Annotated in this window: 41 protein-coding genes (2 of these 41 only partly in view); 3 read left to right on the top strand and 38 right to left on the bottom strand. The window is 68.9% G+C overall.

Annotated elements, in window-relative coordinates; all coding sequences use genetic code 11:
* Positions 1–681, bottom strand: partial view of a MerR family transcriptional regulator gene (locus tag ACWDMM_RS03805; RefSeq protein WP_067802421.1) — the 5' portion only. The gene continues 54 nt to the left of window position 1, outside the view; 681 of the gene's 735 nt are visible here — the first part of the coding sequence; the start codon lies at positions 679–681; the stop codon falls past the left edge of the window.
* 204 nt (positions 682–885) lie between these two features.
* Here ACWDMM_RS03805 and ACWDMM_RS03800 point away from each other — a divergent pair, with 204 nt between their 5' ends.
* A complete protein-coding gene (locus ACWDMM_RS03800; RefSeq protein WP_195077522.1) occupies positions 886–1242 on the top strand; it encodes a DUF1707 SHOCT-like domain-containing protein in 357 nt (118 codons plus the stop codon).
* A 6-nt stretch (positions 1243–1248) separates the two neighbouring features.
* Here the strand turns inward: ACWDMM_RS03800 and ACWDMM_RS03795 are convergent, their stop codons facing one another.
* Positions 1249–3624 (bottom strand): serine/threonine-protein kinase, encoded by a 2376-nt coding sequence (locus ACWDMM_RS03795; protein ID WP_323123923.1) that lies wholly within the window; start codon positions 3622–3624, stop codon positions 1249–1251.
* 189 nt (positions 3625–3813) lie between these two features.
* Positions 3814–5346, bottom strand: a complete 1533-nt coding sequence (locus ACWDMM_RS03790; RefSeq protein WP_449935803.1) for an amino acid permease — start codon at positions 5344–5346, stop codon at positions 3814–3816.
* A gap of 211 nt (positions 5347–5557) precedes the next feature.
* Here ACWDMM_RS03790 and ACWDMM_RS03785 point away from each other — a divergent pair, with 211 nt between their 5' ends.
* On the top strand, positions 5558–6622 hold the full coding sequence (locus ACWDMM_RS03785) for an SPFH domain-containing protein (RefSeq protein WP_195077519.1): 1065 nt from the start codon (positions 5558–5560) through the stop codon (positions 6620–6622).
* Between the two features lie 35 nt (positions 6623–6657).
* On the opposite strand, the gene ACWDMM_RS03780 is transcribed toward ACWDMM_RS03785, so the two are convergent.
* From ACWDMM_RS03780 to ACWDMM_RS03695, 18 genes are all read right to left on the bottom strand, one after another.
* The gene (locus ACWDMM_RS03780) at positions 6658–11598 is read right to left on the bottom strand and encodes an NAD-glutamate dehydrogenase (protein ID WP_195077518.1); all 4941 of its coding nucleotides are present in this window, start codon (positions 11596–11598) and stop codon (positions 6658–6660) included.
* 170 nt (positions 11599–11768) lie between these two features.
* Complete coding sequence (locus tag ACWDMM_RS03775) at positions 11769–12449, bottom strand: hypothetical protein (protein ID WP_195077517.1); 681 nt, start codon at positions 12447–12449, stop codon at positions 11769–11771.
* 1 nt (position 12450) lies between these two features.
* Positions 12451–13494, bottom strand: coding sequence for a hypothetical protein (locus tag ACWDMM_RS03770; RefSeq protein ID WP_195077516.1), 1044 nt, complete (start codon positions 13492–13494; stop codon positions 12451–12453).
* Between the two features lie 77 nt (positions 13495–13571).
* A complete protein-coding gene (locus ACWDMM_RS03765) occupies positions 13572–13925 on the bottom strand; it encodes a helix-turn-helix domain-containing protein (RefSeq protein ID WP_040775643.1) in 354 nt (117 codons plus the stop codon).
* A gap of 16 nt (positions 13926–13941) precedes the next feature.
* The gene (gene eccE, locus ACWDMM_RS03760) at positions 13942–15663 is read right to left on the bottom strand and encodes a type VII secretion protein EccE (protein WP_195077515.1); all 1722 of its coding nucleotides are present in this window, start codon (positions 15661–15663) and stop codon (positions 13942–13944) included.
* Positions 15660–17018, bottom strand: coding sequence for a type VII secretion-associated serine protease mycosin (mycP, locus tag ACWDMM_RS03755; protein WP_195077514.1), 1359 nt, complete (start codon positions 17016–17018; stop codon positions 15660–15662). Before mycP ends, eccE begins: the two co-directional genes overlap by 4 nt.
* Entirely contained in the window at positions 17018–18541 is a 1524-nt protein-coding gene (eccD, locus tag ACWDMM_RS03750) for a type VII secretion integral membrane protein EccD (RefSeq protein ID WP_195077513.1), read from the bottom strand. Before eccD ends, mycP begins: the two co-directional genes overlap by 1 nt.
* A complete protein-coding gene (locus ACWDMM_RS03745; protein ID WP_449935798.1) occupies positions 18538–20100 on the bottom strand; it encodes an AAA family ATPase in 1563 nt (520 codons plus the stop codon). The genes eccD and ACWDMM_RS03745 overlap by 4 nt, the downstream gene beginning before the upstream one ends.
* 34 nt (positions 20101–20134) lie before the next feature.
* Positions 20135–20989: an ESX secretion-associated protein EspG gene (locus tag ACWDMM_RS03740; protein WP_323123924.1), complete on the bottom strand. Its 855-nt coding sequence runs from the start codon at positions 20987–20989 to the stop codon at positions 20135–20137.
* 22 nt (positions 20990–21011) lie between these two features.
* A complete protein-coding gene (locus ACWDMM_RS03735) occupies positions 21012–22400 on the bottom strand; it encodes a PPE domain-containing protein (protein WP_195077511.1) in 1389 nt (462 codons plus the stop codon).
* A 38-nt stretch (positions 22401–22438) separates the two neighbouring features.
* The gene (locus ACWDMM_RS03730; RefSeq protein WP_195077510.1) at positions 22439–22756 is read right to left on the bottom strand and encodes a PE domain-containing protein; all 318 of its coding nucleotides are present in this window, start codon (positions 22754–22756) and stop codon (positions 22439–22441) included.
* A gap of 310 nt (positions 22757–23066) precedes the next feature.
* The gene (locus tag ACWDMM_RS03725; RefSeq protein ID WP_195077509.1) at positions 23067–23372 is read right to left on the bottom strand and encodes a hypothetical protein; all 306 of its coding nucleotides are present in this window, start codon (positions 23370–23372) and stop codon (positions 23067–23069) included.
* Positions 23373–23415: 43 nt separating this feature from the next.
* Complete coding sequence (locus ACWDMM_RS03720; RefSeq protein WP_195077508.1) at positions 23416–23724, bottom strand: WXG100 family type VII secretion target; 309 nt, start codon at positions 23722–23724, stop codon at positions 23416–23418.
* Between the two features lie 485 nt (positions 23725–24209).
* Positions 24210–28217, bottom strand: coding sequence for a type VII secretion protein EccCa (eccCa, locus tag ACWDMM_RS03715; RefSeq protein WP_195077507.1), 4008 nt, complete (start codon positions 28215–28217; stop codon positions 24210–24212).
* A complete protein-coding gene (gene eccB / locus ACWDMM_RS03710; RefSeq protein ID WP_195077506.1) occupies positions 28214–29770 on the bottom strand; it encodes a type VII secretion protein EccB in 1557 nt (518 codons plus the stop codon). The genes eccCa and eccB overlap by 4 nt, the downstream gene beginning before the upstream one ends.
* Before the next feature lie 103 nt (positions 29771–29873).
* Positions 29874–31634 (bottom strand): type VII secretion AAA-ATPase EccA, encoded by a 1761-nt coding sequence (gene eccA / locus ACWDMM_RS03705; protein WP_195077505.1) that lies wholly within the window; start codon positions 31632–31634, stop codon positions 29874–29876.
* Between the two features lie 521 nt (positions 31635–32155).
* Positions 32156–33829, bottom strand: a complete 1674-nt coding sequence (locus tag ACWDMM_RS03700; protein WP_449935793.1) for a WXG100-like domain-containing protein — start codon at positions 33827–33829, stop codon at positions 32156–32158.
* Between the two features lie 27 nt (positions 33830–33856).
* Entirely contained in the window at positions 33857–34804 is a 948-nt protein-coding gene (locus ACWDMM_RS03695) for a C40 family peptidase (RefSeq protein WP_195077503.1), read from the bottom strand.
* 173 nt (positions 34805–34977) lie between these two features.
* Here ACWDMM_RS03695 and ACWDMM_RS03690 point away from each other — a divergent pair, with 173 nt between their 5' ends.
* Positions 34978–36093 (top strand): hypothetical protein, encoded by a 1116-nt coding sequence (locus ACWDMM_RS03690; protein ID WP_195077502.1) that lies wholly within the window; start codon positions 34978–34980, stop codon positions 36091–36093.
* A gap of 448 nt (positions 36094–36541) precedes the next feature.
* On the opposite strand, the gene ACWDMM_RS03685 is transcribed toward ACWDMM_RS03690, so the two are convergent.
* The 17 genes from ACWDMM_RS03685 to ACWDMM_RS03605 all read right to left on the bottom strand — a co-directional run.
* Positions 36542–38506 carry a type VII secretion target gene (locus tag ACWDMM_RS03685; RefSeq protein ID WP_449935791.1) on the bottom strand — a complete coding sequence of 655 codons (1965 nt, stop codon included), beginning with the start codon at positions 38504–38506 and terminating at the stop codon, positions 36542–36544.
* Between the two features lie 101 nt (positions 38507–38607).
* Positions 38608–41187 (bottom strand): hypothetical protein, encoded by a 2580-nt coding sequence (locus ACWDMM_RS03680; RefSeq protein WP_449935789.1) that lies wholly within the window; start codon positions 41185–41187, stop codon positions 38608–38610.
* 7 nt (positions 41188–41194) lie between these two features.
* Entirely contained in the window at positions 41195–41515 is a 321-nt protein-coding gene (locus ACWDMM_RS03675) for a hypothetical protein (protein WP_195077499.1), read from the bottom strand.
* Positions 41516–41551: 36 nt separating this feature from the next.
* A complete protein-coding gene (locus ACWDMM_RS03670) occupies positions 41552–41932 on the bottom strand; it encodes a hypothetical protein (protein WP_323123925.1) in 381 nt (126 codons plus the stop codon).
* Positions 41929–42654: a hypothetical protein gene (locus tag ACWDMM_RS03665; RefSeq protein WP_195077498.1), complete on the bottom strand. Its 726-nt coding sequence runs from the start codon at positions 42652–42654 to the stop codon at positions 41929–41931. The genes ACWDMM_RS03670 and ACWDMM_RS03665 overlap by 4 nt, the downstream gene beginning before the upstream one ends.
* The gene (locus ACWDMM_RS03660; protein WP_195077497.1) at positions 42651–42989 is read right to left on the bottom strand and encodes a YbaB/EbfC family nucleoid-associated protein; all 339 of its coding nucleotides are present in this window, start codon (positions 42987–42989) and stop codon (positions 42651–42653) included. The genes ACWDMM_RS03665 and ACWDMM_RS03660 overlap by 4 nt, the downstream gene beginning before the upstream one ends.
* A gap of 79 nt (positions 42990–43068) precedes the next feature.
* On the bottom strand, positions 43069–44550 hold the full coding sequence (locus ACWDMM_RS03655) for a PPE domain-containing protein (RefSeq protein ID WP_357104433.1): 1482 nt from the start codon (positions 44548–44550) through the stop codon (positions 43069–43071).
* A gap of 39 nt (positions 44551–44589) precedes the next feature.
* The gene (locus tag ACWDMM_RS03650) at positions 44590–46272 is read right to left on the bottom strand and encodes a hypothetical protein (protein ID WP_449935786.1); all 1683 of its coding nucleotides are present in this window, start codon (positions 46270–46272) and stop codon (positions 44590–44592) included.
* Positions 46269–46799, bottom strand: a complete 531-nt coding sequence (locus tag ACWDMM_RS03645) for a hypothetical protein (RefSeq protein WP_195077494.1) — start codon at positions 46797–46799, stop codon at positions 46269–46271. Before ACWDMM_RS03645 ends, ACWDMM_RS03650 begins: the two co-directional genes overlap by 4 nt.
* A 524-nt stretch (positions 46800–47323) precedes the next feature.
* The gene (locus tag ACWDMM_RS03640; protein ID WP_449935785.1) at positions 47324–48259 is read right to left on the bottom strand and encodes a transglycosylase SLT domain-containing protein; all 936 of its coding nucleotides are present in this window, start codon (positions 48257–48259) and stop codon (positions 47324–47326) included.
* Positions 48260–48839: 580 nt separating this feature from the next.
* Positions 48840–49535: a DUF4226 domain-containing protein gene (locus ACWDMM_RS03635; protein ID WP_195077492.1), complete on the bottom strand. Its 696-nt coding sequence runs from the start codon at positions 49533–49535 to the stop codon at positions 48840–48842.
* Positions 49536–49893: 358 nt separating this feature from the next.
* Positions 49894–50763, bottom strand: a complete 870-nt coding sequence (locus ACWDMM_RS03630) for an NlpC/P60 family protein (protein WP_357104426.1) — start codon at positions 50761–50763, stop codon at positions 49894–49896.
* Positions 50764–50811: 48 nt separating this feature from the next.
* A complete protein-coding gene (locus tag ACWDMM_RS03625; protein ID WP_195077490.1) occupies positions 50812–53325 on the bottom strand; it encodes a hypothetical protein in 2514 nt (837 codons plus the stop codon).
* A complete protein-coding gene (locus tag ACWDMM_RS03620; protein WP_195077489.1) occupies positions 53325–55850 on the bottom strand; it encodes an ATP-binding protein in 2526 nt (841 codons plus the stop codon). The genes ACWDMM_RS03625 and ACWDMM_RS03620 overlap by 1 nt, the downstream gene beginning before the upstream one ends.
* Complete coding sequence (locus tag ACWDMM_RS03615) at positions 55850–56404, bottom strand: hypothetical protein (RefSeq protein WP_195077488.1); 555 nt, start codon at positions 56402–56404, stop codon at positions 55850–55852. The genes ACWDMM_RS03620 and ACWDMM_RS03615 overlap by 1 nt, the downstream gene beginning before the upstream one ends.
* On the bottom strand, positions 56401–56661 hold the full coding sequence (locus tag ACWDMM_RS03610) for a hypothetical protein (RefSeq protein WP_067802523.1): 261 nt from the start codon (positions 56659–56661) through the stop codon (positions 56401–56403). Before ACWDMM_RS03610 ends, ACWDMM_RS03615 begins: the two co-directional genes overlap by 4 nt.
* A gap of 16 nt (positions 56662–56677) precedes the next feature.
* Positions 56678–57671: the 3' portion of a conjugal transfer protein gene (locus tag ACWDMM_RS03605; protein ID WP_323123926.1), read on the bottom strand. Its footprint extends 8 nt past the window's final position; the window shows 994 of its 1002 coding nt (coding positions 9–1002); its start codon lies off the right edge, out of view; its stop codon occupies positions 56678–56680.

Below are 57671 nucleotides of genomic sequence, written 5' to 3'. Positions count from 1 at the left end.
GACGAGCCGGTTCACGAGTTCGGCCGTGGTCTCCGCCGGGACCGCCCTTGTCGCCGCCAGCCGCTGCGCGAGTTCGTCGACCTGCGCGGGGCCGCGTTCGGAGTCCTGGAACGACGCCCACGCGGTGCGACGGAACAGATCCACGTAGCGCCGGGCGATCCGCTCGGCGTCGGCGCGCAGCTTCTCCAGTTCGCCGAGGACCTCCTCGGCCGGGATGCCCGCGGCCGTCATCTGGTCGAGGCTGTGCGCCAGGCGGCGGTCGGCGATCCGGTAGGTCGCCGCGTCGACGGGTTCGTACAGACCCGCGGCCACGACCCGGGCCAGACCGTTGGGCACGTCGCGATAGCGCTCGGCCAACTCGGTCGCCGCGATCGTGTCGGCGGCGTCGACGACGGGCGCCTCGGTGGAGCCGGGCTCGCCGACACCGAGGATGTCCCCCAGGTCGTCACCACGGTCCCAGGCGTTGAGCAATTCCTTGATGCCGTTGAGCTTGATCCCACGATCGAGCAACCTGCTGATGGTGCGCACCCGGTTGAGGTGGTCGGCGCCGTAGAACCCGGTACGCCCCTTGACCTGCGGGGGCGGCAGCACACCGCGTTCGTGGTAAACGCGCAGGCTGCGCACGGTCGTACCGGCCTCACGCGCCAGCTCGTCGATCGTGTATTCCACACCCGCAGTCATACCTCAAGGAAACCACATCGCAACACGTGACGACCGCCGGTGCGCGGCCATTGCCGGGGCGACCGACCGGTCTCTAGCGACGTTTCAGCAAACACCACTGCGTGCGGCGGATCGCCCCGCCGCGGGCGCGCCGGCCGCCCCTTCTTCCCGCCGCTGGAAATCCGTCCGGCGCCCGGTCGCGCCGCTGCGACCTATCCTTCCGGCATGGGTGATTCCGCGGGCCCTCCGGCCAGTCTCGCCGACCGCGAGCGCGCGATGCGCGAGCTGACCCACCACCTGGGCACGGGCCGGCTGTCGCTGGCCGAGTTCGACGAACTCAGCGCGGCCGTCTCGGCCGCGACCAGCAAGACTCAGCTGGCCGAACTGTTCGCCGACCTGCCGGGCAGCACACCGCCACCGGCCGAGGTCACGCCGGTCAACCCGCTGCCACGTCTGGCCGTGCTGGCCGGGGCGACGGTGGTCTTCTCGGTGGCGCTCGCGGTGACCACGGGCACCTGGCTGTGGCTGCTGCTGATCCTGGCCGCGCCAGCTCTTTTCATGCTCACCGCGCGCACCACCTGAGACCGGTCACCACCTGGACTTCGGCCGCACGTAGTTGGCCAGGTCGACCAGGCGATAGCGGTGCAGCCGGTGCGGCGCGATCCTGGCCAGCGCCCGCAGGCTCGTCTCCAGTCCGCGTTGCAGACCCAGCGTGGTGAACGGGAAACCGAGCAGGGTCGCGTCGGGGGTGGCGGATTGCCCGCCCGCGCGCACCCATTCCAGCGCCGCTCCCACCACGATCACTTGCAGTTGCAGCGCCCGCGGTTCGTCGGGCGCGGCGTCCAGCCGCGCGGCCGCCTCCAGCAGATCGGCCTCGGTGGTCTCCGGGATCGGTTGCGAGACCAGCAGCAGACAGCCGGTCATGCGCGCCACGCTCTGATACCGCGACGCCTCAGGCACCTGATCGAGCACCTCGACGGCCTCCAGCAGATCGCCGTCGGCGGCGAGCCTGCGGGCCAGGCCGAACGCCGCGCTCACCACGCCGTGATTGGTCCGCCACACCGTGCGGTAGTACTCCTCGGCGAGCCGATGCCAGCGGTCGTCCGCGGCATCCCCGAGGTGCTGGAGGGTGAGTTCGGCGGTGGCCGCCAGCGCCAGCGCGGGGGCGATCTCACCGGGCAGCATGCCGTGCACCAGGTCGAAGTACTCGTAGGCGCGCTCGTACTGCCCGTCCAGCAGGGCGGCGACGGCCGAGTACCACTCGATGCGCCAGTCCGTGCCGTAGTCGGGCCGCAGATCGGCGAGCCGGTCGCAGGCGGGCACCACCTCGCCCAGGTCGAGGTGCGCGCGCACCGCGGTGAGCGTGCCCTCCAGTTCGAACGTCTCCGGCTCCGGGATGGTCCCGGAGACGATGCGGTCGGCGGTGCGGCGCAGCGCGTCCAGCGCATGCCTCGGATCACCGTGCAGCAGCGTGGACAGCAGATCGGCGCTGGGGTCCTCGCTGTCGATCAGCGGCACCGGCAGGGCGGCGACGACGCTGGGCGCGTCCAGCGCGGGCAGGCGATGCCGTCCGTCGGTCATGCCGTCGGTCTGGCCGATCAACGTCTCGATGCCGAAATCGCCGCGCATCGCGCCGAATTCCAACGACGCCTGCGGATGCTCCTTGCCGGTGTCGTAGGCGAGCACCATGCGCAGCACGCCGGCGAGCTGGCCGTACATCGCGTAGGCGGTCGGGAAGCGGCGGCGCGGATCGGGGTCGGTCGCGCGGCACAGCAGCCGGTACAACGCCGGATAGTCCCGCAGCAGCGGCTGGTCCTCCGGGGAGGGGATGCCTGGCAGCTGGTGTCCCTCGGGGTTCTTGGGCATGTCCAGCACCAGCGCGGCCAGTGTCCGCCCCACGGTGTAGATGTCCGAGGCGACCGTCGGGCCGGTCTCGGTGATCTCCGGCGCCTGATAGCCCGGAGTGCCGTAGATGCTGCCGTAGGACTCCATCGCGGCCACCGCGCCGAGGTCGATCAGCTTGACCTCGTCCTCGCTGACCATGATGTTGTCGGGCTTGAGATCGTTGTAGGCCAACCCGAACGAGTGCAGGTAGTCCAGCGCGGGCAGGATCTCCATCATGAAGGCGATCGCCTCGGAGGCCGGGATGCGTTCGGGCGCACGCAGATCCAGCATCTTCTTCAGCGAGCGCCCGCCCACGTACTCCATGACGATGTAGCCGTCGGCCACGTCGCGCCCGGAGCGGTGCTTGACGAAGTTGTGGATCTTGACGATGCCGGGATAGGCCACCTCGGAGAGGAATTGGCGCTCGGCCAGGGCGACCACGTGCGCCTCGAAGTCGAGCGGGTTCTGCAACCCCTTCAGCACCACCCAGCGGTCGCTCACGTTTCGATCGATCGCCAGGTAGATCCAACCGAGTCCGCCGTGGGCCAGGCAGCCCTGGACCTCGTACTGGTCGGCGACCATCTCCCCCGGCTGGAGCAAGGGCCGGAAGTTGAACGGCGAAGCGCATCTGCCGCACTCGCCTTCGACCGCCCCCGGCTTCCCTTCGGCGGTGCGGCCCACCGGCTGCTGACATTTCCAGCAGAACCGTTTGTGCTCGGGCACTTCCGGGTTCTGCATCACCGCGGTGCGCGGATCGAGCGGACTCACCTTGGGCATGGACACCAGACCGCCGCCCAATCTGCGCCCGCTCGGCCGCGAGCGCCCGCTGCGCCCGGAACCCGGGTCGGACTCGAGTGCGCCGAGCAGCAGCTCGGCGGTCCCGATGGTGTGCTCACCGCCGTCCTCCCGGCCGTCCGGCTCGACGGCGCTGGGAACGGAGTCGACGGCCAGGGCACGTGGTGGCGCGACGTACTGGGGTGTCGACCACGGATTGGGTAGCCGGGGGGGCACTTCGGTCTTGAGCAGATGCCGAGTCGCCCACGGGTGCGAAGTTCGCCGGGGCACGTCGGTACCGCGCATGCGCCGATTCGCCCAAGGGTGCGCAAGTGGACGGTCGGATGCGCTGGGGTGCTCCGGCATACGAACCTCTCAGACCCGCCGTGTGATCGCGGTTTCATTCTGGTCCGCCGCCTGTCGATGCGCGCTGGGGTTGTTCCCGCCATTGGGAATATATCCGCCCCGGGCGAGCGGCCCGGGGCGGATACTGCCTCACTCTTCGTCGGGCTTGTCGAGGATCACCACCGGATCGCCCGATTCGCGGCGCGGCCGCTCGGCGAGGACCGGGAACTGACCGGTGATGCCCTGACGGATCTCCGCGATCTGCAGCACCCGCTTGCGGGCGAGGAACCAGCCGCCGACGAGCGCGGGAACCATGATGACGACCATCGCGATCACGGCGCCGCGCTGCACGTGGTCGTCGCTGAAGGCCATCAGCCCGACCACGACGACCAGGAAGGCCAGCGTGGCGAAGCTGGTGTACGGCGCGCCGATCAGCCGGAACGACGGCCGCTGCGCCCGGCCGGTGCGCGACCAGCGCCACAGCTGCAGCTGGCAGACCACGATCGCGGCCCACGCGAAGATGGTGCCGAGCGCCGACATGTTCAGCACGATCTCGAAGGCCTGCTCGGGCACCACCGCGTTCAGGCCGACGCCGATGAGCGCGACCGCGCCGGTGGCGAGGATGCCGACGTAGGGCACGCCGCCGTTGGACATCCGTGCCGCGATGGTCGGCGCGCTGCCGTTCATCGACATCGAGCGCAGGATACGGCCGGTCGAGTAGAGACCGGCGTTCAGGCTGGAGAACGCCGCGGTCAGCACCACGAGGTTCATCACGGAGCCGGCTCCGTCGACGCCGAGGCGCGAGAAGAAGGTGACGAAGGGGCTCTCACCGTTCTTGAACGCGGTGTACGGCAGCAGCAGCGCCAGCAGGACCAGCGAGCCCACGTAGAACAGCGCGATCCGGGCGATCACCGAGTTGATCGCGCGCGGCATGATCTTCTCCGGGTTCTCCGCCTCACCGGCCGCGGTGCCGACCAGCTCCACCGCCGCGTAGGCGAACACGACGCCGGTGGTGACCAGGACCAGCGGGAGCAACCCGGTCGGGAACAGCCCGCCGTTGTCGGTGATCACGCTCGGGCCGGTGACCTGGCCGTCGATCTTGAAGCGACCGGCGAGGAACACCGTGCCGACGATCAGGAAGGTCACCAGGGCGACCACCTTGATCAGCGCTGCCCAGAACTCGAGTTCGCCGAACCACTTCACCGACACGAGGTTGATGCTGACCACGATCGCGAGCGAGACCAGGGCGATCGTCCACTGCGGTATCGCCTCGAACGCTCCCCAGTAATGGACATACGTCGCGATGGCGGTGATGTCTACGATCCCGGTCATGCACCAGTGGAAGAAGTACATCCACCCGACCGCGAAAGCCAGTTTCTCGCCGTAGAACTCGCGGGCGTAGGAGACGAACGATCCCGAGGAGGGGCGATGCAGCACCAGCTCGCCGAGCGCCCGCAGGATGAAGAAGACGAACACGCCGCAGATGGCGTACACGAGGAACAAGCCGGGGCCGGCACTGGCCAGCCGGCCACCCGCGCCGAGGAACAGGCCGGTGCCGATCGCCCCACCGATCGCGATCATCTGCAGCTGACGCGGGCGCAGCGACTTGTGGTAACCCGAGTCCTCGTCTTCGAGCCCGGCAGGCTGCGCGGCCGCCTCCGCGGGTGGTCGAACTGTGGTCATGGCGATGGCCTTTCAGGTGACGGCGATCATAACTTCGCTCAATGTACCGTTACATAGCGGTACGTTCAATAGCGAGTCGCGACTTGTAACACGCTGGACATCAAAGACTTTCGAAAAAAGGTGCCAGAGCAGCGACGATCGCCCCAGATTCGTTGATCGTGCCACCGCATATCGGTACGCTGGATGAGACAAATCGGATGAGGGAGCGCAGATGGCCTGGTTCGAGCGGGAATTCATCGCGGTCCCGGAGGACCGCAAGAACCAACTGGTCTACAAGTGGCCGGACATCAACATCCGCCGGTACAGCCGCGCGATGGTCAATGCCGACCAGATCGCCCTCTTCCTCAAATCCGGGCGGGTGGTCGGCGCGATGGGCCCGGGGCGCCACCGCATCGACGCCGACGAGCTCCCCGTGCTCGGCGCGCTCGTCGACACCCTCACCGGCGGCAACTTCTACCGCGCCGAACTGTATTTCGTCTCCACCCGCGAGTTCCCCGGGATTCGCTTCGGCGGACGGCTCGACGACATCCTCGACCCGGTCAGCGAGCAGGTGGTGACGCTGCGCGTGTTCGGCGAATTCGCCCTGAGCGTGCGCGACCCGGCCGAGCTGCTCACCGCGCTGTCGGGCACGGCCGATCTCACCGACCAGGAGCGCGTGCAGAACTGGTGCGCCGACCTACTGCTCAAATCCATGAAGATGGCGGTGACCCGGGGTGTCGCCGGCGGCGACTGGCCGGTGCTCGGTCTCTCGGCGCAACTGCAACCCATCGAGCAGGCGGTGCTGCGCCAGACCAACACCACCCTCTACGAATACGGGCTGCGCATCCCGCGGATGGGCAATTTCGACATCAGTCTGGCCCCGGAGGACGCCGAGCGCCTCAAGCGCCTGGCCAAGGACGTCAAGTACATCAACCTCACCGGTGATTTCCAGCGCTATGCCGCGGGCGAGCTCGCGCTCGGAGCGAGCCAGGGGTTCGCGCGCGGACACCACCACGGCGTCGAAGGCGGATTTCTCGGCGCGGCTTTGAGTTTGAACGCGATCGGTCACCACGTCGGCAACCACTCCCCCGCGCCGCAGCCGCCGGCCGCGTCGCCGGAGACGGCCCAGACCTCCTGCGCCGCTTGTGGATCCGCGAATCCGGCGAGCGCGAAGTTCTGCATGAACTGCGGAGCGCGCCTGGCCTCGCCACCGAGGCACTGCCCGAACTGCGGATCGGAAGCGACGCCCGGCGCCAAGTTCTGCGGCAACTGCGGAACGCCGATGCCCGGAGGCTGACGCCGCGCGCCTGCCTCCGGGCATCGTGGGGAAGGTCAGCCCGCGACCGTCGGCGCGACGGTCGACTCACCGCCGCTGACCATGCCGCGCACCTGCCGCGCCGCCACCGAGAGCGCCGCGAGATCGTGCGTCTCGGCGGCGAAGATCTGCGCCAGCGACGCGCCGGCACGGGCCAGCCGTGACCGGTTGGTCGACTCCCAGTAGGCGATCTTCTCCTCGGTGCTGTCCTGCGGCTCGGTCGCGGTCAGCACGTCTCGGGTCAGTGACCGCAGCGAATCGTAGAGATCCTCGCGCACCGCCAGGCGGGCCAGCGCCCGCCAGCGGCCGCCGCGCTCCAGCTTGCCCACCGCGGTCACCAGCCGTTCGATCTGGAAGTGCTCGTTGAGCGCGTAGTACAGCTCGGCGACCTCGGCGGGATCGCGATCGGCGATGTCGGCCAGGTCGAGCACGTCCAGCAGCGGGAAGCGGTGGATCAAGCCGAACGCCTCCTCGGTCAGTTCGCGCGGCGCGCCGCGGGCGATCGACCGCCGCGAACGCTCGGCGAGATCGTCGCTGAGGTAACCGGTCAACCACCCGGGCACCCGGCCGGAGAGGGCGCGAACGCCATCGCGGTACCTGGCGATATCCGCGCCGATCGCGATCGGCTGCGGCCGGTTGGACAGCAGCCAGCGCGCGGCCCGGTCCAAGGTGCGCTTGGTCTCCAGCTCCAGTTCGTTGCGCGCCGCCGTGGACATCGGCGTCTGCCTGATCCGCTCCCACAACTCGTGCAGATCGAAGATCTCCACCGCCGCCTTGTACGCGCGCACCGCGTCGTCGGTGGTCGCGCCGGCTTCTTCGGCGAGCCGGAAGGCATAGGTGATGCCGCCGTAGTCCACCATCTCGTTGACCACGACGGTGGCCACGATCTCACGCCGCAGCGGATGCCTGCCGATCGCCGCGGCGAACCGCTCCCGCAGGGGCGCCGGGAAGTAGGCGGGCAGCACCGAGGCGAACGCCGCGCTGTCGAGCAGGTCGCCTGCCAGCAGGTCGGCCTTGAGCGAGAGCTTGACGTGCGCCATCAGATTCGCCAGCTCGGGCGAGGTGAGCCCGGTCCCATCCGCGGCCCGGCGGGCCAGTTCCGCGTCGGTGGGCAGCGCCTCGAGTTCGCGATCGAGACCGCGGCGCTGCTCCAGGTCGTTGATCAGCCTGGCGTGCACCCCGGACATGCCTGCCGCGTCGGCCCGCGACATCCCGAGCCGGAAGTTCTGCGAGATGTTGTCGCGCAGCACGAGTTCGGAGACCTCGTCGGTCATCGAGGCCAGCAGCGGATTGCGCTCCTCGACGGCGAGCTCGCCGCTGGAGACGACGGTGTCGAGCAGGATCTTGATATTGACCTCGTGATCGGAGCAGTCCACGCCCGCCGAGTTGTCCAGCGCGTCGGTGTTCATCCGCCCGCCGTTGCGGCAGAACTCGATGCGGCCCAGCGCCGTGGCGCCGAGGTTGCCGCCCTCGCCGATCACCTTGACCCGCAACTGATCCGCGTCGACCCGGACCGCGTCGTTGGACTTGTCGCCCACCTCCGCGTTGGTCTCCGTGCTGGCCTTGATGTAGGTGCCGATGCCGCCGTTCCACAGCAGATCGACCGGAGCCAGCAGAATGGCCTTGATCATCTCCGGCGGCGACAGCGTGGTGACGTTCGCGGGCAGGTCGAGTGCCGCGCGCACCTCCGGCGTCACCGGGATCGCTTTGGCCGAGCGATCGTAGACGCCTCCGCCGGGGCTGATCAGCGAGGTGTCGTAATCCGCCCACGACGACCTCGGCAACGCGAACATCCGCTGCCGCTCCCGGTAGGAACGCGCCGCGTCGGGAATCGGGTCGAGGAAGATGTGGCGGTGGTCGAAAGCGGCCACCAGACGAATGTGCTCGGACAACAACATCCCGTTGCCGAACACGTCACCACTCATGTCACCGACACCGACGACCGTGAAGTCTTGTGTCTGGGTGTCGATCTCCATCTCACGGAAATGACGCTTGACGCTCTCCCAGGCGCCTTTCGCGGTGATGCCCATCGCCTTGTGGTCGTACCCCGCCGAACCGCCGGAGGCGAACGCGTCACCGAGCCAGAAGTCGTAGCTCTGGGCCACGTCGTTGGCGATGTCGGAGAACGTCGCGGTGCCCTTGTCGGCGGCGACGACCAGGTAGGTGTCGTCGCCGTCCCGGCGCACCACCTGCGCGGGAGGGAGGACCTCGCCGGTCGCGCGATCGACGTTGTCGGTGATGTCCAGCAGGCCGGAGATGAACGTGCGGTAGCAGGCGACGCCTTCCGCACCGAGCGCCTGCCGGTCGGCGGCCGCGTCGCCGGTGGACGCGGGCGGCTGCTTCACCACGAAACCGCCCTTGGCGCCGACCGGCACGATCACCGCGTTCTTCACCGCTTGTGCCTTGACCAAGCCGAGGATCTCGGTGCGGAAGTCCTCCAGCCGGTCCGACCACCGCAGACCACCGCGGGCCACCGAGCCGAAGCGCAGGTGCACGCCTTCCACCCGCGGCGAGTAGACGAAGATCTCGAACTGCGGCTTCGGCTTGGGCAGTTCGGCGATCGCGTGCGGATTCAGCTTGACCGACAGGTAGTCCAGCGCGGAACCGGCCGCGTCGCGCCGGTAGTAGTTGGTCCGCAGGGTCGCTTCGATCAAGCCGAACAGCGCGCGCAGGATGCGGTCGGTGTCCAGGCTGACCACCGCGTCGATCTCGGCCTGCACCCGCTCGGCGATCTCCGCGGCGCGGTCGGCCGCCTCCGTCCCGACGCCCTCCGGATCGAAGTACGCCGCGAACAATTCGATGCACGACCGCGCCGTCGCCGGATGGGTGAGCAGCACGCGGGTGATGTTCCCGAACGTGTAGGCGAATCCGGCTTGCTGCAGGTACTTCGCGTAGGCCCGCAGCAACGCCACCTCACGCCAGTGCAAGCCGGCGCGCAGGACCAGTTCGTTGAGGCCGTCGACTTCGGCGCGGCCGAACCACATCGCCGTCACCGCGTCCGGGAAACGCCGCCGCACACTGGTTTCCGGCAGCGACGCGGCATCGACGGCGTGCGCCAGCTGGGCGGGCGGCTCGGCGGCGAGCGCTTCCCGCAGCGGCGCGGCGGTCACCCGCAGACCGAAGTCGTAGATCCACCGGTCCGGCCGGTCGGCCAGCTCGACGCGGTAGGGCCGCTCGTCGACCACTTCCACGCCGAGGCTGTGCAGCACCGGCAGCACCCGGCTCAACGAGATGCCCTCGCCCGCGACGTAGAGCGTGAATCGCCATTCCGGGGCGGCGGAGTCGCCCTGGCGGTAGAAGTCGGTGTCGATCTCCCCGTCCGACAGCCGCTCGAGGCGGCGCAGATCGCTGAGCGCGTGGGCCGGCTCGTGCTCCTGCTGGTAGCTGGTGGGGAAGGCCGCCGCGTAGTCGGTGGCCAGCGCCTGCGGCACGTCGGACGCGCCGGCGGCCTCGGCGACCAGCCGGTCGCCCCAGGTCCACGTCGTCGCCAGCAGCAGCTCCTGGATCCGCTCGCGATTGTCCTCGGAGATGTCGGCGGCGTCGGCGCCCGGCTTGCGATGCACCGTGAAATAGACGACCGCCAGCTCTGATTCGGTGGCCCGCGCCGAGTACGCGATCTGCTCGGCGTCGAACTGCTCGCGCAGGATGTCGCCCATGCGCACGCGGACCTCGGTGGAGTAGCGGTCGCGCGGCATGTAGACCAGGCAGTAGATGGTGTCGCTGCGCGAATCGCGCCGGATGAACAGCCGCACCTGCCGCCGCAGGCCCAGATTCATCACCGCGGAGACGGTTTCGAACAGCCTGCGCGCGTCGGTGGAGAACAGCTCCACCCGCGGGAACGACTGCATCATCTCCAGCATGGCCTGCCCGGAGAACGAGTCGAGACCGAAGCCGGCCCACTCGATGACCTGCAGCACGCGCCGGGAGATGACCGGGATGTCGAGGATGTTCTCGTGCAGGCCAGCGACGGTGAAGGTGCCGACGAAGACGTGCTCGCCCTTGACCATCTTCACGGTGTCGCCCCAGGCCGCACGGCCGCTCGGGTCGCTCGCGCCGTAGTCGGCCACGCTGATGAAGTACAGGTCCCTGGAACCGGGCAGCAGCGAGTCCACCGAGCCGTTGGCCATCCGCAGGACCGTGCGCTTGGCGCCGACCACGGGCACGCTGATGTCCGCGGTGGCGCCGTTGCCGAGGATGCCGAGCCCGGTGCCGGGCAGCTGCCACGGCTCGAAGGGCGCGTCGGCGCTCGGCGCGGAGCGGCGGAAGTGGTAGTAGCCGTATCCGAGCGGGGTGAAGTGTCCGTCCGACAGCCAGCGCAGCAGCCCGGCGGTCTGCGGGATCTCCGCGTCACCGGCCCATTGCGCCGCCTGATCGAGCTGGTCGGCAACGGTATTGAGCACCTCGACCATGGTCGGCGTGTCGTCGGCGACGCGGCGCAGGTCGGCCAGCAGCGGCGGCAGCGCTTCTTCGATCCGGTCCACCAGTTCGTCGGACAGGCCCGTGCCGAGCTGCACGTGGATCCACGACTCGCGCAGCGTCCGCCCGTCGGCTTCACCGGCCGGTTCGGCCACGCCGTCCCTGGGCGCGATGGACAGCACCCGGCCGTCGGCGTCGCGCGACACGTCGAACACCGGATGCACGACCTCGGTGACCGTGGCGCCGAGGCGGCGCAGCGCGGCGGTCACCGAGTCGACCAGCAACGGCATGTCGTCGTTGACGATCTGGATCGCGGCGCCGACCCCGGCGCTGTCGTCCGGCCGGTAGACGCGGGTGGTCGCCGAGCCGGGCGCGCGGGTGGCCGCCAGCTCCAGATGCTGACGGAAGATCCGCTCGGCCCGATCCGTGATCGCCGACGCCGAGGACCCCGGCTGGATCCAGCGGAAGTACGCCGCTTCCAAATCGGTCGGATCATCGCGGAACCGCTTCGGTGAAATCGTCTGCTGGGTGGTTGCCACCATCGATCCGTTGCCTTCCCGAGAACTGCGCTCGTACGTGTTTCGTACTTCACATAACGTACCGCTAGATAACGGCACAATCAACAGTGTAACAATAATTTCCCTGGGCCTACATGGGTTACGGCGGCCGGATCAGGGATTTTCCGGGTCCGGCGGAAGGGAGCGCTGCTACGTCAGCGGACCAGCCCCGCACGCGACAGGAAAGTCTGCGCGCCCGTCCGCCCGGCGAAGTTGCCCGTCTCCAACCGGAGACCGGTCCGGGTGTCGGCGTACCAGACGGTTGCCGAGGGGCCGATCGCCGCGTAGACCGGGCCGTCTACGATGGCCGTCGCGCCCGCGCCGCGCCAGCGGGAGATGGTCTCGGCCAAGCGATCCTGCGGTAGGAGTTCGGCGTAGAAGGTCAGGTCACGGCCGCCGGCGATATTGCCGAACAGCATCGGGTCGGTGGCGGCGACGACGCACTTCTCCCGCTGCCCTCCGGAATCCAGCGGTTGACAGGTCGCCGCTGTGCGGAGCATGTCGGGCATGGCCCGGACCGGCGCGCTCCCCTGCGCGAGCGACGGCAGCGACGGCGAACACGACCGCAGCCCCCACACCACGGCCACCACCATCAGCAGCGCGAGCACGCCGACGGCCTGCCACTGCCAGCGCGGATACGTCTTGTCCACAAACCTTTTCGCCTCGCCGCCGACCTTCTCTGCGACTTCGGCGACCTGGGTGGGCAGCTTCTCCCCGACGGATTTCATCGTGTCCACGGCCCTGCGCAGCGGCGCTCCGCAATGCGTGCAGCGGGAATCGGCACCGGTGTTGCGGTGCGAGCAGTACTGGCAGACCAGCTCCGGCGGCGCGGACACCTCAGCGCCCCGTGATGACGATGGAGGAGATGGCGGTGGTGTTGATCGACGGTTCGCCCTTGGACTCCAGCACGGTCAGCACGATCTTCGATGCGCTCACCGCGGGCTCCATCTTCGTCACCACCAAGGTTCGCTGGTCGAGGGTCGGCTGCGTGTAGACGGTCTTGGCGCTGTCGTCGAACCGGTAGGAAACCCTGCTCACCGTGCGGTATTTCGCCCACTGGTCGACGCCGTCCGCGCTGATGTGATCCCAGCCGGGCACGATGCCGATCGATTCGATCTGGTAGGTCTTGCCCAGATCGATGGTGATGACCTGACCGTCCACCTTGTAGGCGCGCACGCACGACCATGCCTTGCCGGTCTGACCGCCGAAAGCGTCCATCGCCGAGGTGCTGCCGGGCGGGCACTTCGACTCCGCCGACTTCGGCTGGATGATCGAGCTCGACGGCGCGGCGGGTGAGGTCGGCGCCGCCGAGGTCGGCGGCGGCGTGACGACAAGCACCTGATTGCTCGACGTGTTCTCCTGGCCACCGGTGGTGATCAGCAGCAGCACCAGCAGCACGGCGAGCACCGCGGCGACGATCAGCGCGACCTTGGGTTTGCGCAGTTGGGTGAGCACGTCCTTGGCGAGCTGCTGCGCGGGCGGAAGCCGGTTGCCCGTCGCGGCGGGCTGGCGTTGCGGCTCCGGCTCCGGCTCGGCGGGCGCGTTCGTGCGCGCGGCGACCGAGGAGTAGTCGTTCGCGAAATCCATCGCGGGCGTGGCATCCTGCGCCTGCCCGTTCAGCAGCGCCAGAATTCGCTCGCTCGCCTTCGGACCGTCACCGCTGCGCCGCCGCGGCGCGACCTCGCTCGGCTGCGAGTCCAGATCGGGTAATCCGATCGACGCGACGCTGCTCTCCCCGCCGCCCACCTCGACGCCGCGGCTGAAGCCGACGCTGTCCACCGAAGTCGCGGCAGGGGACCCGAGCGAAGGATCGGCGAGCAGAGTGTCGAGGACCGCACCTCGATGACGGAGAAAGACGTCTCCCGGGTCCTCGACGGGCATGATCCGGATCGTATCCGCCTGCGGCCTCCCGCCGAGACCGCGCTATTCCCGCTGGAGAGAACAGCCGGCAGGCCGGATCAGCGCTTCTTCTCCTCGGTCACGAAGTACTCCGGCGGCACGTCGAACACCCGCGCCAGCGCGATCACCAGGTCGAGGCGCGGGATCGCGTCACCGTGGATCAGCCGGTACAGACCGGACTGCGACACCGGCACGTCCGGGTAGGCCAGCTCCAGGTGCTGCGCCAGCGAGTAGAGCGTCAGCGACCGCGTCGATCCGTCCTCGGTCGAGACGACGGACTCCGCGATCAGCTCCGACAACCGGCTGGAGAAGATGGCCGCGGCGGCCTGTCTGGGGGTGAGCGCGTCCCCGGCGTCCTGATGAGGGAGATCGCCGCCATCGGAATGGGTGTCCGCTACCACGGTGATAGACATTAACCGACCGCTCCCATCAGCTCACGCGACGGCCACCGGGTTGCGGAGGTGCAACCACGGGTCCTGGTGCCCCCGCGGGATGCGCGGGCGGACCGTCGACAGTATCGAAATATCGGGTTTCGCCTCTCGGCTCGATCAGATCGACCCGCACCGTGCGCATGGGAATGCTCACGTCCACCGCGGTCGCGCTGACCTGGTTGATCGCGAGATCGACAGCGCGCCTGCGCGGACCGCCGGGCTCGCTGATGGTGACCGTCGTGTGCGCGCTGGACGCACGCGGCGGCAGATGGTCGAAGACCGCGATGGTGGCCGTGGTCTCCGCCTCCCCATTTGCTGGGCCGGTGTGCTCGTCGCCGGGGTCGGCCAAGCGCATGGAGCGCGGGTCGCCGACGGCGGTGACGAGTTGACGCCAGCTGTCCGGCCGCGCCGAGTGGATCTCCACGTCGGCGCCGACCACCATCGCCCGCAGGATGATCTGCTGGGCGACGGGCAGCTTGGCATGGACATCGATGGTGCGTCTGCGCGGGTTGAACCGGGCCGGATCGAACAGCGGCAGCGCCAGGGTGTGGCGCGGCTGGCCGCTGATCGCGCCGAGGATCTGGCCGTTCGGGCCGATCGCGATGGCCAGCCCGGCGGCGAGGTCCTCCGGCGCGATGTCGGCGCCGGACTCGAAGCCGCGCAGGGCGCGGATGGAGGAGCCGGTGGGCAGCGACGCCAGCAGAGCCGTGGACTGGTCGCCGCCGAGCAGCCGCAGATAGTCCGGCGGTTCGGTGGTGACGGGCGGACCGATGAACCGCACCAGGGCGCGCGGACCCTCGGTGTCGGAGGTCAGGCTCACCACCAAGGTGGTTCGTCCGCGGTTCCAGGTCCAACAGTCGTCCAGGCCGACCCCGTCCAGCCGGGACCAGTCGATCAGGAAGCTGGTCACACACCGGCCCGGCACCGGCGTCTGCAGGTTGCTCCAGGTTTCGCGCAGGTCGGACAATTCGATTCCGGCGTGCAGCAGGCGCGTCGCGTCCCGCAGGGCGGCCGCGGGCAGCGGGTGCGCGGCGATGCCCCGCTCGCGCAGCCGGCCCGCGATCCGATGCGTGGCGCTGGCCAGTGCTTTGGGGGCGACCACCGCGCACGGCCCGCGCTTGCTCAGCGCGGCGAGGTTGCGTTCCTGGTCGAGGCGGACCACCAGCCAGGTCAGCCGGTCGCCCACCACCGGGTGCGAGCCGATCAGCTGGTCGTAGAGCATGCTGTAGCTGCCGGTGGAACGCACGCGCTGTCCGGTCGTGACGATGTCGATGTCCACCGAGATGCCGTACTGGTCCAGCATCGGCAGCAGCAGGTCGACCGGAATGGTGTCCTCGGTGTAGAGCGTCCGCTCGGCGATCACGGTGGGCAGGTCCAGATTCGGCGCGAGCTGGATCATCGCGATCAGGGTGCTGCCCGCCTCGTTGACGCCGCAGACGCCGGCGGCGACCTGCACGTCGTCGATCCTGGCGGTCTGCGTGCGTTCGCGGGCCCGCGCGGATCGGCCGGTGCGGTAGGCCGCCCAGTCGAGCAGCCAGCGCATACCGGTCCGCCCGTTCACCCGGACGGTCACCGTCGCCACCAGCACCGTGACCACCACCGCGCTCACCCACCACGGCGTCTTGGCCGACAGGCCGACCAGCAGCGGGCTGCCGACGACGACGAAGGCGGCGAACGGACCACGCTCGACGCCGGCGACCCGTACGCTCGGAAAGCTCACCGGCGCCTCCGCATCGCCGAGTTGAGGTGACTGCCCGCGAGGCCGAGCAGCAGCGCCGCGAGGATCACGACGGTCGCGGTGATGGCGGGACGCAGATCCTTGGGCCGCGGCGCGGGAGGTATGGGCAGTTCCGCGGACCGGAACAGGCCCGCGGGTTGCTGCGGCGGCGTGCGGTAACTCAGGGCGGCGAGCGGGTCGATCACGCCCGCGCCCACCACGTTGTCGATGCCACGGGCCGGGGCGTGCGCACTGGCCTGCAGGCGGGCGGCGATCTCGCGCGGGGTCTCGTTGGGGAAGCGTGAGCGCAGCAGGGCGGCCACCCCGCTGACGTAGGCCGCGGCGAACGACGCGCCGCCGACCGGCACCAGCTTGTCCGGCTCACCGATGCCGTTGATCAGGCCACCGCCGCCTGGACCGAGCGATTCGATGCCGGTGCCGGGGGCGGCGACCGAAACCCACGGTCCGGTGAGCGAATCGGGCATGGGCGCGCCGTTGGCGGTGGTGAATCCCACCGTGAGCACGTCGGGGCCGAACCACCCCGGCGTGGAGATGGTCTTCACGTCGCGCCAGTTGCGCGGGTCGGCGGGACGCGTCGGGTCGATGTCAGGGTTCTGTACGCAGTTGTCGCCGCCGGCGGCGTTGCCCGCTCCCGCGACGATGAGCGCGCCGCGGCCGTGCACCGCGTAGCCGATCGCCGCCGACAGCATGGACTGATCGACCTGCGCGTCCACCGGCAGGCAGATCGGCAGCGACACCGTGATCACCGAGGCGCCCTGATTCGCGGCGCGCGTGATCGCCCGCGCGAGCGTCCTGATGTCGACGGCCTTCCGCTGGTTCGGGTCCGAACCCGGTCGTTCGGGGCTGAACGCGCCGGAGCGGACGCGGATGGAGACGATGCGCGCGTCCGGGGCCACGCCGGCGAATCCGTCCGCGGGATCGGACGTCGCGCCGATGATCCCGGCCACCAGCGTGCCGTGCGCGTCGCAGTCGGACAGGCCGTCACCGCCCGCCGCGAGGTAGTCGCCGCCGCCGATCAGGTTGGGCAGGCGCGGATGTGGCTGCACTCCCGTGTCGATGACGGCCACGGTCACCCCCGCGCCCCGGCTCAGCGCCTTGGCCCGGCGCAGATCGAGCGCCAGCTCCGCGGGCGGGGTGCGGGTGAGGTCGCTGTCGGGCAGCACACCCGCGGCCAGACAGCCCTTTTCCTGCTTCATCGGCTGCTCTGGCCCCGGCGGGTCGTCCGCGGGCGGCGCGCCGACCACGACCTGCGGCGGTTCCAGGGCGAGGGCGGGGGCGGCCGCAACGGCCAGTATCACCCCCGCCAGAACCGCCGCAGCGGCACTGCCGACCTTCATCAGATCCCTCGCATCGCGGTGTAGACGCCCATGATCCAGAAGGCGATCACCGGAACCACCAGGATGAGCGCGTATTCCACCAGATCGATGACACGGCGGGTGACCGGGGACAACCGCTTGCCCGGCAGCCGCAGCGCCGCGAGACACGCCGCGCACGCCGCCGAGGCCACCACGAGCCCGACGACCAACCGGGCGACCGGAGTCTCGTACGCGCCGACCAAGACGAAACCGACACCGCACACGGTGACGGCGGATCCGGCGATGAGCGCGATCGCCTGGACCCGGTCCGGATGCCAGCGCGCGCGCATCGCCAGCAGACCGCCGATCGCGGCGGCCATGACGATTTCGCGAATACCACCCGGGCTCGCCGCCGCCGCGACCACGGCGGAGACCGCGAGCACCGTGGCGATCGCGGCCATCAGGCCGCGCAGGCTGGTCACCGCCAGCCGGGCGCGGCTTTCGATGCCCGCTTCGTTGGCATTGCGCTGCTGCTCGCCGACCGCGGTGTGCTCGTCGCCCTCGCGTACCGTCTCCGCGTCGAAGATGTCGGTCAGCGTGGTCGGCGAGACCTCGTTGCCCGGGTCGGGCAGATCCGGCGGCCGGATGCGGGCGATGACCACGGCCAGGCGTGGCGCCATGGTCAGCAGCACGACCGCGACGAAAGCGGTGCCGCCCGCGACCTGCCCCACGGACAGGTCCGCGTAGGTCAGCGGCAAGGCCGCCGCGGTCAGCACGATGCCGAGTACGGTCACCGCCATCAGGGTCGCGATGCCCACCCCGCTCAACCGCATCATGGTGGCGGCGGCCACCGCGGCGACCACCGCCCCCGCCGCCAGATTGGCCGCGGCGAACGGACCCGGCTGGCCGTAAGCAGGCGGCACCAGCATCGCGCCTCCGGCGAACAGCAGCGGCGTCGCCGCCAGCGTCAAGCCGAGGGAGATCATCGCCGCGGCGTCGCGCCTGCGCGACTGCGCGGCCGCCGCCCAGCACAAGCCGCCCAGCAACAGCGCGGGCAGGCCGCACCACAAGGTGGAACCGGTCATGGTCCACGACCAGGCCAGCATGGCGGCCACCGCCGACGCCCCGATCCCCAGCACGGTCAAGCCCACGATCGCGGCGGTCTTCGCGTCGAACTCGGCGAACTCGCGCTCGTTGATCATGGCGAGCGCGTCGGTGATGTCCTCGACCACCGGCGTGAACACCTCCGCCGACTCGACCACCGACAGCATCAGCACCGTGCCGTCGGTGATGTCGTGGTCGGCCAGGCTGCGCCAGCGCGGGATCGGCGGCTCGCCCGGACGCGCGAGGCTCCACTGGCCCTGCGGCGGCGTGAAATCGACGTTCTCGTCATCGATCGCCGAGGCCAGCACGACCAGCAGATCATCGATGAACGTCTCGATGGTGAACTTGGTCGGCACCACCACGTCGACCTGATAGCTGGAGACCAGCACGGCGATCCTGGCCCGCGCGACCTCCGCCGACGGCTGCGTCCCGGCAGGCGCGGGCGCGACGGCAGTGCTCATCGCCATCCTCCGCGGTCACCGGAGTTGTCGGCGCCGCCGGCCAGGTATCCAGGGAATCCATCGGCCAGCCAGGCGGCCAGTTCCTCGAACGCGAGCACGGTCTCCTTCTCCAACAGCCGCAGGTCGATCTCGCCGCCCTCGGCCAGATGCGCGTCGTAGGGCAGCACACAGGTGGGGCGCTGCGCGGTCTCGAACAGCTTCTCGATCGCGTCCACGTCCACGGTCGGCTTCAGCGGCTGGTGATGCACGATGCCGACGATCGACTTCGCGATCAGGTGTTGCAGCCCATGAGAACTCAGCCAGTTCAGGGTGGCCACCGCGCCGGTCACGCCGCCGACCGTGGCCGGGGTGACGACCACGACGGCGTCGCTGGTCTGCAGCACCGTCGCCGTCGCCGAATCCAGCACACCGGTGCCGCAATCGACCACGAGCAGGTTGAAGTGCTTGCGCAGTACTTCGACGGCGGTGCTGTACTCGCGGCCCGACAGCGCCTCGGTGGCCTCGGTGCTCCACGGCGACGCGATCACCGCGAGGTCGGCGGAGTTGATCGACGTGAACGACTGCACCGCCGAGAAGGCGTCGAGGTTCTGCGACTGCGCCAGGTCGCGCAAGGTCAGACCGTAGGGGTGCCTGCAGGTGCGGGTCGAGAGGTCGCCGAAGTCCGGGTTGGCGTCGATCGCGACCACCCGGTCCGGGCGCAGGCTGGCGAAGGTGGAGCCGAGCGTCGCCGCGGTGGTGGTGCGGCCGACGCCGCCCTTCACGCTGATCACCGCGATCTGATACGTCGTGGTGAGCTGACGCCGGATGCGCGCCTTGCGGTCCTCGGCGCGCTGCTCGGCCGGGGAGAGGCCGAGGTTGAAGCCGACCTTGTTGAGCGCGCCGCGCACACCGGAGTTGGAGCGCAGCTGGGCCCGCTTCGCGGCGGAGATGTCGGCGAGCAGTTCGATCGAGCTGAGGGCGGCGGGCAGCACCTCGATCCGCGGCGTCGGCTCGTAGGCGGAGTGGTCGACGCGCTCGGGCACCCATGGCGTCGCCGAACTCGACGACCACTCCTGATTCGCGGATGCCGCTTCGTTGCGCGCGATCGCCTGGGACGGCGTGGCGGCGGAGTAGTCGGCCTGGTACTGCTCGGCGGACCGCTGCCCTGCCGAATGCTGTTGCGCCGTCTGCTGCGCGGCTCCGGGCGGTGCGGCCGGGGGATGCGGCGCGGGCGTGCTCGCCTGCGGCGGCGCGTTCGTCGGAGCCGGAGGTGTATTGGGGTGCGCCGCCGCTGCGTTCGCCTGCCGTGGGGGTGGCCCACTCGCGACGGGAGATGGCGTCACCCCCGCCTGCGTGGGGCGGGGGCCGGATTCCCCGGGGGGCGCTTGCGGCTCGCGCGGCGCGCCGATCACGGGGTCGGCGGGCGTGGAATTCTCGGCGTCCTGGCGGGTCTCGGGGGCTGGGCCCGGCGCGACGGCCGCGTCGGCCAGGTCGTTCGTCGGTGCGAAGTACGCGTCGTAACCGCCGCGAGCGCGCGCGGACTCGGCCGCATGACCGTTGATGCTCGGTGCTCGGTTCATTTCCGTCGTCCTCTCGACAAACACTGTCCGACGTTCAGCTCGTTCTGCTGGTGTCGAACCAACTTCGGCCGGGCACCAGATCGATGAGCGCACCGATGCCCGACCGCAAGGCCGCGTCGTCCCCAGGGGCGAACGTGGACCATATCTCTCCATCCATCGCCCTGCTCGGGGTGACGATCAGCCGCCCCGACGTCGTGTCGAGCACGCTCACCGACACCTCCGGCCGCGCCTGGCTGCCGTCCCGGTGCTCGATAACCAGGATCTCGGCCCGGCGCACCACCTCGGTGAGCGCCCGGCTCAGGACCGCTGCGGTGTGCGGCTGGGCGCCCAACTCCAGCAACGCCTGTCGTCGTTCGTCCGGGTCGGACGGAACCTCGCCGAGTTGCTCGACCGTGGCGGTCACCGGTGTGAAGCGCAGTGCCTCCGCGGGACCGAGCGCGGCGGCCAGCGCGGCCGTCAGGTTGTCCAGATTCTGCCCGTCCTGGAACATCGTCTGGATCACCACCTCATCGTCGCAGCGCAACGCCAGCACATGGGTGTCATCACTGCGCACCAGCGAGAACCGCAGCATCGCTCGCGGCTGCCCGTCCGATCCGGTGGACATGATCCTGGCCGCCAGTTCCACGTCCGGCCGGTCCAGGCACCGCACCCAGTGCTCGACCACCGGGTGCACACGGTCACCGTCGATGATGCCCGCCTCGGTGAGTCGCTGCGCTACGACAGCGTGCACCCGTTCCCGATCCTCGAGCCGGTAGATGTTCGGTAGCAGCGCCAGCACCGGCGGATACGAGTCGATGCCGACCAGCTCTTTCAGCACGAGGGCGGCATCGACATTCAGATCGATGGCTACCGGATCTGCTTCCAGGGGAAAGGCCTCCTCTCCTTGCACCGGACCTCGGCTACGGTGTGGCTCACCGCGCGGGCTCCGAGTCGGCCGTCGCCGGCTCGTCCGCGGCGCCTTCGATCACCCCGACCAGCAGCAGCTGTTCGCTTTCCGGCTCGTCGATCTCGTCTCGCCGGTCGGCGTCGCCGTATTCGATGACGCCGATCACCGGGGGCTGCTCGAGCACGGGGACATCCTGCGGCTCACCGGGCACGAACACCTTCGACTTCTTGCGGTCCTCGTCGCGCCTGCGCCGCCGCATCTGCGCCTTGGGTGCGGTCGCTCCGCGCGGTGCGGTCGGACGCGAGGCGGGCCCGCCGCCGGTCGGATTCGGCGACGCGCCGAACGCGGTTCCTCGGCCGAGGGACCAGTTGGACGGCATCCGGAAACCGCTGGCGGCGCCGGGCATGGCGTTCAGTCCTCCGGTGGTCATGTTGAGCGCCACCAGGGTGCCCGCTCCGCCGTACAAGCCCGCCAGCGTGGTCGAATTCTGCGACGCTCCGAGGAGACCTTGCTGGTCGAACGAGCCGTCCATCCCCGAATTGGCCAGTGAATCCGACAGCGACGAGTTGTTCATGTCCGGAAGCTGATCGGTGGGTTGTGTGGTGTCCACCGGCTGCGTGGTGTCGGTGGGCTGTGTGGTGTCGCCGGGTTGAGTCGTGTCGCCCGGTTGCGTGGTGTCGCCGGGCTGCGTCGTGTCACTCGGCTGGCTGGTGTCGGTGGGATCGGGATTGGATTTGACCGGATCGCTACCGGTGTCACCGGTCTGGTGATTCACCACGTCCTGGGTCGTGTGCCCGGTATCGGTGTCCAGCGGATTCGTGATATCCGGCGTGGACAGCAGGTTCGGCGCCGACTCCAGCCCCGAACCACCGTTGACGATCGGCAGGGGAACCTCGGGCGTCGGCAACCCGGCCAGCACTCCGGAGGCCGCGGTATCGTAGCCGGCCATCACCCCCGCCGCCGCTGCCGTGATCGCCAGATATTCGAGCTCGCTCAGCGCCATGGCCCCGAGGGTCAGCGGGGCCAGCTGCGTCGTGCTGGCGGCGGCGAGAGCCGCCTGTTTCGCATACCATTCCGCCAGCCACGCTTCCACACCCAGCATGGCTGCCTCGGCCTCGCCGAAGATCATCCCCAGCTCGGCCGCGGATTTCGCGGCGTCCATAGCGACGACGGCCTGCCTGTGCAGCCAGCCCGCGTGCTGACGAAATGCCGCTTGGGCGCGCTCGGACGACAGTCCTTCCCACGCCCCGCCCATCTCGGCCGTCGAGCCATCCGTGCCGCTGGCGGTGGCCGCCAACCCTGCGGCCAAGTCGGCATAGGCGGCCGCGGCAGTGGTGAGCGCGGACACGCCGGGGCCGGACAGCAACCGGTGGATGTTCACTTCCGGTGGCAACGCGAAGTAATCGAACGACATGAACGGCATGGCATCGGCCTCGCTCGCAGCGGCTCGGACTACTCGCCGAACGCCACGCCTCTCGCGCTGATGTGACTGTCGCCGGCGGCGTCCGCGGCGCAATAGCAGGCGTCCACCTCGGGCAGGTGCGGCTCGGCCATGATGCGGTGGTTCACTCCCTGGACCGTCTTGTCGTAGAGGTCGGTCGCGAAGCCGAAGAATGCCTCGGTGATCTTCTCGCTCACGGAATCGCAGCCCGGCGGTAGTGGGACACACCCGGCCGCGGTCGTACCTGTCGTCGCGGCCAGCGCGGCCGTCCCGGTGCTCAGTTGCGCGGCGATAGCGGGGAGTTGCCCTGGAGTGAGACTGAAGTACATGGAAAGCTCCTAACGAAGGGCGCCGTGCTCGCGTCGAGCGGTGCAATCAGAACGTTAAGGCATTCCCAGTGTTGGGGATAGCGGTGCGGGAAGCGCATTCCACCCTGTCCGGCCGAAACTCGTTGGGCCAGAATTGATCCATACATCCACGGCGGCACGTCACGTGACACGACCCGGGGGCCGCCCTCCCCGCATAGGACCGATGACATGCGATCGCCCTCGACGAAGTCCGTTCGAGCGAACTCGTCGAGGGCGATGGCGGATATCGTGGTCTCGCCTCGGGCGCGCGACAGCGACCCGAGCGGAGTCGCTAGATCCCGATCTGCGAGAACCGCATGGCCTGACCGGTGTCGACGACGCGGAACTGACCGTCGATACCGGACACAGCCTTGGTGGCCGCCTTCAGCTGGGTCAGCGCCTCGTTGTACTGGTCGATCTGCTGCTTGACGCGAGTCTGCAGGTCGCCGTTGGAGGTACCGGCGTCACCCTGGAAGTTCTCGGCGAGCAGCTTGGCCAGCGTGTCGCGCTCGCCCGCGTCGACCATCATGTTGCTGAGCACCTGGTCGGTGCGGATGACCAGGCCCTCGACGGCATCGTAATCATTCTTCAAAGCCATTTTCCGAAACCTTTCCTGATTGTTTTCTGCTGCGGATCCGGCATCAGAAATTGAGGTTGTATTTGTTGACCTGCGACGCGTTCTCCTGGTCCTGGCTGTCGAACGTCGCACCTGCGGCATTCAGCGCGTCGACGATTTCCATGAAGGTCTGGTGCAGCTTCGACCCCTTGTCGAGGGCTCCCTGCATCGCCGCCTGGATGGCGTTTCCGGTCGCGCCCTGGACAGCGGGCGCGTACTCCATCTTGATGCCCTCGAGAATACCCTGGTGGTTCTTGAAGGTATCGGCGTGCGTGAAGAACTTCTTGGCGGCGGCGTTGATCTCGGACGGGTCGCCGGTGTAGCCGATGGGCATATCTGTTCCTATCCTATAAGGCGTTTACGTTGCCTCGGACGGGTTCGCCGAGGACGTTGACAGCGTGTGCGTCGCAATCGTCGATGCGCGGCTCGGGCCATCGACGTCCTCGACCACACCGAATACAGGGGATCTCTCCAGTACCGGCACCTCCTGAGTTTCTCCGGCGACGAACACCGCCGCCGGACAGAGAGTTTCCCGTCGTTCCGGTGGCGTCCCGTCTGCGGCGCGATGGCGCCTCGCGGCCGAACGCGACTGTCCGCCCCGCGACCGGCTCGCAGACCTGCGCGAATCGGCGACGCTGCCGGAGATGGAACCGAGCATGCGCCTGAACTCGGTCGCGGCCTCCCGCACGTCCGGCGGCGCGATGCCGAGATCCGGGAGTGCCATGGCGAGACTCCAATCGAGCGTGACTACCAGCTCGGATCGAGCGGCTGCTAAGGAAAACGGTAATTTATTCCCAACCTTGGGATGGAGCGCCGAGGTCAGATCTGCTGTGGAATCCAGGCCACTTGGACGAGGTCACGCCGAGAACTCATGGGCTCCACGTAGATTCCGCGGCCCGGCGGCTGCTTGGTGGCGCGCACGTCGCTGATCAGCACGCCGTCGAGCTTCGAACCGTCCATGATCAGACCCGAGGAATTGAGGTTCTTCATCTGACCGATCACGTTGTCGTACAACGCCGTATCCGCCTGGGCGATATTGCGGGCGGCGATGACGTGCAAGCCGGTGTCGCGTCCGTCGACCAGGATGTCCTTCAGCGGCTCCAGCGGGTTCATCGCACCGCGCTGCGCGATCATGTGATAGTCGTCGATCACGACGAAGACCTCGGGCCCGGACCACCAGGACCGCTCCGCGAGCTGCCGGGTGGTCACGTTCTCCGGTGGGCGCCGCGAGCGCATCTTCTCCACCAGCGGCGGCAGCGCCTCGCGCACATCGCGCTCGTTGGTGACGTGCCCGATGAGCATCTCCTGCGGCACCGTCTCCAGATGCCTACGCCGGTAATCGATCAGCAACACGCGCGCCTGCGACGGATCGTACTGGCGTTTGATCGACTCCAGCAGCGCGGCCAAGGTGGTCGACTTCCCCGACCCCGTCGATCCGAGCACGATGAAATGTGTCGACACGCTGAAATCGATCGTCGCCGGACTCAGATCGGATTCCCGGACGCCGAACGGCACGACGAGACGCTGAGCGAGCGTCTGCGGCACCGGCCATCCCGCACGAACCTCGTCGATGCCGATCTGCGGCGGCAGCAGTCGCACCTGCGGCGCGCGCCTGCCGGGATAACGCTGCGCGACTTCGGCGACGGCGGCGGCGAGACCCTCGGCCGCCGAATCCGGCTCGCCGACGCCGTCGATACGCGGCAACGCCGTCAGCATGTGCAGGCCGTCGGTCGAGATGCAGCGACCGGGCCGGTTGGCCGGTATCGCCGCGACCACGGTGCGGTGGACATTGAAGGTCGTGTCGGCCAGGTCGCCCAGACGCATCTCCACGCGCGTCTGCATCAGGTCCTTGATCGCCGGGCGGATGGCGATCCAGCGCGAGCTGCTCACCACCAAGTGGATGCCGTAGTTCAGGCCCTGCAGGGCGATGGACTCCATCACCGGGGTGTACTCGTCGTAGTACGGGCCGTTCGTACCGAAACCGACGTCCCATCCGTCGATGACCAGGAAGATGTCGCCGTACGGATCGCGGTCGTGCCACGGCGGGGCGGTCGGGCCTTCGCGCAGTGTGCGGAACTTCCGGATGGAGTCGATCCCGAACTCGGAAAACATCGACTGCCTGCTCTCGAGCAGGTTCGTGACCAAGGCGATCGTGCGCCGGATGCGGTCGCCGTCCCTGGCCGCGGCGACCGATCCCACGTGCGGCAGGTTCGCCAGCGTCGTCAAACCGCCACCGGAGAAGTCCAGGCAGTAGAACTGCACCTGCTCCGGGGTGTGCGTCAGCGCCGCGGACATGATGAACGTCTGCAGCGCGGTCGATTTACCCGACTGCGTGCCGCCGACGATCGCCATGTGCCCGCCCGCGCCGGACATATCGACCGACCACACATCCTGGCGCTGCTGCCGAGGCTTGTCGACCAGCGCCAACGGCATCTGCAACGCCCCTTGCGGCACGGCGCGGATCATTCGCTCCAGCGTCGGTGGCGTACCCAGCGGCGGCAGCCACATCTTGTGCGCGGGCTGGCCGTGCCGGGCCAGCTGCTGCAACACCGCTTCCATCACCGTGATCGACTCGCCGTCGGCGGATTCGGGCGCCTGCTGGACGACGATCGGCTCGACCACCGTGGGCCGCGTGTCGACGATATGACCGGCGGTGAAGCGCTGCGGCGGCCGGTACCCCCCACCGGGTCGCCGCGCCCGCTGCGCGGAGGCCGCGGAGATCTGCGCGGGCGGCGCGTACTTCTCACCCACGTACGCGGCCTGGAAGCGCTGGAGGTCGCCGGAGCCGACGCGCAGGTAGCCCGCTCCGGGCTTTTTCGGCAGGTGGTAGGCGTCCGCGGTGCCGATCGCGTCACGCGAGTCGCTGGTTTGGTTGGTGCGCAGCGCGACTCGGTAGGAGAGATGGGCCTCCAGCTCACCCATGCGGTTCGCGGGCACCTTCTGCGACGCGAGCAGCAGGTGGATACGCAGCGATCGGCCCAACCGGCCGATGGCCACGAAGAGCTTCGAGAAGCTGGGATGCTGCTCGAGCAGTTCGGCGAACTCGTCGAGGATGATCAGCAATGTCGGCAGCGGGCGCAGGTCCGCGCCCTGCTCCCTGGCACGCTCGTAATCGGCGACGTTGGCGAAGTTCCCCGCGTCACGCAGAATGCGCTGCCGCCGGGCCATTTCACCGTTGATGACGTCTTCCATACGGGTGACGAGGTCGGCTTCTTCCTCCATGTTCGTCACGATGGCCGTCACATGCGACAGCCGGTCGAAACCGAGGAAGGTCGCGCCGCCCTTGAAGTCGACGAGCAGCAGGTTCAGAACATCCGGCGAATGCGTCGCCACCGCCGAAAGCACCAGGGTACGTAGGAATTCCGACTTACCCGATCCGGTCGCGCCGATGCACATGCCGTGCGGGCCCATGCCCTCTTCGGCCGATTCCTTGATGTCCAGATAGACGACGCCACCGGCCGGGTCATGGCCGAACGGAATGTTCAGGCGTGCCCGGTCCTGGTCGCGACGCCGGACCCACGCCTGCTCGACCCGGATGGCGCCGGGGTCGTCGATCCCGACCATCTCTTCCCAGGACGTGCCGCCGCTGGCCTGCTCGGCGGCCACCGCTTCGACCACGGTGGACAACCGGTACGGCGAAATGCTGCGCGCCATCGCCGTGATCGCCGCCGTGGACAGCGAGTCGGCGACTCCGACGCGACGCAATCCGCGCGGGGTCACCTCGTTCAGCGACCGGTCCTCGGTCACTTTGAAGCGCAGCGCCCGCGGCAGATTCTGCTCCGCGGGGCCGAGCCGCAGCCACGTGCAGCCGTCGATGCCGGAGATGTCACGGTCGCTGGCCGGTCCCCCGACGTCCACGATCAGCAGGAAGTGCGTGCGGTCCAGGGTGGGCTGCGAATTGGCCGAGAACGGGCCGCGATTGAGTCCGGCGAGCACCTTGGTGCGCAGCTCGGCCACGGTGCGGTAGACCATCCGGCTGGAGCCGATCGCGTCGGTCTCGCTCGGATGTTGGGTGTGCGGCAACCATTTCAGCCAGGACCATTCCGGCGCGTCCGGGTCGGACAGCACCGCCGCGACCGCCACCTGGTCCGGGCCGTGCAGCACCACCACCTCGGCGATCATCGCGCGAATCAGCCCGGCCACCAGCTCCGGGTCGCCGTCGATGCCGACCTGCGGCGCCGACAGCAGGTTGATCGCGACCGGCATGCCGCCGACCGTGGAGTAGGCCTTGGCGAAGCGGGTCAGTTCGACGACGCCGACCGGATCCAGATCCGAGGTGGGTGCGGCTTCCGGGACGATCACGCGCACCTGGTTGGCGATGCGCCCGCGACCGACCCGCACGCGCAGGAACTGCGGACTGGCGACCTGCACCTCCCACATCCGCTTGCCGCCGATCAACCGCGCGATCTCATCCGGACCGGGATGGGTGTACCGCAGGAAGGCGTGCAGCTCGGCTTCCGCCGCGTGCACCGTCTTGCGGTTGTCGGTGAGGCTGCGCAGATAGTCCTTGCGTTCCTCGTTCAGGCTCGCCGCGCCGCCGCTGGAGTTGCCGACGAACGCGCCGCCCATCATGCCGAACATCGACACCAGCATCATGGCCGGGAACATCAGCATCATCGGGTTCATGGTTCCGCCGCCGCGGAACATCATCACCATCATCCCGCACATGGCCGCCACCATGACCACGGGCATGATCATGCGCAGCCGCGACGGCGGCACCGGTTTGGGCAGCTCGGTGGGCGGTTGCAGCCGCAGCTCGGTCACGGCGGGAGCTTTGGGGCCGCGCACCATCCTGGCGGGCCGGACGAATCGGCGAGTGGTGGTCACTGCGAACCCCCGAGCCCCGCGACGATCTTGTTGTTCGGAATTCCGTCGTGTTGGATGCGAGCTTCCTTCTGGGACAGGGCCGGTCCGATCGCGAACAGCGAGATGATGCTCCACGGCGCCGGGACCGGGGCCCGCAGCGCGAGCGAGGTCAGAGTGGGGTCGGCGGCGCCGATACTGCTGGGGTCGGTGATGATGCCGTAGCGGACGCCGCTGTCGGAGACCCAGTACAGCGATTCCCGCAGCGGCGACCCCGGTTCCGCTCCGGTCACCTGGACGAAGCGACCGGTGTCGCGCGGCAGGTAGGCAGCGTCCGCGGTGGTGCCGCGCGAGGCCGCGGAGGTCACCAAGTCGACCGCGCGGCCCTGTTCTTCCTTGGTGAGCGGCAATTGCCTGCCCACCAGCAGTTCGGTGGCCGCGTTCGGATCGTTCCCCGAGCGCGACCAGTGCAGGCAGGTCACGCCGGACCGTTCGGGGTCGACCAGGCGGATGGGACGGGGCGGGTAGGTCGCGGTGCCCGGCCACTGTCCAGGGCGGAGATTCGCCGCGATCACGTCGGGTCCCACCGTCCGGGTGGACACCGAACCCTGCGAGTCCGCGTTGCGGACCATCGCCGCGAGCACCGTGCTGATCCGCACCAGTCCCGACTGGGAGACGAGGTAGTACGAGACGCCCTGGTCCGGCACCGACACGGTGAGCACCGATCCGACCGGCGTGGTGTATCCGTTGTTGAGCGTGATCGACTCGCCCTTACCCGGCACCTCGGGCACCCGCAGCGGCGGAGCCTCGGGAATGGCGTTGATCAAGCCCTTGGACGCCGCCATCACCGGAGCGGTCGAATCGATGCCGAGCGCCATGGCCACCGCGGTGTTCGCGAGATCGATCGCGGCGCGCACCACGCCCTTCTCGGCGTCGCCGTACACCAGCCAGGTCGTGGTGTCGTCGCGCAGCAACCGGGCCTCGCCGTCCCCCAGCGGGCGATTGGCGTCGCCGTCCACGGTGAGCGGGCCGCCGATCGCGGTCGTGCGCACCGCGGAGCGGCTCACGGTCGGCAGACCGGTGCTGGGGTTGACCGGCGCCGCCGCACCGGTGCGTGCCGTGTCGCACACCGTCCACGAGGAATCCCGCTCGTCGGTATCGACGATGCTGGCGGGCGCTCCGGGGATGCCGACCCACGGCCCGCGCGGGTATTTCGCCAGCTCGTCCCGGGAGACTTTCACCGGGGTGTCGGGAGAACCGACGATCAGCCGGGCCGAGGTCAGATTCAGCGCCGGGAACAGCCGATTGTTCAGGCGCACGAACAGGGCCCCGGTGTCCTTCTCCGCGACGATGTTCGAGTCCCCGACCTTCTTGGCGGGCTTGAAGAACGCCAGCACCGCAGCGCCCGCGATGATCACGCAGGCCAGCGCGATGCCGATGGACAGCGCGGTCGAGCGACCGCGCTGCGGGTCATCGATCATCGACGCGTCGCGTCGGACCAGCGCGTGCTCGATCCGGCGCAGCAGAAAACGCCAGCCGGAGATCTGGTGTTTGGTCACAACCCGGAAGCGCGCCACCGGTTCTCGTTCCTTCCGCCGCCCTCACCAAACCGTAACCAGCGGTCACAGCATGAATACGACCGCTATTCCCGCGACTGGGAACAGCGGACCAGCGGACGCCTCACACCCGCGTGCTCGGCGCCAAACCCTCCAGCGCCGCGGTGATGTCGAACGCGTCGATCGTCATGAGTTCCTCGTCGGTCATCGCGGCGATATCGGCGTTCTCCCTGGTGAAGCGATAGTCCCGCTCGGCTTCGGCGGCCTCGACCACGTTGCGCACGAAACGGCCGTTGCCGGCCAGGTCGATCAGCCGCCTGCCGTTCTTGGTCTGCCCCGCCAGTTCCTCACACCGCAGCCGCAGCACCTCGCGGGCCTCTTCGGAGAGGATCGAATCCTTCTTCCGCGCGATGTGCTCGGCGATCTGCACCAGTTCGTCGGCACCGTAACTGGCGAAACGGATGCGCTTGGTGAAACGGGAAGCCAGGCCGTCGTTCGACGCCAGGAACCGATCGATCTGATCCTCGTAACCGGCGATGATCACGACCAGCTTGTCGCGGTCGTTCTCCATCCGGGCCAGCAGCGTGTCGACCGCTTCCTTGCCGAACGCGTCGCCGCCGGAAAGACCTTCCTGGATCAGCGTGTACGCCTCGTCGATGAACAGCACGCCGCCGAGCGCCGTGTCGATCAGCGCGTTGGTCTTGGGCGCGGTGTGGCCCAGGTGGGTGCCGACCATGTCGTTGCGTGACACCTCGATGACATCGGCGTTCTCCACGACGCCCAGACCGGCGAAGATCTTGGCGATCACGCGGGCGATGGTCGTCTTGCCGGTGCCGGGGGGCCCCGAGAAGATCAAGTGCTGCGACTTGGAATCCACCGCGAGCCCTCGCTTGGCGCGCACCTGGTCCATCAGCACGCCGGACTTGAGCCGGTCGACCTGCTCCTTGACCGAGTCCATGCCGATCTGCGCCTGCAGCAGGTCGGAGGCCTCGGCGAGGAGACTCTCGCGCTCGGCGCGCGCCGCGCTGGCGGCCGCCTCTCGTGGATCGTCACCCGTCTTCGGGTCCCACCGGTTGGTCCTGGACGCGATGAGTTCCGCGGTGGCGATCTCGAAGCGGTAGGTCTTGTCGCGCACCGCGCGCTGCCATTCCTCGCGCTCCGGCCACAGCGCCGAGCCCTGCAGTCCCTTGAGGATCTTGTCGGCGGCGTCGTGATCGCCGTTGTGCCGCATGAGCATGCCGAGCAGGAAGTGCGCGTCGGCCCAGATGTAGGACAGATTGCCCGAGGAGCTGTCCTCCACGATCCGCTGCGCGCGCGGCATGGCCTCGCCGAAGCGTCCCAGATGGGCCAGCGACTGGGCGGTCATCAGCTCGGCAGCGATGTCGAGCAGGCCGTCCTCGAGCACCGGCCGCGCGTTGCGTGCGGCGAGCACCTCCGGCCACTGCTTGGTCCGGAAGTACAGCGACATGCGCACGAAGTCGGAGACGTCGTCGCGCGGGACCTCGTCGAGAATCGCCGCGGCTTCCTGCCATTCACCGCCTTCGGCATAGGAGCACGCCTGCGCGATCGCGATCTGGTCGCGATCGGCCATCGCGACGCGCAGGCCGTACATGCCGATCTCGACCTGGCACCACAGGGCGCGGTCGACCAGACCGGCCCGCTGCTGATCGCGGTAGAGATTGTGCACCGAGCGGTAGGCGCCGTAGATCACCTCCGAGGTGACCTCGCCGGCCATGGCCCGCCCGAGCCACGCATCGCACATGTCCGGGTCGAGGTCGGTGGCGGCCCGAAACGCCGCCGCCGCGTGCTGCTCGTTGCGCACGCCACCCGCGACCAACCCAAGATTCTGAACACCCGTGTAGAACGCGTCCTCGGCCGCTGACACTCGGACTTCCCTTCCGCCGATCTAGCCTGTTCAAAAGATAGATTCCGGCGTCGGACCCCGGGTCCAGCGCCTTCCCAGTCATGGGAAGCAGTCGTCACCGCGGAGACCGTGCTGTCACATGCCAGTTTTGAACGTGCCGTCGGTTAACGGTATGTTTACCTCGGGGCCGGCAATCATCCGCCTGCAGACGGCCCCTTCGGCGGCGGCTGGCCAGCCGCGATCCGGTCCCCCAGCCGCCGCACAGCAGGTCGGAGGACCCCGCGAAAATTCTTGCCGCTATTTAGGTGCACACTATTGAACGTTCCGACAGAAGAGGGTACTGTCTGAACACAGATCGCCAGTCCCTCATCCTGACGATCTGAACCCAATAAGCAACGGCCGGTGGCACCGGCAGGCCACCGGCCGTTGTGGGGGTAGGACTTCCCGCCGAACGGCGCTTCTACGTCTACCACTGCCGTCGATCCGACTCAGCAACCCATTCCCGTTCTTGGGAATGGGTTTTCGCGTTTCGGCGGCCTCGCTCAGCCGCGCGTGGGAGGCGCGTCCCCGTGCTCGGGCGCCGGTGCCGCCACCCGCGATCGCACCGAGTTCGCGTCGGCGAGCTCGGCGCCGTGCGCTTCGGCGCCCTTCTCCCCGACCAAGCGCAGTCGCGGCCGTGTGGACGGTGCGTGCACCACGGCGGGAACTTCCCGGGAACGACGGGTCTTGCTCCACGGGGTGACCGCGGGCCTGCGCACTTTCGGCGAGATCGTCTCCAGACGACCGCGCTTCGCCTGCACGGGGTTCGGCGTACCCGGCGGCTGCGCGGCACGTCCCCAAGGGGTGGCCGTCCCTCCCGGGTTCTGCTGCGCGGAGAACGCGACTCCCGCGACCGGCGCATCGGCCGAAGGCTCCTGACCGGCGGAAGCGACCGGCTCGGTGGCCGAGCCGCTTCGGCGAGGCTCGCAGTCGGACGCGGGTCGCTGCGCCACCTCCGACACCGCGTCGCCGCCGACCGCCGTTCCGGCAGGTGCGCCTGCGTGCGCGGACGTCGCAGGAGGGCTCATCAGTCCATCGAGCCGGTCCGCCGCGTCCTTCGGCGCGACCGCGGAGATCTGCGGGTGCCGCGCGGAGTCGGCGACCCGGCTCTGCGCCGATGCGGCCGAGGCAGAACGGTCGGCCACCGGGCCTTCCGCCGAAGGCGGCAAGGCGGAACTGTCACCGCCCTGGATCGGTACTCGCGCACCGCTTTCGCGTTCATGCCGATCGGCTACATGCCTGTCGACGGGCCGTTCCCTGACACCGACCGCGTTCGCCGCATCGCGCGGCGCGACCGGGACAGGCGCACCGCCGGTTCCCTGTCCGTCCAGACCGGATGCCGCTGCGGGGGCGGGCAGCCCCGCGCGCTGTTCGCCGCGCCCGAGCGGATAGTCCCGCGCGGTGTGGCCCGGAGCTGCCGGTCCGGCGTCGGCCACGGCGTGCCGCGCCGCGTCGTCGAGCAGCGTCGAGGTCGTGAAGTCCAGTGTCGAGACGTTCTCGGCGAAGTCCGCGGCGTGCCGCATGATGTCGTCGGCGTGGTCGTCGAGCACCTTCGCGAAGTGCTGCACGGCGTCGGGGTCGATGTGCAGCGGCTGGGGGCGACTCGACGACGGGACACCGAGCGCGTCGCGGGTGGCGTCGTAGACGATCCCCCTGACCAAGTCGTCGATCGCCTGCTCCAGCGGTTCGATCGCCTTGCCGACCACTTCGGCGACGATGTAGCCGATGAGGTACTGCGACATCTGCTCGCACACCCGGCGAGCGGCGGCGGCGACCAGCGGAGCCGACGAAGCGAGCGGCGGCGTCACCATGATCGAGGCGTAAGTCGCGGCCAGCGCGGCGAGTTCGGCCAGCACGGCGGCCTTGACCACGGTGATCACGGTCGCCGCCACGTCGAGCGCGCCGCCGACGAGCTCGCAGGCGCCCTCGAGTCGCCGCATGTGCGTGGCGCTCATGTGCGACCAAGTGGCGACCAGCTGCTGGTAGGACTCACCCGAGTAGAAAGCGCCCATCTGGCCGATCACGCCTGTCGCCGACTCGTGCGTGTCACGCACCTGCGCGGCGAATGTGCGCACATGCCCGGCCAAGGCGCGCACATCGTCCTCGTCGATGTCCGGGTACGGGATGCCGCAGATGTTGAGGAAGAGCGCTACCTCGCTGGGGATCTCGATCGCCACGCCGCACTCTCCTCCCCGGTCACCGGCTCACAGCACCCGCACGACGACGGCCTCGCTCGGCATCCGCGACCACTTCACCGTCGAACCCGTGTACGGCGCCTCGATGACCATGCCGTTGCCCGCGGCCAGCTGCACGTGCTCCGGTCCTCGCGTGCTGAACGAGCTGGCGGGGAACACCAGGTCACCGGGGCGCACGTCCTCGGGGTGCACTCGGACGCCGCTGTAGATCTGCTCGTAGGTGGTGCGCGGCAGCACCACGTCGCCGTGGCTGGCCTGGGCGATCGCGTACTGGGTCAGGCCGGAGCAGTCGAATCCGCCGCCGCTGGGACCACCCGCGCCGCCACCGCCCCAGACATAGGGGGTGCCGAGCCATTCGCTCGCGGCGAGCACCGCGTTGCTGCCCCGCGTGCCGTCCGAACGCACGGTGCTGCCGCGGCGCAACCGGGAAGCGGACCTGGACCTCGAGCGCGTCCGTCGCCGCCTGCGCGGGGTGGTGCCGCGCCGGGTCTGCCGGGTCGCGGGTGTCGCGGGCGGCATGATCTGCGCGGCCTGCTGCCGTGCGGCGGCGACGTCGGCGTCGACCTGCCTGGTGGCGTTGGAGATGGTGGTCTGCGCGGCATCCAGCAGCGCGGGACCGCTGAAGCGGGTGTCGCCCACCGCGGCGATCGCCTGGATCCGGCTCTGCAGATCCGCGATGTGGTTGTTCAGGCGGCCACGGCCGTTGACCGTTCCGTCACCGGACTCGCCGACGGCTTTGCTCACGATGCTGTCCTTGCCCGCATGCGATTGCGCGACCGACAGCTGCATGCTCTGCGCCTCGCCGTACCGCAGCGCCACTGCCCCCGCCTGGGGAGACAGCCCGCCGGCCAGCGCTTCGGTGGTCCTCGCCGCCTGGCCGGCGGGCTGGCCGTCGCCGTACAGCGCGAGCAGCGAGCGGAGCACACCGTCCAGGTCGTTCGTCAGTGCCGGCGCCATTCGAACTCGCCATCGCTCATCACCGACCGCCTCTCACACTTTCCAGCTATTGTGTCGCCCCAGCCGATCCCGCCGTATTCCCATCGCTGGGTGGGTAATCGAACTATGCGCCACTTCCCATAATCGGGAAGCCGAGACAATGGGGGTGACTTCTGAGAGGCGGTGGCGGCGGTATGGCAACAACGGCGACGGAAACCGAAGCCAAGAAAACGACGACCACCTCCAAAGGCAAGCATTTCTGGGTGGTGAAGCTGTACTGCCCGCCCGGAGCCTCGGAAGGGCTGCGCGCCTACATCGCCATGGCCGAGACCGCCATCCAAACCGCCGTCGACCTCCTCGGCCGCGGCATGACGACGCTGCCGCCTGCAGTGTCCGACCTGCTCGAGCCCGAGATCTACGAAACCCTCGGCAGCGGCAAGGCGGACGACGAATACCGCGCGACCGTCAACAAAGTCGAAGCCAGACAGCTGCAGCTGCTGCAGATGGACGACAAGGTGATCAAGACCTCCGCGACGGTCGCCGCCGAGCAGGTACAGGCACTGCGTTCCATCGAGAACATCGTCGAGGACCTCAACACCACCCTGAAGGCCGTTGGCACCGGCAAACTGAAATCGGCGCAGGAGCTGTCCCTGCTGAAGGCGGTCGCCCAAGCCGTGGACGCGGTGTACGACAAGGTCATCGCGATCGCCGAACTGAACGAGCAGATGGCCAACGGCGGCGGGAGCGGCAACAGCGGCTCCGGCGGATCGAACGGCTCCGGCAGCGGCGGTGCCGCCGGCGGCACCGGCGGCGCGGCCGGCTCCGGTGGCGGCGGCGACGGCGGGTTGTCCTCGCTCCTCTCGTCGTTGGCGATGCTGCCGATGATGGCGTTACCGCTGGTCCAGCAGATACCGCAGATGTTGCAGAACGCCGAAGAGCAGAAGCAGAAGAAGGCAGAGGAAGACCGGAAGAACGGCCAGCCACAGCCGGGCCAGCCGGGTCAGACACAGCCGCCCGGCACTCAAGCCGCCCCCGCCGCCGCACCGCAGCCGGGCGATCCGAATGCGCAACCCGCCGCTGTGGAAACAGCCACCGCACAACCCGGCGGCATCACCGCCGCCCCCGCCGCGAATACCGCGCCGCCGCCCGAGCCGGATGGGACTTCCACCGCGGGCACGACGCCCAGCGTGGTCCAGGCCCGGCGGACCAGGGACGTGTCGGCGGCCGATCGGCCGGCCAACGGGTCCACGCAGGACGCGACGACCGACGAACAGCCCGATCAGGACGCGGGCGCCGTCATCGAGGTGTAGCCGTCGCGCCGAGCGATCTTTCGCGCGGCGCTCGGAAGCATTCGGTGCGTGCCGCCGACCACGTTGACGTGAGCGTCGACCACCCCCGCTCGGAACGACCCGTCCGAAGATACGGCGTGATTCGCGCGCTCGACCACGCTGACGCGAGGGCCGATCACTCGGTTGGGAAGGATCCAGCGCTCCGGCGTGATTCGCGCGCTCGGCCGTCATCCGGCAGCGTCTTCGCCCTGACCGCGGCGGTCGCTCGCCGGCACGATGCCGGCGCCAGCGGCAGTCGCGTACTTGATCGAAATCGTTCTACTCGCCCTGCGGGACGGTGTGCCGTCGAGCAGCCACGGCACACCGTCTTCTCGTGCGGCCCCTCGTGACAAGGGCCGTTCCGGTGTCCGGGTCGCGGGGAGCGCCCCACCACGGCCCGGAGCACCGAAACGATGTCACGACCGGCGATTCACGATCGCTGCGAGTTCGCCGATGGCGGTGAGGTGGGCGGCGCGACGACGGTGGACGGCGGAGCCACCACGGTGGGCGGCGGCCCTCCGGCGACCTCCGGTGCGGTGACCGAGGGAACCGCGGCGGGGCGGGCGACGCGCTCGGGCTGCGCGGTGGTGGACACGGGCGCCGGTGTGGAGACGAATTGCGGATGCAGCGTGATCTGTTCGTGCGCGTAGACGGCGTCTCGCAGCGTCTGCCTGCTCGGCTCGTCGGCCAGCAGCAGCACCAACTCGTTGCAGCGCCGCTCGAAGACCATGTTCCGCAACGGGGAGGTTCCCGCGTCCAGCCGCAGCTGACCGACCTCGACCCGGCCCACGTCGACCCGCTGTCCGAGCATCGACGCGGCCAGCAGATCGTCGGCGTCGCGCAATTCGTCCCACAGTTCGCGCGCCACCGGCCGTCCGGCTTGCAGATCGGCGAGAATCCGTTCCCGGACCCGGCGCGAGGTAGCGGCTTCCGCGGGTGCGGGTCCGGAGCGCCCGAGCTGTCCGTGGGCGTCCACGGCCAGTTCCACGCAACGCGACCGCACCCCCGTGTCGGGTACCGAGGAGACGTGCTCGAGTCCGGCGATCGAACCGGCGAGCCCGAGGCGGTCGGCCGTGTCCGGGGTGAACTGGCGCAGGTCGACGTCGTAAGAGGGGCCCACGAGTCCTTCCATCGCCGCCTCGCCGAACCGCGAACGCAAGCCGGGATCGATCGGTCCGGACGAGACGAGGGCCGACAGGCTCGCGTTCGCCTTCGCGCCCCAGGCCAGACCGAACTCCGCCAGGATCCGGGCCGGATCCGTGACGCCCTCCCACGGCGATCCGGCGCCGTCGTCGGCGGAGAGCAGCTCGTCCCAGTTCCACGGGGTGGACACCTCACGCGGCAGGTACAGCCCCGCGGGCAACCAGCCGCGGCCCTCGTTCGACGTGATGAAGACGCCGACCCCGCCTGGACCGCGCATCACGGCGACCGACCAGGCCATGCCCACCGGCGAGTCCACGGCGGCGAGCACGCTGCCGAGCAGCGTTCTGGCCAGCACCAGGTCGTCGTTCACCTGGCTGCCGACCACGTACGCGGGTTCGGCCTCCTTGTCCTTCGCCGAGGCGACGGCGGCGGCGAACGGACTCGCGGCAGGCACCGGAATCGGCGACGCGTCCGACCGCCCCGCGCCGTCGGCCGGCTGTGTGGCGCCTCGATCCTCCGGGCCTGCGTTGAAGGGGCCGACACCGCCCGGCGGCATGCCCGCCGCAGCAGGCGCCGTCACTCCGGAGCTCGACGGTCCGCCCGGAGGAGGTGTCGTTCCGTTCGCGTTCGGCGTACCCGCGCCGTTGGTGCCGACCTGCTCGCCAGGAGCGCCGGGAGCGCCGGGCACGCCCGTGCCCGTGGGAGATGTCCCGTTGGGTCCACCGGGCGAGGCGCCCACGGGGTCGGCCTGGGTGCCGTCGGGCGCGGTCGAGGTGGGCCTGGCGGTCGTGGGATCGGTGGCAGACGGCTGGGCCGAGGACGGGTCGGCCGTCGCCGGTCCGTCGCCGGGCGTGGCAGCGGACGGCGTCGGCGTGGATTGGCTCGGGTACGGAAAGCTGTGGCTGGTGCCGGGGCCCGTCGGGGACGGCTGATCGAACAGGTCGTTGGACTTACGGATCTGATTGGCGAAATCCTCGTCGGCTTGCTCGTACGCGTCGGCGGACGCACGCAACGAGTCGGCCGTGCGCTCGTGCTCTTTGGCCAGCGCCTCCCCCGCACGCTGGCGGGCGTCGTAATACCGCACCAGCGCTTCGTAGACCGGGTAAGCGATCTTGCCGTAAGTGGGCAGGAAATTCGCGAGCCACTCCGTCGGCGGTTTAGCCCACTCTGTGATGTCGCGCCCGACTCGGCGGTGCTGTTCCTCCAGCTGGCGCAGAACCACAGGGTCGACTTCCATGCTGTTTTCCGGCATGTTCGATCAGATCCTTTCCCACCACACGTCTCCCCATTGTCGATCCTTCCCATACATGGGGAGTCTTTCGCGGTGGCGCTCGGGATCCGACTCCGCCCTGCTCAGCGCCCCGGCCCCGCCGTGATGGTCGGGCGACGCGGCGCCGGAGCGGCGGGGGCGGGGGCCGGCGCGACGAAAGCCGGGTGGCCCACGATCTGGGCGTGTGCGTACACCGCGTCGCGCATGCTCTGCCGAGTCGCGTCCTCCGCCAGCAGCAGCACGAGTTCATCGCATCGCCGCTCGAAGACCATGGCGCGCAGAGCGCCCGCCTCCGACGCCGACCGCCCTTCGGCATGGTCGGCACGCAACTCACCCAGCGCGACCCTGGACACGTCGGCGCGCCGCGACAGCATCGACGCGATGAGCAGGTCGTCGGCGTCCCGCAGCTCGTCCCACCACTCCTGCGGCACTTCACGGCCCCGCCGCAGCGCACCGAGAATCCGCTCGCGGGCAGCGGGCGCCCCCAGCGCGGCCGGCGAGCCCAGCCCGGCCTTGTGGACGCGGACGTGCGCGTCCGAGGCCAATTCCCAGCGCCGCACCCCGATCTCCGCCTCGGGTGTGGTCACGGCACGCCGGACCAGCGCCGGCGCGCCGACCAATTCGAGACGGTCGGCCAGGGTCGGCTTCGGTGCGCTGAAATCCATCGCCGACGAGGCGGCCACCGAGCCCTCGATCGGCACCTCGCCCAACTGCCGTCGCAGCCCGGCATCGACTTCCACCGATGAGGCGACAGCGGTCAGCCGGGCGCCGGACTTGCGTCCCCAGGCGATCCCGAATTCGGCCAGCACGCGTGCGGGGTCGGCGACCCCCTCCCAAGCGTTCTCGGCCACCTCCCACACCCACGGCGTGGACAACTCACGCGGCAGGAACAAGCCCGCAGGCAGCCAGCCACGGCCCTCGTTCGAGGTGACGAACGCGGTGATGCCGCTGGGATTGCGCATCACCGACACCGCCCACCCGAGCCCGAGGACCGCGTCGCCACCAGCGGCCAGGATTCCGCCGAGCAGTGTGCGGGCCAGCACCAGGTCGCCGTCCACTCGCTCGCCGAGCACGAACGCGGGGGCGGCCGCCGACACCATCGCGGCGCCGACCGCAGTGCGGATCGACTCGTCGCCGTCGTCTTCGTCCTTCGCGGCGTCCGCGCGCTGCTCGATTCGCTCCGGCGGCTGCGCCTTGCCCGCGCCGCCCGCGCCGGGGGGCGGCCCCGAACTCACCGCCGTGACCTTGGGCGCGACGGCAGCCGGACGCGCGTCGCTCGGCGGGGCCGCTGCGGTCTGCTTCGCCTGGGCTTGCGGCGGCGTCGAACTCCCCTGCGCCGCCGGAGCGGACACCGGCGATCCAGGGGGAGCGACCGAGGCGGCCGGTGCGGACGATGCGATGGAACCGGGCGCCACGACGGGTGGCGGAAGGATCACCGGCGGCGGCATCGACGCGGCCGGATCTGCCGCGGACACAGCGGTACTCGTGAACCGGCCCGCTTCGGCGGCGTCGTGCGGTTCCGCTGCCGCAGCGGTGGACGAGTCATCGGGTGTCGCGGGCTCGGCGCCGTGACCGGAAGCATCCGGATCCCTTCCCTGCGCATCAAGCGTATTCGTGTCCGCGACACTCTGATGGCTGTCGTCTGCCTGCACCGCCCCGTCCGAGGTGTGCGCCGGCACGACCCCGTCGGGGCCGTCCACCGGCGCGGACCGGCCCGGAACGAACGGGTCGGCGCCGGGAATCTGCCCGCGAGGCGTGACACCGGCGGCGGGCAGGCCGGGTCCGTGATCGGATGTCCCGCCCGGCAGATTGCTCACCGGGACGGTCGTCGTCCCTCCGGGCGTGTACTGGTCGCCCGTCGACGAGGGGTCGACCGGGATCTCTTCCGCCGCAACGGGATCCGTCTGCTGTCCGGGTTCGTCACCGAGCAGCGGATCGACGGGGTCGGCGGCCGGTTGATCGGCGGGGTGTTCCGGAGACACCACGACCGGCGAATCGTCCTTCGGCCGATCGGTCCGCGGCGATCCGTCGTGCCGTGGATCGCCCGAATGGTCGGTGGCCTGCCGGTGCTGCCCGTTGTCGGTCCCGCTGTGGTCGTCCGCATAGCGGTGGCCCGGCTCCCAAGGTCCCGGCTGCCCCAGTGCGTCGGCGATGGCGGCGAGACTGGGCAGGCCCTGCGGGCTTATCGAGTTGAGCGCCGCGCGGACGACGTCCTCCACGTCTTCCCTCGCCGCGGCGATCATCCCGGGAATCCGGTTGCGAAGGGCCTGGGCATCGGATTCGTCCTCCTCCGCCGCGGCCCGTCGTTTGATCGCGTTGATCCGCGCGGTGGTGTCGTCGACGATGTCCAGGATCTTGTGCCGGGTGCGGTACACCAGATCGGAGAAGTCTCGGAAGGTGTCCGCCGCGGCTTCCAGCGCGTCGGCGAACGCCTGCGGGTTCATCCGCTGGCGCAGCATGTCGAGCTTGACCGGAAGCAGACCGGCGCTGGAACGAACCCGATCGTCGAACTCACGCCGTCTGCCGTCGGCGTCGAGCAGATCCAACGCCCCCGCGCCGTCGCGCGCGAGACGTTCCAGCGCGCTCCAGTCCCCCGGGGAGATCGCAGGCCAGTTGTCGCCGACGATGGCATCCCAGTACGGACTGTCGCGCTCGGGCTCCATGCGCGAGTCAGACGGATTCGGCGCGACGGCGCACCGCGGCGGCGCCCGCGCGATCGGCATCGCCGTGGGTGTACGTCACCTGGGTGGTGACCTCTGTCGTCGCGTCCACCCGGCGGCCGTTGGCCCGTACGGCGCGCTCGAAAGTCGTCTTCATCCACTGCGTGTGCGCCGTCAACCGCCGATCGATCTCCGATTCGGGCCGCCGTGGCACGACGAAGTCACCGCTGATCTGCCCGACCTGGCTGCCGACGGTGTTGATCGCGGTCCGGAATTTCTGCGCGACGGCGACCACCTCGTGGGGGTCGTCGGTATCGAACTTGTCGGTCATGTCGCTGTCCTGTCTCGCCGTTGCGGCGGTCGGCACTCAGGTCTGGCGGAACTCGGCTTGCTCCATGGCGCGATACGACGCCTCGGTGGGAAGGTCGAACGAATCGATCGTGTACGAGCGGGTGCCCTTGTACTCCATCTCGGCACGCAGCCCCACGCGGGACTTCGCGTGCGCCAGCCGCGCGAGCTTGACGATCTGGGCGGCCAGCCACTCGTCGCCGTTGTCGCGGGCGTCGTCGGTGATGTACAGACCGATGATCTCGCCGTCCCGGTCGCATCCGACGCCGACGGTGTGGTCGGGGTTGAACACCTCGTAGGTCATGTTCCGCCAGTCCGGCTCGGCCGCCACCGGCTCGTCGACCTCATCGATGTCGTCGTAGTCGTAGTCGTCCATGTGGATCGAATGCATGTCGGTCATCGGCTGCTCTCCGAGAATTGGTCGCCGGGACGGGGATTGATCAGGTAATCGGCATCGTCGGTCACCGATTCCAGGCGTGCCGCCAGTGCGGACCAGGCGGCGTCCTCGATGCGCATGACCTGGCGCATCTGCCAGAACCGGGCGCCGAGATACAGCTCGCCGGTGCCGTCGGGGGCCACGTCCAGATGGTCGGGGCCTTCGGTGGACGGATTCAACGTCACCGCGGTCAACGGCGGGCGGGTGTCGTCGACGTTGACCAGTGTCGCGCCGCCGCCAGGGATGAAACTCTGCCGCAGTCTGGCACTGCTGCCGATCGCGACGTCGGCGCTGTTGGTGGTGATGGTGATCTCCGGATTCAACAGCAGTTGCAACACCCACGATCGGGCCGTGTGCTCTGGGCGGTCGGCGTTGATCGCGATCGTCAGAGTCGCCGCCAAATCGATCACCAGCACCGCGTCCGTACTCGTGACACCGGCGATCACCAGACGCCGTGCCGTGCCGACCGGGTACGGCAGGTCGTCGGCGGCCAGGGACACCACGTCCGCGCCGACCCCGCCCCCGGTCGCGGGATGCGCGGAGACGGTCCCGGTGGCGACGTCGATCGTGTAGGCGACGATCGTCTCCGAGATGCCGTCCGCCACGCCGGCCAGCCGGACCAGCCCCTCGTCGTGCAGCCACCGCACGGTGTCGGCGACGGTGACCTCAGGGGCGGGCTCGGTCATCCGGTCCGCCCCCAAGCGCTCGCGACCGTTCCGGGTTCTTCGACGGGCGCCTCCATGACGCTCTGGTACTGCCGCGCCGCGTCGGCGGTGCTCTCCCTGATGGCGGCCATGATCTCGGCGACCAGTTCGGGACAGGTGAGCCGCGCGGCGGTCCCGGGTGCGAGGTAGAGGTCGGTCAGCCTGCCCATGGCATCGACTTCCGGAATGACCGCACCGCTCGGCGACGGTCTGCGGGCGCGAATGTTGTCGATCTTCTCCCGCATCTCCGCGATCCGGTGCCGCAGGCTGCGGGCGGCGTCCAGAGCCGCCTGCACGTCCGGGTGGACGGAACTCACGACGCCACCTCGCCCGCGCTCGGCTCCGTCATCACCGCGATGGCGGCTGTGCCGGTTGTTCGTTCGCGGCACTCCCTCATCATGCGTTACCTCCGGTCTGGGTCGGGGTCTGGTTGCCCGGTGTGGGCGTCGGCGGGGTCACGGTCGGCGCGATGGTCGGCCGCTCACCGATCACCGCTTCGGTGTGCGGTGTGTCGTCGACGTACATCAGGCGGTCGGGATGCCACGCCACCACGCGGTTGCGGTCGTTGCCGCCGCTCGAGTTGCCCATGCCCGGCGACATCGGCATGTACGGCATCATCGGCGAACCGCTGCCTCGCGCGGCCGTCGCGCCGGATGCCGAGGACGTGCCGAGGGGTTCGATCACCGAGGTGCGCGGCAGACCGGAACCCAGACTGGCCGCCGAGGCCACCGGCAACGCGGTCGCCTGAACGGTCTCGGCCTCGACGTCCGGGATACCGGCGCCGGGGCTGCCGACGGGCATTCCGCTGGGACTGCCCGTGCCGAGCCCGCTCGGGATTCCGAGGTCGTCGTAGCCGTAGTCGTCGAGGCCGTAGTCGTCGTATGCCTCCGAATCCGACTGCCCGAGCTGGCTCAGCGGCGTTCCGGCCGCCGACATCGCACTCATCAGGGCGGGCAGCATCTGGCTCAGCATGTTGCTGCTGCTGTCGCCACTGCCGCTGCCGGTCTTGCCGTCGCTGCCGGTCGAACTGCCCGCTTCGCTCTCGCCGACTTTCGCGCCGACCTCGGTGGAGTAGCCGGTGATCGTCTCCGCCGAACGCGCGTTCTGCTCGTTGAATTTCGCCATCGCGGCCGCGATGGCGGCTTCGTTCTTGGAGCGCATCGCCGTGAGGAGTTCTTTGCGGGTGGCGATGATCTCTTCCGGCGTGGGGTGTTTGGCTTTCGCGGTCTGGAACGCGTTGCTGTAGGTATCGATGCCGTCGGCCAGGAGCCCGAGTCCGGTGCCGAGCTGGTCGAGGAACCCGCGCCGCTGGTCGAGTTCCCCCGCCGCCGCCGTGCCGACCGGTTCCCAGTTCTGCATCGACTTCGACGCGGCGCTCACTTCCTCGATGGCCGCCAGATGCGCGCTCCCGGCGAATCGGCGCAGTGAGTCCGCGAAACCTTTGGCCGCGCTCGTTCCAGGGCCGGAGTGCAACTGCTGAGCGAAAGTCAACGGATCGACACTGCCGCCGGCGGAGGGGAACTGGATCGCAGGCATCCTGCGCCGCCCGATCTCCTGCACTTCACCCACCGGATTCGCGAGAATCTCGCCGCCGCTGCCGTTCACGGTCCTGGCGCCGCGGTCATCGGCATCGGTGTAGTCGGCGGCGGCGGCGCCGATGTTGTAGGCGGTGCGCTGGACATCGGTGAGAACGCTCGCCACTCCGTTGAGCAGCGAGGTGGCCTGCTTGTTCAGCGCGGGCACCGCGGCGGCCGAGACCGGGTCGGCGCCGCCGGGCACGACCCACCCGGTGGGCATCGCCGCCCCGGCATCACGGGCCGCCGCGGCGAGTCTCGACGCCACGGCGACGAGTTCCTGCGGATCCACCTTGAGCACCATCGCGACCTCCTCTCCTCATCCGCGCGCTGGCCCGCGCGATCAGCCCGCGGGCATCGCGGCAACCGGCATTGCCGCGTCCGCGGGCTGATCGGCCGAGCCCGGCGTCGTCTGAGGCGCGGCCCCGTCCGCCGGCGCGGTCACCTCGATGCCGTTCGGATGCGCGAATCCTTCGAACAAGTTCGTGTCCGAAGCGATCTCGGGCATCTTCGGGTCGAACGGCTTCAGCTCGCCCTTGACGATGACCTCCAATGTGCCTGCCTCCGTGCCACCTTCCTCGGGCGGCCACACGACGAGGATCGCGGTCGAGTTCGTCCACGTGGCGACGTCACCGGTCATCAGCTGGAAGTCACCCACCCGCTGGCCGATCTGCTTCTTGTCCGACCACTTCGCCGGCGTCTTCTCGTAGGCCTTCTGCGCGTCGGTGCCGCTGTGGTTGCCGAACGCGGCGTCGAGACCTTGGGCGGTGGTGACGGACACCTTCTGCGTCTTCCCGTTCGGGAACGTGTAGACGACGCTGCCGTCCTCGCCCGGCGTGCGGCCGGGTGCCGCCGTGGGCTGGGTAGACGTCGCGCTCGCGGGCGCCGCGGCATGCTGCGTCGACGCCGGAGCTGTCGAGGCGGGCTGCGCGGCCGCAGGCTGCGCGGTGACCGGCGACGCCACCGGCTGCGGGGCGACCGGGTCGATCTCGTCGTCGTAGCGGCTGGGATCGAGGTCCCGCCGCCGGTTGTTCATGTCCTGGTCGGCGAGGTTTCGCATCATCATCTGCTGCGCGAGCAGGGAACCCAGATCCATGCCGGGAGTCGGGCTGGACGTCGGCGTGTAAGCGGCGGGTGTACCTACGCCGGAGGTGTCCCCGAGACCGTTCGTCCCGGGGGTTGTCCCGTTGCCCAGGCCGGAGGTGTCGACATCTTGCGGCTTCGTGCTGTCGGTGCCGGTGTTGTCCTTCGTGGAGTCGCCCAGGTCGGAGGGGTCCACGTCCTTCGGCTTGGTGCCGTCGTCGGTGCCGTTGGGGTTCTTCGTGACATCGCCCGGATCCGGGTTGCCGACATCGTTCGGTTTCGTGCCGTCGTTGACACCGGGGACCTGCGGCTGCTTGATATCGTCCGGTTGGGCCGCCCCGGCTTTCTGGGCTGCCTCCAGCGCCTTTATCCGGTCGGCGAGTTCCTTGTTGGCGGCCGATTGCTCATCGATGCCGTCCGCCGTCTTCTCTTGTTCGGTCTTCGCGGTGTCCATGGTGCCCAGCGCCGCCTCCAAGCCACTCGACACATACGTCATGACATGCTTGTTCTCGTCCATATCGGCAGGCGGTCTCGCGGCCTCCGTGTTCAGGAACGAGATCAGTTTCTTCAGACTGCTCCTGGCGTTGTCGACGGAAATCTTCGAATCGTTGACCTTCGCGGCGAGCTTCGCATCCCGCTCCAGCATTTGGTCGAAATTGTCCTTGAGCGCGCTGTTGACATTGGCGTAGTTGGTGAACAACAACGATCTGATGTGCGTACTGTTCAGTTCGACTTGCGGCACCGTGCCGCTGTCGGGCACGTCGTCCTTCTCGCCGTCACCGAGAGCGCTCCAGTCCTCTTGGAGAATCGTGTGCAGGGACTTGTCATCCCCTTTGTCTACATCCAGCCAATCGTGAATGGTGGCGAAAAGTTTGAGCCTTTTCGCCGGCCACTTGGGCGAATAGACATCCGGAACCACCAGCATCGGCATGTCGTCGCTCATGCATACACCAGTGCGTCAGAACTGGTACCCCTGTACTGCGCACCCGCAGGCCGGGTGGGCAGCGTATCGGGAATATCCTGCTGCTTGGGCTGCTGAGGCCCCGGCACGGGATGCACGGCGTCGTACGTTTTACTGGCAAGAGCGTTACCGAGGCCCGCGACCGCCGCGCCTGCACCCAATCGCGGCATATACATCTTGGACAGAGCCAACCGTGACCCGAGTCCCCCCAAGCCCCGCTGGGTCATGAGCTGGCCGGCATCACGGACGGCCATGCCCAAGGCCTGAAGCCCACCACCGGTCAGGCCCCTCGTCGCACCGCCGACCACACCGCCGGGTATCGCGCTGACCGCCGCGCCGATCAAGCCGGCCTGCAAACCCTCTTCGAAGGACCCCCGCTCGATGCCGGTCCAGATGCCGCTGACCGCGCCGCCGATGATCGCGGAGCCGACCGGACCGCCGACCATGAATCCGACACCGCTGGCTACGCCCGAGACGACATCTTTCCATTCGAGACCGAACAAGCCCATGCGATTTCACCCATTCGACGCGCAGCGAGTATCTATCGAGCCAAGCCGTTCGCTGTCGCCGCAGGTAGACGAGGTAAGGCGACCTGGTCCTGCGGCTGCACATCGACCATGCTCGGGAGTCCTCTCGACATCACCATTGTCGAGGATTCCCACTGATGGGAACCGGGGTTTCCTTCGTACGGCCTGACCACGTGCCCCGCGGAACGCATACCGAACCGCACGAATCACCCAGCACGCCTGCTGTACCGGCGCGGCAGGCGCTCCCGTCGCCCCGTCCTCCGTAGCTGCCCGCACCGGGCCGTCGGTCGACGCAGGACGGCCGGGATCCGGGTTGGCCCGGTGCCGGTCGCGGGTCCGCATTGCGGTTCGGTCGGGCGGTCGCGCGGCATCAGGAGCGGTGAATCTCGACTCCGAGCCTGGGCTGCGCGAGGCGGCTCCCGGCGCGTCGCAGCTCCGCGGACGTGCCCTCGGCAGCGGGACACGGGGCGGGCGAGCGATGGCCGAACTCACGACCGGTGGCGGCATCAATATCCCACGTACGAACCTCCGCCGCGCATCTGCACGATTCCCGGCACATTACTGACCGATCCATAACGATCGATGGCATAGCGAACGCCCGCGACGATGTTGTCCACCGGATTCCAGATATCACGGTGCCCGGGAAGCGAATACGCGTTGAACGTCGGATCGATGGTCTGCATCAGGCCTTTCGACGGGATTCCCGCCGCCGCGTTGCTGTCCCAGAGATTGATGGCGTTCGGGTTGCCACCGGACTCGTGCTGGATGATCGCCGCGATATCGGCCGGATCGATCTGGCGCGTGTCGTACCCGTGCTGACGCAGTACCTGCAACGCCTCGTTGATCCATTGGCCCTGTTGCCCGGACGGCCGCGTGCGTGGCGGACCGCCGCTGCGCAGGCCGGAGTGCGAGGTGCGGCGGGATCGGCGCGGCGGCGACGGTCGCGACTCACGCAAGTAGCTGTCGGCCAGCGCGGCCACCCGATCGGCGGTGAGCACTGCCGCGGTCTGCCCTTGACCGAGCACGGAACCCGCGCGCTGCAAGGCGTTCTCCATGGTCGAGATCACCAGCTGCCTGCTCGCGTTCGCGTCCTGGATGGTTCCGAGCGCGGTCAGAGCGGTGTTCACCTCGGCGATGATCGCGCCGATCGCGGCGCGACCCTGCGTGGTGCTGTCGACCGCGCCGCCGAGGATGCGTTCCAGCTCGGCGTTCATCGATTGCGTCGCGTCGCCGTGGCGTGCTCGATTCTGATCGCTCATGGCGTACTGCGAGCCGAGCGCGCCGTCCCACGCGACGGGTCCGCTCGGCCGCCCGGCGCCCAGATCCGGCGGCGCGTACGGCTGCCCCGTGGCGGCGGTCGGCGTGTGGTCACCGTACTGGGCCGCGATGGCCGCCAACGCGCCCATCGCCGCGGCCGCCATCGGTGTGGACGAACCGGCCATGCCGAGCGCATCCGACCGTGGCGCGGCTGTCGAAACCGATGGCGCGGACGCTGTTTCGGATACAGTGGGCGCATTCTGGGCTCGCCCCTGCGCCGCCGCGCCTGCCTGCGGCGCCGCGGTCGGCGCACCTGCCGGTGGCCGCGGAATCGGTGTGGGAGCGGTGCGCGTCGCGGACTTGCCGGAACGGCGCGGAGCGGACGTGGTGGCGCTCGCCCGCCCGTCGCGAACACCGCCGGGATCGTCGGGATCCGCGTCGGGCGGGGTGCGATTCACCGGTGCCATCAGTGCCCCCGAGACGCCCGCGGGCTACGCGCGGTGACCACAGAGGCAGCCATGATCCACCTTCCGCCAGACGCTTCGGTACCCGCACCGGACCCGCCTATCGCCCTGGTGCCGCCTTGCCCGCTGCCGGCTCATCCGACTCGGACGGACTCTTCCCCGAGGCTCGCCTCGAAGCGTATCCGCAGCTTGATCCAGGTGCAGTCCCGCCGTGTTCCCGCTTACGGGAACACCGGATGACTTGTGCCCCGCCGACCAGCCCGAGCATTCGGCCGTCCGAGATACCGGCCGTGGTCGCGGATCACGTGGAGCGCTTCCCCGCGATGTCGCCCAGATACTGATTGGTCAGCCGATTGATGGCGACGGCGATATCACTGGTGGTCTCCTGCCCACCCGAGACGATCGCATGCGCCCTCTGCAAGGCCGCGGCCAGGATCTGGTGCGCCTTCTGCCGCCCGGCCCTCGTATATGCCTGCGGCCCCAGCTCCGCCAGCGCCGTGTTCGCCTGGCGCGCCAGTCCGCTGATCTCCGTTTTGTCGATCTTGTTCGTCCCCGCCAAACCCCGCATATACGAGGTCAACTGGTCGTCCACATCGCTCAACGCCTCCGCCGCGTTCTGCTGGAACAACTGCTCGGCCCGTAGCGACCGCGCCCCCGCCCCACTACCCGACGAAATGGCCGAATGCTGCGGCAACTGTCCGGCCCGCGGATCCGTCGGATCCGCCTCCCCGTACACGCCCTCCAACTGTTTCAACACATCCAGCGCCTTCGCCGCCTCCGGCGACAACCCGCCGTCGCCGGAACCATCCGACGCCACCGGAGCCGAACCACCACCGCCACTGCCGAGCCCCGCCAACGCCGAGGCGATCATCGGCAGCATCGCCATCGCCATGGCCCCGGTCGTCGCCGCTACCGGCACCACATCCGCCACCAACTCCGGATCCACCGGCGGCGGCTCATGATCCACCGGCGGCACCCGCTGGATCTGCGGAGTCACGGCACCACCCGGCGCCGCTGTGCCATCACCGGGCGCAGCGCCCTGACCGGAGGTGCCCGGCGTTGTTCCGGAGTGCCCCGGCGCTGCCGCCTGGCCGGACGGACCCGGCTGAGACGGGCCGGAAACACCGGGCTCACCGGCGCTGTTCGGCTGAACCGGCGCCGATCGGCCCGGCTCCGGCGAGTCGGACCGCTCCGATCCGGGAGACGGACCGCCGGACTGCCCCGGCACCCCGCCCGGTCGCGGCCGTTGCTGATCCGGCGGGTGCGACCACGGTGTCACCGGCCCCGCCGGCGCGCCGGACTCCTCCCCCGTATCCGTCCTCGGTTCTACTTCTGTCGGCGGCATCGTCTACTCGTCACCTCTCGCTGCCGAGCACTCGCTTCACCCGCACGTCGGTCGTGCTCGGGATGACCAACTCCACGAAACCGCCGGTCGACGCATCGGTGGTGACCAGCCGGGAATCGCTGACCGCGATGCCGACCCGGGTCGGAGCGTTGCTTCGATAACTCCAGAAGACGAGGTCTCCCGCCGATACCGCGGAAGGATCGACCCGCTGACCGCACGCACCCTGTGCCGCGATGGTGTTCGGCAGCTCGACGACCCCCGCGCCGTCGAGCTGACCGCACGCCCGCCGCTCCGAACCGCTCGATCGGCCCCCTGCCTGCGCCGCCGTGCCCGAGGTCGCTTCGCACCGTCCCGTCGATCGCGCGACCGAGGCCTGATAGATCACCGACCTGGTGAACTCCGCGGCGGTCTGGCCGTCCCCGGAGCCGTTCACGTCTCCGGTCGCCGAGACCCTCGCCAGCGCGAGTTGACGCGCGCACGCCGCACCGATTCCCGAGCTGCCCTCCAGCAACGGAGAATTCTGATACGGCGCGTCTTTCAGCGCTGACACGCAGGCGCGCTGCCAGTCCGACACATTGGTGTCGTCCGCTTCGATCTCCAGTTTCGCGTAGGGGTTGGTGGTCGGAGCGGTCGTCACACCGGCCACCGGAGCGCCCTGCGTCCTCGGCGCCGCGGGCAAGGCGGTAGCGGTCACCGTCACGGAGGGATCGGGACCAACCGCGCTGTCGCACTGGTAATGCAGGTCCGCGGCGACCGACGAGGTCGCACCGCCGATGACCAGCACCAGGACCATCAGGAGCAGGGACACGACACTCACGCCACCCAGCACCACCCATACCCAGAGCGGCATCAGGACGAACGTCAACAGACGACCGATCATCGACTACCTTTCTGTGCGTGTCACCAGGTCGCGCGAACGCGAATCCGATCAGGGGTGGGCGCGCTGGAACCTGATCGCGTCCAGCAACCGCTCCGGGATGGGCTCGTTGCGATCGCGGTTGCCCGCGGGCGTCGGGAGGCGGCGAGCGGCGCTCGGTTGCGGGAGCGACACCGCGCCCGTGATACTCCGGCCCGCTGCCCATTGGTCGGTTTGGGCGGCCTTGTCGACCTCGGAGCGAAGCGCACGGATCCGTTGGAAGTCGTTCGGATTCTCCGCCACCCAATTGGTGGCCGCCTGAACACGGAGCGCATGCTCGTTCGAGATCCAGCTTCGCATACGGTCGGCTTCGTTCGCCGTCATGAAAACTCGCTGGCCGCCGAGTTCGATGTGGTTACCCGCAGCCGGACCGCTCGCGATGGTCTGCAGATCTTTGATGAACTTCTCTTCCGGGTTCCGGATGTAGGAAAGGCCGAGGCGGTTCAGTGCGGACCTTTCGAAGGAGACGCCGCCCGGATAGTCACCTCGATACCGATCGACACTGGCCTCCAGCCCGTGCAGCCTCGCCATGTACATGTGCCGGTCGTTCGAGTTGAACGCATTCTCCAGATGCTTGTGCGCGGCAACCACGTTCGCCAGGTGCTTCGAGGCGAGCGGCTCCGCGTCGGCGTGCCGAATGATGTCCGTTCGCGCCTCGATAGCCCGTTGGGCGATGTGCTCGGGGACACCTGCCATCAGCAGGGCGTGATATCCACCGGACTGCGGGCCGCCGCTACCCAACAGGTGCGTGACATTCTCCATGGCGAACGCGGCGCCCCGCTCACTGCGCTGGCTGTTGCCGGAGCGGCGGATACCGCGCCGCGCCGCGTTCGCCGCCGCGACACGGTCGTACAGTCCAGCGTGCGCGGCCTCGCGCAGGTCCTTGGTCTTCAGTCCCTTCGCCTTGTTCTTCTTGTCGATGTAGTCGACCCGTGAGAAGGGATTCAGCGGGTTGAGGCGACCACCGGCGAGCCACGCGGTGAGCGGCGAGCTGTTGATGGTGCTGATCGCGCCGACCATCGCGAGCGGAGTCATCGAGCTGGCCACATTCGAATTGCCCATGCCCATGCCCATGCCCAGCGCCGAGCCGCCTCCGCCGCCGCCACCGCCCCCTGTCGATCCGCCGCTCTGGATCGCCGCCCCGATCCGGTTGGTCACCCAGTCGTTGGCCTCGTCGATATTCCTGCTCAGCCGCCGCACCTGGATGATGGCGACGATCTCTACGCCGGCCCCGATGACGAAAACCACCATGACCTGGCCGTTCGCCGCTCGGAACAGGCTACCCAGCAAGAGTTCGTAGACACCGAGAGCGATGACGAAGAAGGCCATCTTGCCCGCGGCGATGAAGCCGTGGACCACGCAACGAACGGTGAACGTCTGCGTCGGACCGTAGATGTATCCCCCCGCGGCGAACCCGAAGACCGACGCGAACCCGTAATAGATGAGATCGAGTACCGCCCACATGATCTTGATGGACAAGTACGCGGCGAAGGCGAGGAGAATGATCGCGCACAGCAACAGCAGCAGTCCGGCGCCGATCTGACCGACGCTCGGATTCTCCACCGCGGCATAGGCCGCGCTGTCGCCGCACGATTTCATGCCGTTCTTCACGCGGTCGTCGCTGCCGGCCGTCATGCCGGACGACCACGCCGCCCGGCAGGACGGACTGCTGTCCACCACGTGCCCGAAATTCCACACCTGCAGGGGAAGCCGTACGAAGTTGTCCGCCATGGTCGCCTGCAGCGTGCTGACCAATTGGTCCGGATTCGGATTGTTGTTCCCGTTCAATCCCGCCGCGACCGAGAGCCCCAGATCACGCCCTTGCACCAGGAAGCCGTCGGCCGACAGCGCCTCGGCCAACGGGTCGGCCAGGATCGGCACGCCCACGATCGCGACCACGATCATGGTGACGATCTGCATCACCGCCTTGGCGATCAAGAAGCGCACGAGGAAATAGGCCACGAAGAACGCGCCGATCGTCGCCGCCGTCCCCGCAAGCAGGGGCGTCGCGATGGTCCCCGTGAAGTTCTGGGCCATACCGCGCAACGGCGCGGTGATCAGATTCAACCACCCGAAACTCATCGCCTCGCCGGGCAGCCAGACCCCCGTGGTCGAACAGAGCAGCCAGACCGCGAACAGCGGCATGAGGATGATCCACAGCGCGAAATTGCCCAGGTTGAACACTCCGCCCTGATCGACCACCAAGCGATAGCTCGAGACATTCACCCCGAAGGAGTCTTTGACATTCATCCAGCTGGTCGCGCTGTTGGGCGCGGCTCCCTGAGTCGGGGTGCCGGTCTGCGCGATCGACACCGCGTGCACCAGGCCAGGGCAGACGAACAGCACGAAGAGCGCGAGGACGATCCACGCGACCCGACGGCGACGGCGCGACGCGGCGATCCAGGACCGGAAGCGCCGGAACATCATTTGCGGCCGCCAGCGTTCCGCGTCCCAGAACTGCGGTTCCCACGGCATGCCGAAGGACGCCTGACGTGCGCGCGTGCTCGACCCGAGCGGAGATCTCATCAGCGCACCGACCGCTCCGGCAGCGCCGAACGCATGCCATTGGCACTGGTCGGCGTACTGGTGATCGCCGCGGCGCGGTCCGGACGCGCAGGACCGAGCACCTTGCCGCGCCCGATGCGGTTCAGCGCGTCGCGCATGAACATCTCGCCGCGGCGCTCCTCGGGAATCTGACGGCCGGGCCCGACCGGCGGCGAGGTCTCCTCGCGCAGGATCTGCAACAGGAACGGCGCTTCCTCCAGATCGACGCCCAGCCACTCGAGGCTGTTGCGCGCCAGCGTCTCGTCGCGCTGGCGGAAGACGAACCGGTTCGGGATGAGATTGTGCGCCGCGCCTTGGAAGTCGGTGGCCGGGTCGTGCGAGGCGAGCCCGATCGCGGCCAGGTGCTTACGGCCGTCGCGGCTGAAGTCCGAGGTGACCGCCGAGCCGACCTGCGTCTGCGTGAAGTGGTGCGCCTCGTCGCCGACCAGCAGGCCGAACCTGCCGTTGTCGGAGAGGAACGCCTCCCGCGCCGCGACGCCGACCAGTTCGTACAGCGCCGTGCCGAGCCGCTTCGTCAGCGGCAACCGGTTGTACAGGTGGGGGGTGGTGAGTTCCTCCGCGCTCGGCAGTTGCAGGTTGTGGCTGCGCACAACGGTGGCGGCGGCGTCGAGGCGCAGCGGTCGCAGCTTGGGATCGAACAGCACCGGCACCCGCTCCACCACGGTGCCCAGCCGGGCCGCGAGATCGGCGTACTCCTCCCCTCGCTCCGGGTGCTCCCGCAGGCGGCGCACGACATGGAACAGGTCGAGCAGGCTCTTGATCTTGTGCTCGGCCATGCCTCGCGGTGACAGCAGATTGCTCGCCGCCGCGCCCGCGCCCGAGGTCGGTGACAGATCCAGCAGCGGAAGGATCGAATCCAGCGCGCGCTCGCCCGCGATCCGCGGGTTGAACAGCCGCAGTGGATCCAGGGAGACCGTCGGATTGGCCAGATCGATGATGACCGCGTCATCGATCGATCGCGCGAAGTGCTCCCATTCCCCGACCTGACTGCGGTCGATGGCGAGGAACTGACCGCCCATGTCGTGCACGAGCACCGCCATCAGCTTGAGGAAATACGACTTGCCCGAACCGAGTTCGCCCGTCACGGCGAACGAGGCGGACAGGTCGTGCAGCGCGGCCTCCATGATGCCGAAGTGGATCGGCTCGAAATGGCCCGACAGCAGGTTGACGCCGATCACCGGCCCGCTGTCGTCGCCGATCTGGCTGGTGGTGAACGGCACGAATCCGGCCCACATGTCCGAGGGAACGATATGGGCGAAATCGTCGAAGGCGCGTCGCGGCGGACTGCCGGGAACCAGCATCGACCACAGGTCGACCTGAGCGCCGACCGGCGCGGTCACGTCGACCTGGAACCGCTTGTAGCGCCGCTTGAGCGTGTTGACCGCGTCCATCGTGGCGTCCCGCGTGGGTCCGCCGATGGCGATCACGGTGGTGAAGGAGACCTCCGATTCACCGCCGTTGACTTCGAAGTGCTGGTTGTACTCGCTGAGCATCTGCGCCTTCGACGCCAGCGTGTTCTGCGCGAACGAGATCTCCTGATCCCGTTGATCCATCTGCTCGCCGAGCCTGCGCAAGCTGAGTTCGTTGTTCTTGAGCACCTCGTCGGCGGGCTTGGTGGAGATCCGCATGCCCCAGTCCACCGTGACGTCGCCGAGGCCCTCCAGCACGTTGAGGAACTCGCTGCCGCCGGGAAACGTCATGCCCGCGTACGGGAACGAGTGCGGCGTCAGCATGGCCTGATACGACGGGCGGTAATCGAAATCCGGCTGGACCACCTTGATCACGGGGACGAACGACGGCCGGATACGCCGGTTGCTGTCGGCCTGGGCCCCCTCGTCCAGCGCCGCGGAGCGGAACACCGCCGCCGTCGCGTCGTCCAGCGCGCCGGCCCGGGTGGGCGCCACCGGGTCCCCCGCCGCACCGCGCGAGAGATAGTGTTCCCACAGCCATTGGAACAGGGCCGCGGGCACCGGCACCGGATCGAAGTCGCCGCCGATCCTGGACAGGATCTCGTTCGCCTTCTCGTCGTACTCGTCCAGGTCGGCGCGGGAGATCGCGGTCGCGTCGATGGTGGCGGTGCTGCCGCGCCACAGGCGCGACAGCGCGGAAATGCTCGAGTTGCTGGCCCCGACCGGGATCGACAGCAGGAAGATCCGGGTTTGCGGCATGATCGCGTGCACGCGCTCGTAGGAGGCCACCACCTCGTCGGCGTAGTCCTCGCACTCGTCGAGGTCAACGCCCTCCACCATCTTGGTGAGCACGTCGATGGTGTTCAGCCGCGCCTGGATACCGAGCAGCAGCGACCCGTTCGGCAAGTTGTTGACCAGGGCGTGATGCGCCAGCTTCACGTCGTACTTGTCGCTGGCCTTACGCAATCCGTAGCCGAGGGGATTGATGAAGTACGTCGCGGTGACCAGACCGGAATGGGTGAACTGGAGATTGCCGCGAATCGCGGCGGTGGGCTGTAGATCTCGTCCGAGTGCCATCAGGGGCGTCCTCCGGGGGCCTGGCCGCTGCCGTTACCGTTGTCTTCGTCGTTGCCGTTCAGTCGCTGCCACAGGTCGGTGACCTTTCCGCCACCACTCATCACCTCGAGCAGCCGGACACCGGACTTCGGCGCGGCGGCCATCGCCTCATCGGAGCGGTCGGGCAGCAAGAGGACTACGCTCTCGTCGACGAAAACGGTGTTGCGCGAGGAGTCGCTGGTGACCGGCATGCCGGAGGCGGACACCGGCTTGCGGTAGACGATGAGCCTGCCCAGCCACAGGGCGCGTGAGGTCATCCGGACGCCCGTGTACGGCACTAGTCCGAGCACGAACACCGCCAAGATCGTCAGGGCCAGCCCCGTGATGAATGTGACGGCCGGGTTGACCGGCAGCGTCATGGCGAACACCGACGACACCGACATCATCACCACGCCGGCCGCGACCTGGGGCAGGGTGTAGGGACCGAACGGGAGTTTCTGCCCGTTCTGGGCCTTGCCGATCATCGTCGGCACACGTTTGACCGGCGTGAAGACCTTGATGACTTGGGTCGTCATCGATAGCCACCGATGGGGTGATCGGGGACGATGAGGTTGGCATCCGTTCGGGCGTAGTTGATGGTCGTGGGCAGAATCCAGATCACCACCCCGGCCATCAAGCCCGATCCGAAGACGACGATGATCCGCGACGGCGACAGCCGGGATTTCGCCGCCTCGGAGATCACCACACCGATCGTGACGATGGCGATGATGATCATTCCGCCCCACCGGACAAAGATCAGAATGCCATAGAGGATGTTGCTCAGATTACCCATCGGGCTGCCTCTCGGATCAGTTCTGTGTCGCCGGCGGAATCGTCACCGTCGGCGAGGAAGTCGTGGTCGACGTAGGTGGCGCTCCGCCGCGCGCATCCCCGCCGACCACCACCGCAAGCGGACTCGACAATGCGGGGATCGGATCGATGGACACCACCTGCCACTGGCCCGCGTTGCGGATCATGGTGAGCGGATAAGCCAATGTCGCGGTGGCGCCGGTGTCGGCTTTGGGGTTGACGGTGGCCAGTACTTGGGCCTTCGCGCCGCCGGAGCCACAGCTGGAATCGTCCGTGGTGAGCGAGGTCAGCTCGACGGCGGTGAACGGGGACGGCTTCAGCGCGGCCAGCCCGGAATCCGGGACGGTGTAGCGGGCGACGTCGCCGTTTCCGGTCAGCATGGCGCTGAGGAAACCCGAGGCGACCTGGCCGAGTGGCGTATCCGGTGCACAGGGCGCTCCGTAGGCCAGTTTGAGGTCAACGCCCTTGCCGGGGGGCTGGACCACAGCGGGCGTGGACAGCGCACGCAGCCGCCCATCGGTCAGCGACACCGCGACCCGGTAGAACTGCCGCTGGTCGGATGCGGCGGCTCCGGGTTTGCCGACGCGGACCGACACCGTCACCGACCACACTTCCAGCCCGCCCGCCGCGACCGCGCGCGAAACGTAGACGACCGCGGGGTCGGAGACCTGACGTGCGGACGAAGGCAAAGTGATCTGCTGATTGGAACCGACGAATTCGCCGATTCGATCCTGCTGTCCCCCAACGGCGGTGAGATAGGCGACGACGAACTGCTCGGCGAAAGAACCGGCCAATTGCGCATGCCCGACGATTGCCGTCGTCGAATCGTCCGACGGCGCGGGCGGGCCCGAATCGAAGACGCTGAGGATCGCGTGGCCACCGCCGAGCACGGCGAGCACGGCGAGCACCGCGACCACGATGTTGTCGCGACGGCGGCGGGCGGCCATCCGGCGAAGCAGCGCCTCACCCGAATCTGCCGGTCCCCGAACCACT

Source organism: Nocardia sp. NPDC003726, assembly GCF_053586955.1.
This window is presented reverse-complemented; position numbering and strand designations above follow the sequence as displayed.

Coding starts and splice junctions, on each gene's coding strand:
- ACWDMM_RS03800 (WP_195077522.1), top strand. CDS start 886: ATGGGTGATTCCGCGGGCCCTCCGGCCAGTCTCGCCGACCGCGAGCGC.
- ACWDMM_RS03795 (WP_323123923.1), bottom strand. CDS start 3,624: ATGCGCGGTACCGACGTGCCCCGGCGAACTTCGCACCCGTGGGCGACT.
- ACWDMM_RS03790 (WP_449935803.1), bottom strand. CDS start 5,346: ATGACCACAGTTCGACCACCCGCGGAGGCGGCCGCGCAGCCTGCCGGG.
- ACWDMM_RS03785 (WP_195077519.1), top strand. CDS start 5,558: ATGGCCTGGTTCGAGCGGGAATTCATCGCGGTCCCGGAGGACCGCAAG.
- ACWDMM_RS03780 (WP_195077518.1), bottom strand. CDS start 11,598: ATGGTGGCAACCACCCAGCAGACGATTTCACCGAAGCGGTTCCGCGAT.
- ACWDMM_RS03770 (WP_195077516.1), bottom strand. CDS start 13,494: ATGCCCGTCGAGGACCCGGGAGACGTCTTTCTCCGTCATCGAGGTGCG.
- ACWDMM_RS03765 (WP_040775643.1), bottom strand. CDS start 13,925: ATGTCTATCACCGTGGTAGCGGACACCCATTCCGATGGCGGCGATCTC.
- mycP (WP_195077514.1), bottom strand. CDS start 17,018: ATGAAGGTCGGCAGTGCCGCTGCGGCGGTTCTGGCGGGGGTGATACTG.
- eccD (WP_195077513.1), bottom strand. CDS start 18,541: ATGAGCACTGCCGTCGCGCCCGCGCCTGCCGGGACGCAGCCGTCGGCG.
- ACWDMM_RS03745 (WP_449935798.1), bottom strand. CDS start 20,100: ATGAACCGAGCACCGAGCATCAACGGTCATGCGGCCGAGTCCGCGCGC.
- ACWDMM_RS03735 (WP_195077511.1), bottom strand. CDS start 22,400: ATGTCGTTCGATTACTTCGCGTTGCCACCGGAAGTGAACATCCACCGG.
- ACWDMM_RS03730 (WP_195077510.1), bottom strand. CDS start 22,756: ATGTACTTCAGTCTCACTCCAGGGCAACTCCCCGCTATCGCCGCGCAA.
- ACWDMM_RS03725 (WP_195077509.1), bottom strand. CDS start 23,372: ATGGCTTTGAAGAATGATTACGATGCCGTCGAGGGCCTGGTCATCCGC.
- ACWDMM_RS03720 (WP_195077508.1), bottom strand. CDS start 23,724: ATGCCCATCGGCTACACCGGCGACCCGTCCGAGATCAACGCCGCCGCC.
- ACWDMM_RS03695 (WP_195077503.1), bottom strand. CDS start 34,804: ATGGCGCCGGCACTGACGAACGACCTGGACGGTGTGCTCCGCTCGCTG.
- ACWDMM_RS03690 (WP_195077502.1), top strand. CDS start 34,978: ATGGCAACAACGGCGACGGAAACCGAAGCCAAGAAAACGACGACCACC.
- ACWDMM_RS03685 (WP_449935791.1), bottom strand. CDS start 38,506: ATGCCGGAAAACAGCATGGAAGTCGACCCTGTGGTTCTGCGCCAGCTG.
- ACWDMM_RS03680 (WP_449935789.1), bottom strand. CDS start 41,187: ATGGAGCCCGAGCGCGACAGTCCGTACTGGGATGCCATCGTCGGCGAC.
- ACWDMM_RS03675 (WP_195077499.1), bottom strand. CDS start 41,515: ATGACCGACAAGTTCGATACCGACGACCCCCACGAGGTGGTCGCCGTC.
- ACWDMM_RS03670 (WP_323123925.1), bottom strand. CDS start 41,932: ATGACCGACATGCATTCGATCCACATGGACGACTACGACTACGACGAC.
- ACWDMM_RS03665 (WP_195077498.1), bottom strand. CDS start 42,654: ATGACCGAGCCCGCCCCTGAGGTCACCGTCGCCGACACCGTGCGGTGG.
- ACWDMM_RS03655 (WP_357104433.1), bottom strand. CDS start 44,550: ATGGTGCTCAAGGTGGATCCGCAGGAACTCGTCGCCGTGGCGTCGAGA.
- ACWDMM_RS03650 (WP_449935786.1), bottom strand. CDS start 46,272: ATGAGCGACGACATGCCGATGCTGGTGGTTCCGGATGTCTATTCGCCC.
- ACWDMM_RS03645 (WP_195077494.1), bottom strand. CDS start 46,799: ATGGGCTTGTTCGGTCTCGAATGGAAAGATGTCGTCTCGGGCGTAGCC.
- ACWDMM_RS03640 (WP_449935785.1), bottom strand. CDS start 48,259: ATGGCCGGTTCGTCCACACCGATGGCGGCCGCGGCGATGGGCGCGTTG.
- ACWDMM_RS03630 (WP_357104426.1), bottom strand. CDS start 50,763: ATGATCGGTCGTCTGTTGACGTTCGTCCTGATGCCGCTCTGGGTATGG.
- ACWDMM_RS03625 (WP_195077490.1), bottom strand. CDS start 53,325: ATGAGATCTCCGCTCGGGTCGAGCACGCGCGCACGTCAGGCGTCCTTC.
- ACWDMM_RS03620 (WP_195077489.1), bottom strand. CDS start 55,850: ATGGCACTCGGACGAGATCTACAGCCCACCGCCGCGATTCGCGGCAAT.
- ACWDMM_RS03615 (WP_195077488.1), bottom strand. CDS start 56,404: ATGACGACCCAAGTCATCAAGGTCTTCACGCCGGTCAAACGTGTGCCG.
- ACWDMM_RS03610 (WP_067802523.1), bottom strand. CDS start 56,661: ATGGGTAATCTGAGCAACATCCTCTATGGCATTCTGATCTTTGTCCGG.